Source organism: Pseudonocardia sp. Ae150A_Ps1 (assembly GCF_001932315.1).
Taxonomy (GTDB): Bacteria; Actinomycetota; Actinomycetes; order Mycobacteriales; family Pseudonocardiaceae; genus Pseudonocardia.
Genome location: NZ_MCIJ01000001.1, coordinates 4,142,933 through 4,198,162, shown reverse-complemented (window position 1 = coordinate 4,198,162; position 55,230 = coordinate 4,142,933). Strand labels below are relative to the sequence as shown.

Sequence of the window (55,230 nt, the reverse complement as noted above, 5' to 3'; positions counted from 1 at the left end):
AGCCCGCACTCGACGTCGGGACCGTCGACACGCTGCTCGACGAGCTGGCCGGTACCGCGGGCCAGGGCTCCGCGCAGCGCCGCCGCGACCTCCTGGCGGAGCTGTACGGCGCCGCCACCGCCGACGAGCAACGTTTCCTGCACCGGCTGCTCACCGGCGAGCTGCGGCAGGGCGCGCTCGAGGGTCTGATGGTCGACGCGGTGGCGGCCGCGTCCGGCGCGGGACAGGCGGCCGTCCGGCGCGCGTTCATGCTCTCCGGCCGGCTCCCGGAGACCGCGGCGACCGCGCTCGACGGCGGCGAGCCGGCACTCGCCGCGGTCGGTCTGGAGGTCGGGCGCCCGGTCCGGCCGATGCTGGCCTCCCCCGGCGACTCGCTCGACGCCGCGCTGACCTCGCTCGGCGCCGACGTCGTCGTCGAGCACAAGCTCGACGGCGCCCGGATCCAGGTCCACCGGCGCGGCGACGAGGTCCGCGTCTGGACGCGCACCCTGCGCGAGATCACCGCGGGGGTGCCCGAGCTCGTGGATCTGGCCCGCGGGCTGCCCTGCGACACCGCGGTGCTCGACGGGGAGACCCTCGCCCTCGACGACGACGGCCGTCCCCGCCCCTTCCAGGACACGATGAGCCGGTTCGGGTCCGACACCGACGACGAGGGCGTGATGCTCAGCCCGTTCTTCTTCGACCTGCTGCATCTCGACGGCCGGGACCTCGTCGACGAGCCCCTGGAGACCCGGCTCGACGCGCTCGCCGGGCTGCTCGCCGCCGACCGGCACGCGTCGCTGCGGATGCCGGGGGCACGGCGGCCGTCGGCGGAGGAGGCCGCGGCCGTGCTCGACGGGGCGCTCGGCGCAGGGCACGAAGGTGTCGTCGTGAAGGACCTCGCGACGCCGTACGCGGCGGGCCGGCGCGGGAAGGCCTGGCAGAAGGTCAAGCCGGTGCACACGCTCGATCTCGTCGTGCTCGGCGCGGAGTGGGGTTACGGCAGGCGCACCGGGTCGCTGTCGAACATCCACCTCGGGGCCCGCGACCCCGACGGCGACGAGCCCGTGATGGTCGGCAAGACGTTCAAGGGGATGACCGACGAGCTGCTGGCCTGGCAGACCACGACGTTCCCCGGGTACACGCGCGCCGAGGAGCCCGGCGTGGTGTACCTGCGTCCCGAGCTGGTCGTGGAGATCGCGCTGGACGGTGCGCAGCGCAGCACCCGCTACCCCGGCGGGGTGGCGCTGCGGTTCGCGCGGGTCCTGCGCTACCGGCCCGACAAGACCCCGGAGGAGGCGGACACCCTCGACGCGGTGCGGGCGCTGCTGTCGGGCTGGGTCACCACACGGCCGCCACCGGAGCCGGGAGCGCGCCCTCCGGGCGGCCGCCGCCGGCGGTGCGGGCGGCGGGCGGCACCGGGCCCGCGTGCGCGCGCAGCACCCCGGCGGCGAGCACCCCGCCACCGGGGGCGGCGACGGTCCGCTCGATGCCGAGCAGCGGTGTCGCGGGTGCGACGCCGAGCAGGCCCGCGGTGTCCGGGTCCGCGGGTACCGGCCCCGAACGGGTCCGGACGACACCGGGGTCCAGGCGGGCGTCGGCCAGCAGCCGGTCGAAAGGTCCCGTGTCGGGCACGGCGAGCAGCTCGGCGGCGGCGGGCGTCGCGACGTAGTGGGTCTCGAGCACCGTGCCGCCGCCGGCGGTGCCGGCCACGCACTCGGTGCGCAGCACCGGGCTGCCCGGCGGTACCCCGAGCCAGCCGGCGAGCACGTCGGGTGCGGTGATCCCGGCGCGGCCGAGCCAGCGCGGCGGCCGGTGCGGGTCGGTGACCACGTCGTGCCCACCCCGGTAGTCGGGGGTCGCGACGATCCGGTGCGCGGCCGGGCCCGGCCGCAACAGACCCTCGTCGGAGAGCAGTGCGAGCGCGGCCCGCACCACCGAGCGGGACACCCCGAAGGCGACCATCAGCTCGTCCTCCCGGGGCAGGAGGCCGGCGGCCCGGGGCCGGCCCGCGACGGCGATCCGCAACAGGTCCCGCACCCGGCGCGCGTCCGCGGCACGCACCTGCGGGATCGGCGACGGCACCGGCATGTACTCCACGGTAGGGAGGACGGGTTGCCCGAGGGTTCCGCGAACATGACGTGCGGGTGACGGGCCCGACGCACACCCCGCACCCGTCGTGGCGCGTATCATTTCGACACCGTGCGCTTCCTCGACGACCGCTCGCCGGACCCCGACCTCACCTACGACGACGTCTTCCTCGTCCCGCGCCGTTCCTCGGTCGCCTCCCGGTTCGACGTCGACCTCGCCACCCCGGACGGCACGGGTGCCACGGTGCCGGTCGTCGCGGCGAACATGACGGCCGTGGCGGGCCGCCGGATGGCCGAGACCCTCGCCCGCCGGGGCGGCCTGACGGTCCTGCCCCAGGACGTCGCGACCGACGCCGTCGCCGGGATCGTGTCCTGGCTCAAGTCGCGGCACCCGGTGTGGGACACCCCGCTGGTGCAGCGCACCGGTGACGCCGTGGCGGACGCGCTCAACCTGCTGCCCAAGCGCGCCCACGACGCCGTCGTGGTCGTCGACGACGGCGGACGCCCCGTCGGGACGGTCGGCGAGGCCGCCTGCACCGGCGTCGACCGGTTCACCCGGCTCGCCGACGTCCTCGATCCGGACCCCGTGCTGCTGCCGTTGGACACCGCGCCCCGCGACGTCTTCGAGCAGCTCGACACCCGGCGCGGGAAGGTCGCGCTCGGGATCGACGACGACGGCCGGCTGGCCGGGCTGCTCACCCCGCTCGGCGCGATCCGGGCCGGGATCTACTCCCCCGCCCTCGACGGCGAGGGCCGGTTGCGCACGGCGGCCGCGATCGGGATCAACGGCGACGTCGCGGTGAAGGCGAAGGCGCTGCTCGACGCGGGCGTGGACGTCCTGGTGGTCGACACCGCGCACGGCCACCAGGAGAAGATGCTCGACGCCCTGGGTGCGGTGCGGCGGGTCGTCGCGGAGTCCGGTGCGCCCGTCCCGGTCGCGGCAGGCAACGTCGTCACCGCCGACGGGGTCGCCGACCTGGTCGACTCGGGTGCCGACATCGTGAAGGTCGGGGTCGGCCCGGGTGCGATGTGCACCACGCGGATGATGACCGGCGTCGGGCGCCCGCAGTTCTCCGCGGTCGCCGAGTGCGCTGCGGCGGCCCGCGAGCGCGGCGCCGTGGTCTGGGCGGACGGCGGCGTGCGGCACCCGCGCGACGTCGCGCTGGCACTGGCCGCAGGAGCCGCGTCGGTGATGATCGGCTCCTGGCTGGCCGGGACGTACGAGTCGCCCGGCGACCTGCTGCGCGACGAGCACGGCCGCGCCTACAAGGAGTCGTTCGGCATGGCGTCCAAGCGCGCGGTCGGTGCCCGCACCCGCGGGGACAACGCGTTCGACCGCGCTCGCAAGTCGCTGTTCGAGGAGGGGATTTCGTCGTCGCGGCAGCAGCTCGACCCGGAGCGGCCCGGCGTCGAGGATCTCCTGGACGAGATCTGCTCCGGGGTCCGGTCGGCGTGCACCTACGCCGGCGCCCGCACCCTCGACGAGCTGCACGAGCGGTCCGTCGTCGGGGTCCAGACGACGGCCGGGTTCACCGAGGGCACCCCGCACGGCCTGTAGCGACCGGGCCACGGTGCGGTGTCTAGGAGTTCGGCCCCTCCAGCATCTCGGTGACCAGTGCGGCGATCGGCGACCGCTCGCTGCGGGTCAGCGTGACGTGCGCGAAGAGCGGGTGCCCCTTCAGCTTCTCGATGACGGCGTTGACGCCGTCGTGCCGGCCGACGCGCAGGTTGTCGCGCTGCGCGACGTCGTGGGTGAGCACGACGCGGGACGCGGCGCCGAGCCGCGACAGCACCGTCAGCAGCACGTTGCGCTCCAGCGACTGCACCTCGTCGACGATCACGAAGGTGTCGTGCAGCGACCGGCCACGGATGTGGGTGAGCGGCAGCACCTCGAGCATCCCGCGGGCGATGACCTCGTCGATGACATCCTGGCTGACCAGCGCTCCGAGGGTGTCGAAGACGGCCTGCGCCCAGGGCTGCATCTTCTCGCTCTCGCTGCCGGGCAGGTAGCCGAGGTCCTGCCCGCCGACGGCGTAGAGCGGCCGGAACACCACGATCTTGCGGTGCTGCTGGCGTTCCAGCACCGCCTCCAGCCCGGCGCACAAGGCCATCGCCGACTTGCCGGTCCCGGCCCGCCCGCCGAGCGAGACGATCCCGACCTCGTTGTCGAGCAGCAGGTCGAGCGCGATCCGCTGCTCGGCGGAACGGCCGTGCAGCCCGAACGCCTCCCGGTCACCGCGGACGAGCTTCACCCGCTTGTCGGCGGTGACCCGGCCCAGCGCGCTCGACGCCCCGGTGAGCCGCAGCCCGGTGTTGCAGGGCAGCTCGCGCGCCTCGTCGTGATCGATGACGCCGTCGCGGAACAGCGCGTCGACGTCCTCGGGGGCGACCTCCAGGTCCGTCATCCCGGTCCAGCCGGAGAACAGCACGTCCTGACCATGGTACTCGTCGGCGTCCAGCCCGACCGCGGCCGCCTTCACCCGCAGCGGCATGTCCTTCGTGACCAGGGTGACGTCCCCCGAGGATGCGGGGTCGGCCTTCAGGTTCAGCGCGCACGCCAGGATCCGCGAGTCGTTCGAGTCGGTGCGGAACCCGGCCGGCAGGACCGTGGGGTCGGAGTGGTTCAGCTCGACGTGCAACGTCCCGCCCTTGTCACCGACCGGGATCGGTGCGTCGAGCCGGCCGAACTTCACGCGCATCTCGTCGAGCTGGCGCAGTGCGGTCCGGGCGAACCACCCGAGTTCGGGGTGGTGACGCTTCGCTTCGAGCTCGGAGATCACGACCAGCGGCAGTACGACCTGGTGCTCGTCGAAGCGGAGCAACGACCACGGGTCGGACAGCAGGACGGACGTGTCGAGCACGTAGCAGCGGGTGGTACCTGCCGGGGCGTCCCCGACGGGCTCCGTCAGCGGAGACCTGTCGGTGAGAGCGGGACGATCGGTCACGGGTGCTCCCTCACGGGCGTGGCACCACGCCCGCTCTGCGTCGGGCCGGCCGGCCCTGATGCGGGTCGTGACGGCGTCGGAGGACCGTGGCGGTCCACCGGCCGGCACGCCCACGAGGGCCGGGTGCCGGCCCTCTCGGGTGCGTTCGACACCACGTTCAGGGCCTCCCGGACGAGCCGCATCGGGTACGGCCCGTCGATGAGGACGCTACTAGTGGTCACCCTCGTGCGGTCAATAGCAACTCTCCGTCGGTCAGCCGCAGAGAACCCTGATGGCAGAGTTGTAACCTGCCGTTCATCGCAACATTGCTACCGTCTGCCGTCGCAGCGACCTGCGGTGACACGAACGGGCGCCTACCGTTCGTCGGACGCTCAGTACTCCGGGTGCAGCAGCGCGGGCGCCGTGACTGCTGCCGCACCGGAACCGTTTCCTCTCGCGTCGCCACCCTCGGTGACGAGGTCGGGGGGCAGCACCGGCGTGTCCAGCAGCGCCCGCAGACCGGCCACCGGGCCGCCGGGATGCCGGGCCAGCCAGGACCGGACCAGCGGGGCACCCTCGGCGTAGGTGACGGGGTACCCCCGCCACTGCGGATGGTCGAGGAACGCGAGGATCCGCCGTGCCCGCGCCTCGGGGACGAGCAGCCAGCGTGCGAGGTACGCCGTGACCTCGTCCGGGTCCGCGCCGTCGAGGTGCCGCAGCAGGGCCGCGTCCTGCCGGACCCTGCCGAGCAGGTCCAGTTCGCTCTCGACCCGCTCGGCGAGGTCTCCGTCGATCCGGACCCCCGCGCCGGCCAGCGCCCGCGCCGCGACCGCTCCCCAGCCCGGCCCGGGGACGACGCCCGCGGCCGCCTCCGCCGCGCCCTCGGCGATCAGCCCCTGCGGGCTGTGCACCAGGCGCAGCGCGAGCTCGGGGAAGCGCGCCACCGCCACCTCGGCCCGGCAGTACTGGGTGTGGTGGCCGGGGTAGACCTCGTGCGCGAACAACGGGAGCAGCGCGCCGGCACGGATCCGCGCAGCATCGGTGATCGACACCCTGCTGCGCAGGCCGCCCCGGTAGCGCGTGAAGGCGGTCCACGGCCGGTCGGCCACGAGCGCGACGACGGCGTCCTCCCCCGCGGCAGCCCCAGCAGGTCCCGGGTGCGGCGACGCAGCTCGGCCGTCACCGCCGTCACCGCCGCACCGAGCCGCCGCGGCGGGACGACGTCGCCCTCCCGGTACGCGCGCATCCGCGCGACCACCGGCCCCCGGCCCGGCAGCAGCGCGCCGAGCCTCCGGTGCACCTCGCGGTACTCGTCGGGGTCCGTACGGCGCGGGGTCACCCCGAAGGTGTCCCTGACCTCGGCGAGGTAGCCGGGCCGGTCCCCGTCCAGCAGCCGGGCCTGGCAGTGCAGTGCGGTGAGGCCCGCGTCCAGATGACGACGGCGAGGAGCCGGCATCCCCGATCCCGCGAGCTCCGCCCGGAGCCGGGCCGCGTCGGCCACGAGACGACCCGGCTCGGACGGTGGCTCGTCGGCGACCCGACGGGCGAGCGCCGCGTCCGGTGCGGGCCCGTCGAGTATCCCGGGGCGCAGCCGGTCGAGACGCACGGCGAGCTCGACCGTCGCAACCAGGAGCGGGTCCGGGGTCATCATCGGAGCGTAGGTGGGTCGCAGCTGAACGACGCCCCGAGCCGCGGGGTACGCGTCTGTTCGGTGGCCAGTGGGCACGTAACGTCACCGAAACCTGGGTCCGAACCCACAGCCGGCGCGCTCGAAGAATGCCCGATCGAGGGAGTATCCGAACTCAAAGTAATAGGGTCCCACGATGGTGTGGCCGAGTTTGTTCGGGCGGAATACGACCGCTAGATTTCTCGGCAGTCGGTACGGGCTCCCCCACTTGTCAACGTGCCGACAGGCGTGAGACCGGCCTTCGGGCGGACTCAGAGACTCTACAGGAGAAGAACTGTGCTGAAGAAGGCTGGAATCGTGGTTGCGGCCTCCGCCGCGTCCCTGCTCGCCGTCTCCCCCCTCGCCTTCGCCAGCGACAAGGGTGACGACCACGGCCACAAGGGTGGGCACCACCACGGCGCCGAGAACGTCATCGACAAGGACGCCAAGGGCCTGATCGCCGGGCTGAACGGCAACAACGTCAACGTGCCGATCCAGGCCTGCAACAACAACGTCCCGGTGAACGTCCTCGGCGTTCAGGTTCCGGTCGAGGACGCCTCCGCCCTCAACGGCGTCACCGGTGCCCTGGGCATCCTGGGCGACGCCAAGGCGAAGTCGGGCGACTCGGTCACCGACCAGTCCGACAACTGCGCGCAGGAGTCGGGCGCGGGCGACAGCATCAACTGATCTCGATCAGTTCGCCGAAAGGCCCCGGAGCATTTCGCTCCGGGGCTTTTTCGCGTTTCCGGGCGATTCCTGATCCAGCCGCGTCCGATCACCACACGTAACTCTTCATGGAACAGCGGACGCCTTCGACACGACCGTGTCCGGTAACTGGAAGTAGATCGTCCGTATCGCCCGCATCTAGCTACGTTCCGTGACCGTTTCGTCAGTCGCCTCGACACCGACGGTGGGTCGCGCCGGATTGGTCGGGGCGCTCAGCGGACAGGTTCGCCCGGGCCCGGACCTCCCGACCGAGGGTGGGGTCCGCTGAAGTCGCTGCCTGGGGAAGCGACTTCCCGCACGGGGGGCCCGCCGCCCGGTCCGCCCTGCGGCACCGCGGCCGACCCTCACCGTCAGAGGCGCTCCACCCGCCGGCGCGACCCGCAGCACTGAACCGGACGATGACCCCGAAGCCCACCCCGGACTCGGCTCGCCCCCGCTCGGCCCCGCTCGGCTCGGCCCCGCCCGATTCGGCTCCGCCCGGTTCGGCTCCGCCCGGTTCGACCCCGCTCGGTTCGGCCCCGCCCGGCCGGCCCGGCCCCGCTCGGCTCGGCTTGGCCGGTTCGGCCGGCTCGGCCTGTTCGGCCCGGACATGCCGGGACTCACCGAATCCGCCGCAGCAGGGCCCGCCGCCCAGCACCTCCCGTCCGCCTCCCTGCAGCGCATTCCCTTCCGCGGCGCCCACGGCGCCCGACCCCGCCGAGATGCAGCTCAGCGCACCTCGGAGATCGACACATCGCGCTGACCTGCATCTCGGCGAGGTTCATCCGGGCACGGACGGCCCAGCGCGCCCGACCCCGACGGCCGACGCAACGATCCCCGGCACTCCGGCCTCCGATCACCGGCGCCCGGGCGCCGCAGCGGCCGGGATCCGGGTCGAGCCGGCCAGGCGCTCACGATGCCCCCGGGGCGGCTACGCCGATCAGCCGCCGACCGTTGCGCCGCTCCACCCAGCCGCGACACGCCCGAACGCCTCTCCGACATCTGTCGGGATCATCCAGAAATCCGCAGATACACGAATGGATCGGCGACGCCCGCTGAAAAATACGGAGGGTCAGATTGTCGTCGCGGGAAGCCTCCGTTAGATTGACGCTCAGTCGATGCGGGCTCCCCGGTTCGAGCGTCGACAGGTACTGAGAGTGTGTGCGGTGACTCCGTGCGCGCTCTCCGACTACAGGAGACGGACTGTGCTGAAGAAGGCTGGAATCGTTGTGGCGGCCGGTGCCGCGTCGATGGTCGCGCTGAGCCCGCTGGCGTTCGCCGGCGACAAGACCGACGTCGACTACAAGAAGAACAGCGACAACAAGTCGTACTCGAAGTCCGAGGTCAACAAGCAGCTCGGCGACAACGCCGACCAGCTGGCCAGCAAGGACTCGGCCGGCCTGGTCAACATCTCGGGCAACAACCTGAACGTGTCCCCGCAGGCCTGCGGCACCGCGTTCAACGGCAACAGCCTGGTCCAGGGCGCCCTGGGCGGCCTGTTCTCCGAGGCCGAGAACTCCTCGGGCGTCACCTCGGACAACGGTGTCGACTGCACCAACGCCTCCGACAACGGCGACGAGGTCAACCAGAACTCCTCGGAGTCCGGCAAGCACGGCGGCAGCCACAAGTAAGTCGCCCGCGCACCGCGCACAGGAAGGCCCCGGGGTTCGCCCCGGGGCCTTTCCCGTTCCCGGACCGCCGGGAACCCGCTCGCGAAAATGCCACAACGAGCGAGGATCCGGAAGGTTACGCACGAATTCTGGTCAGCCGCCGAAACGTCGGTGTCGTGCGGCGAAGTCGCGCAGAGCGCGGAGGAAATCGACCCGTCGGAACTCGGGCCAGTACGCCTCGCAGAACCAGAACTCCGAATGCGCCGACTGCCAGAGCAGGAAGCCCGACAGGCGCTGCTCCCCGCTGGTCCGGATGACGAGGTCCGGGTCCGGCTGTCCGGACGTGTACAGGTGCTCCGCGATGTGGTCGACGTCGAGGGTCTCGGCGAGCTCCTCGATCGTCCGTCCGGCCTCGGCCTGGCTCAGCAGCATCTTGCGCACCGCGTCCGCGATCTCCTGCCGGCCGCCGTAGCCGACGGCGACGTTGAGCTGCAGGCCGCCGCGCTCCCCCGTCCGCGCCACCGCGGCCGCCAGCCGGTCCGCGAGCGACTTCGGCAGCAGCTCCATGGCTCCGACGACGCGCAGGCGCCACGGGGTGTCGGGCCCGGAGAGGTCGTCCACGACCCCGCCGATGATCTCCAGGAGGTCCTTGAGCTCGTCCGGCGAGCGCGTGTCGAGGTTGTCGGTCGACAGCAGGAACACCGTCACCACCTCGACGTCCGCCTCCGAGCACCATCCGAGCATCTCCGCGATCTTCGCGGCCCCGGCGCGGTGTCCCTCCGCGGGATCGGCCAGTCCGGCCTCCCGCGCCCAGCGCCGGTTGCCGTCGAGGATCAGCGCGACGTGTTTCGGGCTCTCGGCCCCGTCGAGCTGGCGCAGGATCCTGCGCTCGTACACCGTGTAGAGCAGGTCTCGGACGGCCACGTGCGCAGAGCCTAGTCCGGCCCCGCCACGTGTGGCGTTCGTCCGCCCCGCGGGACGACGACCGGTGCACCGCGTAGCGTCGGCCCGTGTCTCCCGTGAGCACCTCTCCGTCCGCTCCGGTCAAGCCCCGGATGCGGGGCTGGCTGCACCTGTGGAGCCTGGTCGCCTCGGTCTTCGCCTGCGCGACGCTGATCAGCGTCGCCGGCGCACTCGTCGGCACGTCCGCCGCGCTCGCGACGGCCGTGTACACGCTCACGACGTTCGGGTTGTTCGGGATCAGCGCCCTCTACCACCGGCGCACCTGGGCCGACCCCGCCCACCGGCGCCTGATGAAGCGCCTCGACCACTCGATGATCTTCCTGTTCATCGCGGGGACCTACACACCCGTGTCGGTGCTGGCCCTCCCCACGAGCACCGCGACCTGGGTACTGACCGTCGTGTGGGTGGGCGCGCTCGCCGGCGTGGCGCTGAAGCTGGCCTGGCCGACCGCGCCGTCCTGGGTCGGCGTCCCGATCTACGTCGCCCTCGGCTGGGTCGCTGTGTTCGTCCTGCCCGCCCTGCTGGACGGCGGCGGGGTCGCCGCGTTCGTCCTGCTGATCGCCGGCGGGGCGCTCTACACGGCGGGCGCGGTCGTGTACGCGCTGCGCCGGCCGGACCCGTGGCCCGCGACGTTCGGGTACCACGAGCTGTTCCACGCGGCGACCGTCCTGGCCTGGGCCTGCCACCACGTCGCGATCTGGCTGGTCCTGCTGCGCTGACCCGGCACGCGCCGCGGTCGCGGCCGGGTGCTGCGGACCTCGCTCAGGCGGGGCCCTCCGCCCGCAGGTCGTCCACCCGTGCCATCGCCGACCGCAGCTCGGACAGCCACTCGTCGGCGTTCCGGCCGACCAGGCGCACCGACCAGGCCAGCGCGTCCGAGCGCGACCGGGCGACGCCGGCGTCGACCAGCGTGTCGAGCACGACCCGCTCCGGCTGACGCAGCCGTGTCATCACCGGCACCGAGATCGTCGTGAACAGCTCCCGCGTCTCCCCGAGACGCGCGCCCCACGCCACCTTGCGCCGGTAGCGACTCTCCGCCTGGCGGGCGATCTCGATCCGCTCGTCGCGGGTCTCCTCACGGAAACGGGCGATGCGCCCGGCCTCCGCGGCGGCGGTGTCCGCACGGCCCTCGTCGGTACCGGCCTGCTCACCGTCGAGAGGCGGGAGCTCCCCGACGACGACGATCTCGTCGCGGTCGCAGGTCACCTCCGGCGCTCCGGTGAACCAGCCGTCCGGCAGCCGCCCGGAGAACCACGCCGCGGCGTCGTCGGCCGGCGGGAGGTCGGCCTGCTGCCAACCGCCCCGGCCACGTCCTCGTCCTCGTCCTGTCATCATCACGCACCTCCGCGTCGAATGATTACAGGATTACACAGCAAGCGCTCACCGCGCGAGGAGTTCCGCGAGCTCGTCCGGCGTCGTGACCGGCAGGTCGCACACCACCCCGCGGCAGACGTGCGCGGCCGGCAGCCCGTCGACGGTCCCGCGGTCGGCCAGCAGCGGGACACCGTCCGCGCCCGGTGCCCCTGCGACGATCACCGAGCCGCCCGGCGCGGCCCGCCGGGCCCGGTCCGTCAGCGGCCCGGTCCCGGGCTCGCCGACCACCGCGACCTGCACCGGGCCCGCGACCAGCGCCTCGGCCGCGGAGAGCCAGTGCCCGAGGAACCGCGGCGCGCGCGGCACCAGGGTCCCGACCGTCCGCACCATCTCCTCGGCGGCCGCCCGGTAGCCCGCCGCACGCTCCGGCGGCGCCAGGACCGACGCCGTCACCAGCGCCTCGGCCAGCGCGGACGACCCGCACGGTGACGCGTTGTCGGTCAGCTCGCGGGGCCGGTGCGGCAGCAGCGCGGCGTCCGGGGCGTCGGCGGCGGTGTCCAGGTACGCCCCGGGCCGGTCGTCGGCGGCGAACCGCTCCCGTGCCGTGTCGAGCAGGTCGAGCGCCGCGTTGAGCCGCTGCGGGTCGCCGGTCGCCTGGTGCAGCGCCAGCAACCCGGCCGCGAGCAGCGCGTGGTCGGCGAGGACGGCGTCGGCGGGCCCGGGCACACCGTCCCGCGACGAGCGGCGCAGCCGGCCGTCGACGACGTGGACGTCCAGCAGCAGGTCGGCGATCTCCCCGGCGGCCCGCACCCACTCCGTACGCCCGGACGCGGCTCCGGCCTCGGCCAGCGCGACGACGGCGAGCGCGTTCCACTCGGTCACGACCTTGTCGTCGCGGGCGGGCTGCGGACGCGACGACCGCGCGTCGAGCAGCGCGGAGCGGGTCCGTCCCCACCATGCGGCGTCGTCCGGGTCCCGGCGCAGCTGCAGGGTCGAGGCGCCACCGTCGGCGGTCCCGGCCGCGGTCACCCCGAGCAGTTCGGCGGCGCGGTCGCCGTCCTCGGTGCCGAGGACCGCGCGCAGCTCGTCCGGCGACCAGACGTAGGTGAGCCCCTCGACGCCACCGGCGTCCGCGTCCAGCGCGGAGGCGAGCCCGCCCTCCGGTGTGCGCAGGTCCCGGAGCAGGAACTCCGCGGTCGACACGGCGACCCGCTCGGCGAGCACCGATCCTCGGCGCCCCAGATGGGCGTACACGCGGAGCAGCAGGGCGTTGTCGTAGAGCATCTTCTCGAAGTGCGGGACCACCCAGGCGTCGTCGGTGGAGTAGCGCGCGAAACCCCCGGCGAGCTGGTCGTGGACCCCGCCGCGCGCCATCGCCTCGCAGGTGCCGGTGACCAACCGCCACGCCCGGTCCGAGCCGGTCCGCTCGTGGTGCCGGAGGAGGAACTCGCAGACCATCGACGGCGGGAACTTCGGCGCCCGTCCGAACCCGCCGAACTCGTCGTCGTGCTGCGCCGCGAGCTGCTCGACGACGTCGTCGAGGGCCTGTTCCCCCACGACGACCGGCTCCGGGTCCGCGGCGGCCTGCTCCGCCAGCTGCTCGGCGATCTGCCCGGCGGCGAACCGGACCCGGTCGCCGTCGGACGCCCAGGCCGAGGTGACGGCGTCGAGCACCTGCCGAAACGACGGCAGACCGTGCCGCGGCTCGGCGGGGAAGTAGGTGCCGCAGTGGAACGGCTCACCGTCCGGGGTGAGGAAGCAGGTCATCGGCCAGCCGCCCTGCCCGGTCATGGCCTGGGTGGCGGCCATGTGGACGGCGTCGACGTCCGGGCGCTCCTCCCGGTCCACCTTGATCGCCACGAACGACCGGTTGACGACGGCGGCGACGCCCGGATCGGAGAACGACTCCCCCGCCATGACGTGGCACCAGTGACAGGCCGCGTAGCCGACGGAGAGGAGCACCGGCACGTCCCGGCGCCGGGCCTCGGCGAACGCCTCCGTCGACCAGGGGTACCAGTCGATCGGGTTGTCGGCGTGCTGGAGCAGGTACGGACTGGTGGCGGTCGCGAGCCGGTTCGGCATGCCGGCCACCCTGTCAGACCCCGGTCAGGAGCTGCGGGAGTCCGCCTCGTCGTCGGTGCCCGCGGCCGGCTGCTCCTCGAACGACTCCGGCAGTCGCTTGATCCGCTTGCTCATGTTGCGGATGAGCAGCACGGTCGCGAGCAGGAGGACCAGCACGATCGCCAGTCCGACGGGTGCGGCGTTCCCCCACTCGGGCAGCTGCCCGGGGGGCGGCGGGCGGTCCTGCGCGGGGACCACGAAGCCCGTCGCCACCATCTGCACGGTCGCCACCGCGTTGTCGATCAGCACCGCAGTACGCCTCCGAACTCCATGACCGTGCACGCCCGGGCCGCCGGACGGCCCGTGACCAGGCTACCGCCGGGTCAGCCCGCCCTGCGCTGCTCCCCGGCCGTCTCGGCGAGCTCGAACGGGATGCCGGTGAACAGGTCGTCCTCCGGGGTGGTGGTCTCCACCAGCGAGTGCACCAGCTCGTAGTCCTCGGTCAGCCACACCCGGGCCTGCACCTCGAGCGGGGTGAAGAAGAACCGGCTGTCCGGGTCGATCTGCGTCGCGTGCGCACGCAGGGCGTCGTCGCGGCGGCCGAACCAGTCCGAGCACGGGACCTTGGTGGTCACCCGGGTGCCCGGGTCCGGCCGGTCGGACGTCCAGTTGGCCAGCCACTCGGCGTAGGGCGACTCCTGCCCGGACTCCAGGATGGCCTGGTGGAACGCCTCGAGCCGGGTCCGCGAGAAGCCGTGGCCGTAGTACAGCTTCAACGGCTGCCACGGCACGCCCGCCTCCGGGAAGCGGGTCGGGTCGCCCGCGGCCTCCCAGGCGGCCATCGAGATCACGTGGGTGCGGATGTGGTCGGGGTGCGGGTACCCGCCGTTCTCGTCGTAGGTGACGATCACGTGCGGACGGAACTCGCGGATGACGCGGACCAGCGCCGCGGTCTGCTCCTCGACGTCGCCGACGGCGAAGCACCCCTCCGGCAGCGGCGGCTTCGGGTCGCCCTCGGGGAGCCCGGAGTCGACGAAGCCGAGCCACACGTGCTGCACACCGAGGATCTCGGCGGCCCGCGCCATCTCGGCGTTCCGCACGGCGGTCATGTTCTCGAGCACGTCCGGCCGCTCCATCGCCGGGTTGAGGATGCTGCCGCGCTCGCCGCCGGTGCAGGTCACGACCATGACGTCGTGTCCCTCGTCCGCGTACCGCGCCGTGGTCGCCGCGCCCTTCGACGACTCGTCGTCGGGGTGGGCGTGCACCGTCATCAGCCGCGGACGCTCCCCGGGAGCGAGGACGGGTTCGGTGTGGGTCATCGGGTCGGGTTCCTCCACGGTCACCGGGCTCGGGTCCCGCGCACCGGGCGCGGGAGGCGAGGTCGTACTCGGGGACGATCCTGACAGAGGGGACCGACAGGATCGTTCCGAGCGGGCAGCGCCCGCGTTCTCCAACACCCGTCGGCGCCCGGCTGTTCCCGATCGGCCCACGGTCGGCGAGAGGATCCACCGACACACGGTGGACGGTTCCGCGTCACTTCGGAAGCGATTCCCTGACGTCGTCACTGAAGCTGTCACCTGCGAAAACCGGGGTATGGGGAACTTCCGCGGCCCGCGCTCCGTTCATCGAACGGCTGCGCCGAGCGGTGCGCCCCGTGCTAAGGTGACTCCCAGCTAAGGTGACTCCCACACGGCCCGCCCGCGGGTCGTGTTTTTCCTTACTCGGGGCGTGCCGTCCGGAGCCGCCACCCCCGTGTCCCCCGCCGGCGCCAGGCGCCCGGCGGAAACACGCCCTGTTTTCCTGGAGGAGTTGATGACGGTGACGGATACCCAGGCCACCTGGCTGACCCAGGACGCCTACGACCGGCTGAAGTCGGAACTGGACGGGTTGATCGAGAACCGGCCCGTCATCGCCGCCGAGATCAACGCCCGCCGCGAGGAGGGCGACCTGAAGGAGAACGGCGGCTACCACGCGGCCCGCGAGGAGCAGGGCCAGCAGGAGGCCCGGATCCGCCAGCTGCAGGAGCTGCTGCGCACCGCCCAGGTCGGCACCGCCCCGAGCAGCGCCGACGAGGCCGCGCCGGGCACCGTGCTCACCCTCAAGTACGAGGACGACGACGACACCGAGAAGGTGCTGCTCGGCTCCCGCGAGGAGGGCAGCCACGGCGACCTGCAGGTGATCTCGCCGAACTCCCCGCTCGGCGCGGCGCTGCTCGGCGCGAAGCCGGGCGACACCCGCGAGTACCAGCTGCCCGACGGCGGCAGCATGAAGGTCAGCCTCGTCGAGGTCGAGGCCTTCACCGGCTGATCCGGCGCACACACCACGACGGGGCCCGGCCGGTTCGGCCGGGCCCCGTCGGCGTCCCGTGTCCCGGTGGGGCAGGACAGGTGCCGGAGCAGCTCAGGAGGGCGCGGTGACCGCGTGCCCGGTGTCGCGGAGGCCCGCGACGATCGTGTCGCGGTGCTCCGGGCCGCGCGTCTCCAAGCTCAGCTCCACGTCGACCTCGCCCACCGGCAACGCACCGCTGATGCGGGAGTGCGCGACGTCGGTGACGTTCGCGCCGAGCGTCCCGACACGGGCCAGCAGCTCGGCGAGCGCGCCGGGCCGGTCCGGGATCTGCACGTGCAGGGTCAGGTAGCGCGACGACGCGACCAGTCCGTGCCGGATGACCTGCAACAGCACGAGCGGATCGACGTTCCCGCCGGACAGCACGGCCACCACCGGTCCCGGGAAGCGGCCAGGCTCGGCCATCAGCGCCGCGACCGGCGCCACACCGGCCGGCTCGACGACCAGCTTCGCGCGCTCCAGGCAGTGCACCAGCGCCCCGGACAGCGCGTCCTCGCCGACCGTGACGAGCTCGTCGACCAGGGCCGACACCTGCGGGAACGTGACGTCCCCCGGCCGTCCGACGGCGATGCCGTCGGCCATCGTCCGCATCCCGCCGAGCGGCAGCGGCCGGCCGGCGGCGAGCGACGACGGCCACGCCGCGGCTCCCGCGGCCTGCACCCCGACGATGCGTGTCTCCGGCCGGTGCTCGCGCAGCACGGCCGCGATCCCCCCGAGCAGCCCACCGCCGCCGGCCGAGACGAGCACGGTCCCGGCGTCGGGGACCTGCTCCAGGATCTCGCAGCCGACCGTGCCCTGACCGGCGATGACGTCGGGATGGTCGAACGGGTGCACCAGCACGGCGCCCGACTCCCGGGCGGCCGCCGACGCCGCCTCCACCGCCTCGTCGACCGTCCGCCCCGTCAGGACGACGTCGGCGCCGTAGCCGCGCGTCGCGTCGACCTTGGGCAGTGCGGCACGTTCGGGCATGAACACCGTCGCCCGCACGCCGAGCAGCCGCGCCGCGAGTGCGACGCCCTGGGCGTGGTTCCCGGCCGAGGCGGCGACCACCCCCGCGGCCCGCTCGTCGGCGGTGAGCCGGGCGATCCGGGTGTACGCACCGCGGATCTTGAACGAGCCGGTGCGCTGCAGGTTCTCGCACTTCAGGTGGGCGGGCGTGCCCGTGAGGTCGGAGAGCGCGCGGGCGCCCGCGACGGGGGTGGTGCGGACGACCCCCTTGAGCAGCTCACGAGCGGCGAACACGTCGGCGGAGGTGACCGGTGGGGTGACGGGGGCGTCCGGTGGGGCGACCATCCGGGCAGTCTCGCACCCGCGGCGGTAGCCTCGGTGGTGTCTCACCGGGCGTGATTCCCCAGTAGCTGCGCGTCCGGTGTCGGGAGGGACTCGCTGATGACGCGGCTGCGCACGACCGTGCCCCTGCTGCTGGCCGCCGGGCTGACCGTGCTGGCCGTGGCGACGGTGCGCGACGCGGGCTGCGACGACCCGGGCCACTACGAGCCGCGGACCGACGGCACCTGGTCGCTGGTCGGTGGGTGCATCGAGCCCGGCGACCTGGTCGTCCCGCCGCCGCCCGCCGTCGCCGACCCGGTGCCCTCCCCGGAGCAGTCCCGCAGCTGACGCCGCGCTGCCCCGGGGCGGTACGGGTCAGCGGACGATGTCGAGGGCGGTGCGCAGGTCCTCGAGCAGGTCGTCGGCGTCCTCGATGCCGACCGACAGGCGCACCAGGTTGTCCGGCACCTCGAGCATCGACCCCGCGGTGGACGCGTGCGTCATCTGGCCCGGGTGCTCGATCAGCGACTCCACCCCGCCGAGCGACTCGGCCAGGGTGAACAGCCGCGTCTCGGCGCAGATCCGCAGGGCCGCGTCCCGCCCACCGGCGGCCAGGAACGACACCATCCCGCCGAACCGGCGCATCTGCTTCGCGGCGACCTCGTGCCCGGGGTGCGACGGCAGGCCCGGGTAGAGGACCGACGCCACCGCCGGGTGCGAGCCCAGCATCTCGGTGACCCGCTCGGCGTTGTCGCAGTGCCGCTCCATGCGCACCGCGAGCGTCTTCGCCCCGCGCAGGGTCAGCCAGGCGTCGAACGGCCCCGGCACCGACCCCACCGAGTTCTGGGTGAAGGAGATCCGCTCGGCGAGCTCGCCGTCGTCGGTCACCAGTGCACCGCCGACGACGTCGGAGTGCCCGCCGACGTACTTGGTCGTCGAGTGCACGACGACGTCGGCGCCGAGCGCCAGCGGCGTCTGCAGGTACGGCGACGCGAAGGTGTTGTCGACGACGAGCCGCGCACCGGCCTCCCGGGCCACCCCGGCGAGACCCGCGATGTCGGCGATGCCGAGCAGCGGGTTGGTCGGGGTCTCCGACCAGATCACCTTCGTGGCCGGCCGGATCGCGGCCCGGGTGGCGTCGAGGTCACCCAGGTCGACCGGGGTGTACTCGATGCCGGTCCCGGACAGCACCTTGTCGACCAGCCGGAACGTGCCGCCGTAGGCGTCGTGCGGGATGACGATGTGGTCACCGGGCCGCAGCAGGATCCGCAGGAGGGTGTCGGTGGCCCCCATGCCCGACCCGAACGCGTGCGCGTGCCGGCCGCCCTCGAGAGCGGCGAGGCACTCCTGCAGCACCGTCCGGGTCGGGTTGGCACTGCGGGAGTACTCGTACCCGCCGCGGGTGCCGCCGACGCCGTCCTGCGCGAAGGTCGAGCTGGTGTGGATGGAGGTCGTGACCGCACCCGTCGTGGGGTCCGGTTCCTGACCGGCGTGGATGGCACGCGTGGAGAAGCCCTGCATGCCGCGGAGGCTACTCCCGCCCCCGACGTCAGCCGTTGCCGAGGAACCCGATGACGTCGGAGCGTGTGACCACCCCGGCCGGCTTGCCGTCCATCAGCACCAGCGCCGCGTCCGCCTTCGCGAACGCCTCCATCGCGTCCTTCACCGACTCGCCCGCGCCGAGCGTCGGCAGCGGCGGGGACATGTGGTCCTCCAGCCTGTCGGCGAGCTGCGCACGGCCGGTGAACAACGCGTCGAGGAGGTCGCGCTCGACGACCGCCCCCGCCACCTCCGCGGCCATCACCGGCGGCTCGGCCTTCACGACCGGCATCTGCGAGACGCCGAACTCGCGCAGGTAGAGCGCCGCGTCGGCGACGGTCTCGTTCGGGTGGGCGTGCACCAGGGCGGGCATCGACCCGTCCTTGCGGCGCAGCACGTCGCCGATGGTGGCGCCCTCCGACGGCGGCAGGAAGCCGTAGCTGGCCATCCACCGGTCGTTGAAGACCTTGCCCAGGTAGCCGCGGCCACCGTCGGGCAGCAGCACGACCACCACGGCGTCGGCCGGGAGCGTCGCGGCGACCCGCAGCGCGGCCACCGCCGCCATCCCGCAGGAGCCGCCGACGAGCAGCGCCTCCTCCCGGGCGAGCCGGCGGGTCATGTGGAAGGAGTCGGTGTCGGAGACGGCGACGATCTCGTCACAGACGTCGCGGTCGTAGGTGGTCGGCCAGAAGTCCTCACCGACGCCCTCGACCAGGTACGGACGCCCGGTGCCGCCGGAGTAGACCGAGCCCTCCGGGTCCGCGCCGATGATCTTCACGGCACCGCCGGAGACCTCCTTGAGGTAACGCCCGATGCCCGAGATGGTGCCGCCGGTGCCGATGCCCGCGACGAAGTGCGTGATCTTCCCGTCGGTCTGCTCCCAGATCTCCGGGCCGGTCGAGTGGTAGTGGGACTCCGGGTTCGCCGGGTTGGCGTACTGGTTGGGCTTCCAGGCGCCGTCGATCTCCTCGACGAGCCGGTCGGAGGTCCGGTAGTAGGAGTCCGGGTGGTCGGGGTCGACCGCCGTCGGGCACACGACGACCTCGGCCCCGTACGCCTGGAGCACGTTGCGCTTGTCCTCGCCGACCTTGTCCGGGCAGACGAAGACGCAGTGGTAGCCCTTGCGCTGCGCGACCATGGCCAGCCCCACGCCGGTGTTGCCCGACGTCGGCTCGACGATCGTCCCGCCGGGGCGGAGCTCCCCGGATGCCTCGGCGGCCTCCACCATCCGCAGGGCGATCCGGTCCTTCACCGAGCCGCCCGGGTTCAGGTACTCGACCTTGGCGAGGACCGGCGGGGCGATCCCCTCCGCCGTCGCCCCCAGCCGGACGAGGGGTGTGTTCCCGACCAGGTCGACGACGTGTTCGACGTAGCGCATGTGCGCATCCTCGCACCGATCACTCACGTTCGACCGACCGCAGCCCCGTCGACGGCCGCCACCACCGCACGACGAGCCGGTTCCGGGCGTCGTTCAGGCCGGTCCACACGACCTCCGAGAGGTCGGCCCGGAACGCGTCGCCGGCGACCGGGCCGGACAGTGGACCGTTCCAGACCGCGCGCCCGGACACCTTGAGGTCGCCGTCACCGAGATCGCCGCCGGACTGGTCGGCGGGTGCGGCGTGCAGCGCGAAGCGCGGGTCCCGCCGCAGGTCGGCACCCTTGTGGGAGCCGGGCATCGATCCGAAGGCGAGTTCCGTGGACGGCCCCGCGTCGTCGAGCACCACCTCGATGCCGGAGACCCGGGGCGAGCCGTCGGCGCGCAGGGTCGCGATCACCAGGGCCACCCCCCGCTGCAGGATCCGCTCGGCCAGACCGGCGAACTCGGGTTCGGCCGCCCGGAACTCTCCCCACGACGTCATGGGTGCAGCATGCCCGCCACCCCTGACAGGTTCGTCACGTCCGGGCGGGCACCGCTGTTACCGCTGAGTAGTCTCGGTCCGGACACATCCTGCGATGGAGGAGGACGACGATGCCCGAAGCCGTGATCGTCGCCGCGGCCCGGTCCCCGATCGGCCGCGCGAACAAGGGCTCCCTGGCCGGGATGCGCCCGGACGACCTGACCGTGCAGATGGTGCGCGCCGCACTGGACCAGGTGCCCGCACTCGACCCCACCGAGATCGACGACCTGATGCTGGGCTGCGGCCTGCCCGGGGGCGAGCAGGGCAACAACCTGGCCCGGATCGTGGCCGTGCAGCTCGGCTACGACTCGCTGCCCGGCACGACCATCACCCGGTACTGCTCCTCGTCGCTGCAGACCACCCGGATGGCGCTGCACGCGATCAAGGCGGGCGAGGGCGACGTGTTCGTCTCGGCCGGGGTCGAGACGGTGTCCCGCTTCCCGCGGGGCACCTCGGACTCGTGGCCGGACACGCACAACCCGCTGTTCGCCGACGCCGAGGCCCGGACCGTGGAGACGGCGGAGAAGGGCTCCGAGACCTGGACCGACCCGCGCGAGCAGAACCTGCTGCCCGACGCCTACATCGCGATGGGCCAGACCGCGGAGAACCTCGCCCGCCACAAGGACGTCTCCCGCGAGGACATGGACCGGTTCGCGGTGCGCTCGCAGAACCGCGCCGAGCAGGCCATCGCCGACGGGTTCTTCGCGCGCGAGATCACCCCCGTCACCCTGCCGGACGGCACTGTCGTCTCCACCGACGACGGCCCCCGCGCCGGCACCACGTACGAGAAGATCTCCGAGCTCAAGCCGGTGTTCCGGCCCGACGGGCGGATCACCGCGGGCAACGCCTGCCCGCTCAACGACGGCGCCGCGGCCCTCGTGATCATGTCCGACACGAAGGCCGAGCAGCTCGGGCTCACCCCGCTGGCCCGGGTCGTCTCCACCGGCGTCACCGGGCTCTCCCCGGAGATCATGGGCTACGGCCCGGTCGGCGCCTCCGAGCAGGCGCTGCAGCGCGCCGGGCTGACCATCGACGACATCGACCTCGTCGAGATCAACGAGGCGTTCGCCGCGCAGGTCCTGCCCAGCGCCCGCGACCTGGGCATCGACGAGGAGAAGCTGAACGTGCACGGCGGGGCGATCGCGCTCGGCCACCCGTTCGGCATGACCGGCGCCCGGATCACCACCACGCTGCTCAACGGCCTGCGCTCCACCGGCGGCCGCTACGGCCTGGAGACCATGTGCGTCGGCGGCGGCCAGGGCATGGCGATGGTGCTCGAGCGCCTGTCGTAGCTCCGCACCGCGGTACGACGGGCCGGTCCGCACCGTGCGGGCCGGCCCGTCGTCGTCCGGAGGGTCGGTGTCGTCCGGAGGGTCGGTGTCGTCCCGGCGGCACCGGGTACCCGCCGTCGGCGTCCAGGGCCGATCGGACGATTAACGTTCATTTCTTGAACACAGGGGACGCGGGATAGGCTCGGACAGGAGACGCCGTCCGACGGAAGCAGGTGGCGCGGCATGGACGTCCGGTTCCCGGACGGTCGACCGGGCTCGCAGACCGCGCTGCGCCGGGCGAACCGGGACCGGGTCGTCTCGGAGCTGACCGGCACCGGGGACGCGGCGACGCAGGCGGATCTCGCCCGCTCGACGGGCCTCGCTCCGGCGACCGTGTCGAACATCGTGCGGGAGCTCGAACGCGACGGCGTGGTCGAGGTGTCCGAGACCGGACGGCGCAGACGGGTGCGCCTGCGGGCCGACGTCCCCGCCGCGCCGGCCGCCGGTGTCGACTACGGCCACCGGCACGTGACCGTGGCGATCGCCACCCCCGACGGCCGGATCACCGCCGAACGGCGCGCCGACCTCGCACCGGACCTCCCCGCCGAGCAGGGCATGGAGATCGCCGCCGGACTTCTGCGGGAGACGCTGGCCGAGACCGGTACGGAGCTGGGCGACCTGGCGGGTATCGGCATGGGCCTGCCCGCCCCGATCGACGTCAGGTCCGGCAGCGTCGGCTCGCTGACGATCATGCCCACCTGGGTGGGCCTCCCGGCGGCGGCGCTCGCGGAGCAGAAGTTCGGCCGTCCCGTCGTGGTCGACAACGACGCGAACCTCGGCGCGATCGCCGAGTCCCGCTGGGGCCGGGGTGCCGGTGTGGCCAGCCTCGTCTACCTGAAGCTCTCCGAGGGCGTCGGCGCGGGACTGATCATGGACGGCCGGCTGTACCGCGGCCCCACGGGCACGGCGGGCGAGATCGGGCACACCACCGTGGACGAGTTCGGCGCACTGTGCCGCTGCGGCAACCGGGGGTGCCTGGAAACCCTGATCGCCGCCAGGCACGTCATCGAGCTGCTCCGCCCCGTCGTCGGAGCCGAGCTCACGATCGGCGCCATCGCGGCCCGGGCACGTGCGGGCGACCGGGCGTGCGCCCGGGTCGTCGGGGACGTCGGCCTGCAGGTCGGCAGGGCGATCGCGGACGTGTGCAACATCCTCAACCCCGAGCTGCTGATCGTCGGCGGGGAGCTCGCCCAGGCGGACGAGCTGCTGCTCGAGCCGATCAAGCAGGTCATCGCCCGGCGCGGGATCCCGAGCGCGGTCGACCAGCTAGAGCTCACGACGGCGGCCTTCGGAGCGCGGGCGCACGCGCTCGGCGGCGTCGTCCTGGCCTTCGACGCCGCCGGCATCTCCACGCGATGAACACATCGCGCGTCTTCGCCTGAGGTTCTTGCCTATTTCTTGAACGGTGACTACGGTCACTCCTCGACGCGGACGCCCGATCGGCGGCCGCAGCAGTCCGCACGAGCACTGCACACCACACCCCCTTCCCACGCCCGTCGGCGGGGCGCTCCGGCGCGCCGCCGACGAGCGCTGTCTCCGGGTGCCGGCCGAGGGAGCCCTGCGCATGAGCGAACACCGTTCGATCGATGACGAGCCGTCCGTCTTCGACGGCGACGACGAGGGTGCCGGTACCGGCGTGGTGCGGATCGCCTCCGTCGCCGCGCTGGGCGGTCTGCTGTTCGGCTACGACAGCGCCGTGATCAACGGCGCCACCAGCTCGATCAAGGAGGTCTACTCCATCGGTGAGGGGCCGCTCGGCTTCGCCGTGGCCTCGGCCCTGCTGGGCGCCGCGGTCGGGGCCTTCTCGGCGGGGCGGATCGCCGACCGGGTCGGCCGGCTCCAGGTCATGAAGATCGCGGCGGTGCTGTTCCTGCTGAGCGCCGTCGTCACCGGCATCGCCCCGAACCTGGAGATCCTGGTGCTCGGCCGGGTGATCGGCGGCTTCGGCGTCGGGATCGCGTCGGTCATCGCACCGGCCTACATCGCCGAGACCTCGCCGGCCCGTATCCGCGGGCGGCTCGGGTCGCTGCAGCAGCTGGCGATCGTGAGCGGCATCTTCCTGTCGTTGCTGGTCGACTGGCTGCTGGCCGAGACGGCGGGCGGCGCGGACCAGCAGCTGTGGCTGGGCATGGAGGCCTGGCGCTGGATGTTCCTGTGCATGGCCGTCCCGGCGGTCGTCTACGGGGCGCTGGTCACCACCATCCCCGAGTCGCCGCGGTTCCTGATCGCGCAGCAGCGCATCCCGGAGGCCCGCACGGTGCTCACGGCACTGCTCGGCGAGAAGAACCTGGACATCACGATCGACCGGATCCGGTCGACGCTGGACACGGCAACCACGCCGTCGTGGCGCGACCTGAGGCGGCCCGGTGGCGGGATCTGGCCGGTCGTCTGGGTGGGGCTGTTCCTCTCGATCTTCCAGCAGGCCGTCGGCATCAACGTGATCTTCTACTACTCGAACGACCTGTGGCAGGCGGTCGGGTTCGCCGAGAGCGCGTCGTTCGGGATCAGCGTGTTCACCTCGGTGGTCAACATCGCGACGACCCTCATCGCCATCGCGCTCGTCGACAGGATCGGACGGCGGCCGCTGCTGCTGATCGGCTCGGTCGGGATGGCGGTGTCCCTCGGCGCCATGGCGGTCTGCTTCGCCACGGCCGGGACCGGGGCCGACGGCCGGCTCGAGCTGACGGGTGCCGCGGGCCCGGTGGCGCTCGTCGCGGCGAACCTGTTCGTCATCGGCTTCGGCATGTCGTGGGGGCCGATCGTGTGGGTGCTCCTGGGCGAGATGTTCCCCAACCGCATCCGGGCCGCCGGCCTGTCACTGGCCGCCGCGGGTCAGTGGGCCATGAACTGGCTGATCACGGTGACGTTCCCGGCGCTCGCCGCGTTCTCCCTCGGCTTCGCCTACGGCCTCTACACGCTGTTCGCCGTGCTGTCGCTGATCTTCGTGGTCCGGTACGTCGCGGAGACGAAGGGCCGCGCGCTCGAGGACATGGAGGCGTCGTGACCGCCCGTCGGTCGTGCCGGCCGGGCACCCGTGCGTGGTCCGGGGTCCGTTTCGTGCCGGCGGCACCGGGTAGGCCGCCGTCGGCGGCACCGACGCCCGCCGTACCGATGTGACCCGAGGAGGTCCGTATCTCCGCGAACGACCCGCACCCCGCCGACTCCACCCCCGGTCTCGACGCCTTCGTCGCCCGGGTCCGCGACCGCGCCGGTGTCGACACCGCGTCCGAGGCCGAGGCGCTGGCCCGCGCCACCTTCCACCGTCTCGGCGAGCAGATCAGCCGCGGCGAGGCCGAGAAGCTGGCCCCGGCCCTGCCCACCGAGCTCTCCTCGGAGCTGCTCGCGCAGGCGACCGGGCAGGCGCGCGGCTTCGATCGCCGCACCTTCGTCGACGCCGTGTCCGGCGCGACCGGTGACTCCGACATCGAGCAGGCCGACGCGCGGGTCGCCGCCGTGCTGGGCACCTTGGACTCGTGGGCGGACCTGTCCGACACCGTCGAGCAGCTGCCGGACGGGCTCGCGGCGATGGTCCGCGCGCGCTGACCCGCCCGCGGACTCAGGCCGCCGACGGGCCGGGCGGGTCGATCCGCACCCCGGTGACCTCCAGCTCGGCCTCGGTGCGCAGCCGTGCGAGATCACGACCCGGGTCGAGCGCCCCCGTCACGCCGCCGCGCTCGACGAACGCCCGCAGCGGCGGGTCGTCGACGCCGGTGGCCCGGCACGTGGCGAGCAGGACGTCGTCGTAGGCGGCGAGCAGCGCGAGCCGGCGGACCCGGGTGGTGGGTGGTGGCCCGCGGCGCATCCGGTCGAGCCGGCGGAGATCGGCGACGAGCCGTTCCAGCGGCGGTCCGGCGGGTACCGGCGGCGGTGGCCGTCGTCGTCGCCAGGACCGGGCCACCCACCGCAGGACAGCGGGCAGGCGCACCAGCAGCCACAGCAGTACCGCGGGACCGAACGAGACACCGAGGAAGACGGCGAGCCCGGCGAGCACCGGGTCGTTCCCGGGCATCCGCCCGACGGTACGCCCGGCCCGGGACACCGGGAAGCGCCCGGCCGGGCGCACGAAGGGCCCCGGTACGACGACGCCGCGGACACCCGTGAGGGCGTCCGCGGCGCGTGGGACCGGAGGGGGCGATTCCGGCCCGCTCCCCGGCCCGCAGGGGCCGGGTCGTCGTGTGACCTGCCGCTAGTTCTGCTGGAAGTAGCTCAGCAGGCGGAAGATCTCGATGTACAGCCAGACGATCGTCGTCATCAGGCCGAACGCGATGTACCAGGAGTACTTCTCCGGCACGCCGGACCGCACGGCGTTGTCGGCGGCGTCGAAGTCGAGCATCAGGCTGAACGCCGCCACACCGATCACGACGAGGCTGAACAGGATCGCGAGCGGGCTGCCGTCGCGGAGGCCGAGGCCGCCACCGACGAAGAAGCTCATGACCAGGTTCGCCAGCATCAGGACGACGACGCCGATCATCGCGCCCATGATCCACTTGGTGAACCGCGGCGTGACCTTGACGGCGCCGGTCTTGTAGAGGACCAGCATCCCGAAGAACACGCCCGCGGTGCCGATCACGGCCTGGAAGGCCACGGTCGGGAACATCGCGGAGATGGCGCCGAGCGCGGCACCCATCGCGACCGAGTAGGTGATGGTCAGCGGGGCGCTGGGCTTCTGCTTGAAGATGACGACCAGCGACACGATCAGACCGACGACGAAGCCGGCGATGCCGATCGCCATGCCGATCGGGCCGAGCATCCCGGTGACGACACCGGAGACGAGCGCCAGGACGGCACTGATCGCCGTCTTCTGGACGATGTCGTCGATCGTGATCGGCCGACCGGTCTCCTGCGCGGCGCGCGGGTCGATCTGGGACGACTGGGCGCCGGCGTAGGCGGTGGCTCCGCCCATCATGCCGCCGCCCGAGCCGCCGAACGTGGCGTAGCCGCCCTGCCCACTGGTGGGCAGGTTGCGGAACGCCGGGTTGCTCGTGGAGCGCACCTGGATCCTCCTCGACGGACGTGTGCGGGACCCGCCATCGGCGGGCCCTCGCATCTGTGCAACGTCGAGGGAGCGCCGGAGGTTCCCGCCGGTAAAAGAAAATTTACCGCTTGCCGGTCACCGGGCGACAGGGCACTCCACCAGGACCGACCCGGCTCCTCACTCGGGGCGTCCCACCTGCGGGAACGTGCGCGTCGCCGGCGGCTCGGCGCGCACGGCGGGGATGTCCGGCGTCGTGTCGTCGCGACGGTCGGCCTGCTCCCCCGCCTCGAGCGGCGCGTCGCCCCGCAGCTCGGAGCGGATCAGCCCCGGCCAGCGCCCGACGGAGCTGAACACCGCGTGGGCCGCACGGCGGCCGGGCGGGCTGAGCAGCGCGACGACGACCAGCAGCAGCGCGACGGCGAGTGCCGTCACACCTCCGGTACCCGAAACGAGCATGGGGGACCTCCTCGTGACCCGGGCGTCCGGCCGGGGGCCGCCGAACCCGCCCTGCCCTGATCAACGAGCCGGCGCCCGACCGGTCACGAAGCGGGCGCCGACCCGACCGGCGTACTACGGTCGCGGGAGGACGAGGACGACGAGGAAGGTGGGCCGGACCGTGTGGGCGTTGCTGTCCCGGCACCTGCGGGTGTGGCTGCTGCTGGCGGTGGGTGCGCCGGTTCTCGCCTGGCTGCTCGGCAAGCTCGGCGCGGCGATCGAGCGTCGCCGCGGGCCGAACGCCCTCAGCAAGCTCTCGCACGCCGGCAGGCGGTTCCTGGAACGCCGCTCCCGCGGCCCGCTGCGGCACCGCGAGCAGCCCGATCCGGACCGGCTCGCCCGCTGACCCGGGTACCCGGTCACTCAGACCGGGAGGAGCCTGCGCAGACCCCAGCCGCGCCGCCGGCGACGGCGTCGTGGCCGCGCCGTCGCGGGGGTCGGGTCCAGCTCGGTGCACCGGTCGCACGGGGCGCCGTCGGCCTCGATCAGCGGCGCCGGCGACACCAGATGTCCGCAGAGCGCCTCGAACCGTCCGGCGTGCGTCGCGTGCGGTGCACAGAGTTCCGAACCGATCACTTTGTGTGCACGATTGTCGATCACCGACGTCAAGGTCAGCACATCGAGCTCGTCCGCGTCAGTACTCCGGTCGGCTGTCACGACGACGACCGTCCGGAGTCACATCCGTGCGTCGACCGGCGCATTTTCGGAACTCCTTCGCGGTGGATCACTCCTATGGTCGACGATGCTCGTTGCGGATGCAAGTGCGAACGCACACCCACTTGTGACACTCCGCAGTTGGTCGAACGCTCCTGGAGGCCCCTGTGAGCCACCCGAACGGAACCCGCGCCGCCGATCTCGGACCGGTGACGTGGCGTCGCCCGGCCGGTGCGTCCGCCGACGACGAGAGCGTCGAGTTCGCCGTGCTCGACGACGGCCAGGTGGCCGTCCGCAACGCCCGCGACCCCGAGGGCCCGGTGCTCGTCTACACGCCCGCGGAGATCTCGGCGTTCGTCGACGGCGCGAAGAAGGGCGAGTTCGACGACATGGTGGAGTGAGCCGCCCGGGTCAGGGCAGCAGCGCGTCCGCCTCGCGCCACATCCGCTCCACGACGTCCCCGGCCGGGTCGGTGGTCGAGCGCGCCGCGGCCTGGCCCGCCCAGTGGTTGGCCCGGTCCACCCGGCCGGGCTCGCCCGCGCGGTAGCGGGCCACCATGCGTCGCTGGTGGGGGTAGGGCGCCGGGGCCGGGGCGTCCGGCCGGGCCCAGGCCCGCACGAAGTCGGTCGGGACGGCACGGGCCAGACGCCCGGTGTACGCCCGCGTGGTCACGGTCGCCTCGGGGGCGAGGCCGTCGAAGGTCGCGGCCCAGCCGTCGTCGATCCCGGCCTCGGGGGTGCGCAGCAGCGCCGTCCCGACCTGTGCGGCGCTCGCGCCGAGGGTCAGCGCGGCGGCGAGCGAACGGCCGTCGGCGACCGCCCCCGCCGCGACGACCGGCACCGTGAGCGCGTCGGCCAGCCACGGGACCAGCGCGAACAGCCCGACCACGGTGGACTCGGCGTCGGCGGGGTCGGTGGTCCCGCGGTGCCCGCCGGCCTCCATCGCCTGCGCGACCACGACGTCCGCGCCCGCCCGCTCGGCCGCGAGGGCGTCGTCGCGGGTGGTGGCGGTGGCGAACCAGGCGATGCCCGCGTCGTGCGCGGCCGCGACCTGGTCGGGGCGGAGCAGACCCATGATCGTCGAGACGGCGGTGGGCCGGGCCTCGAGCACCGCGCCGAACTGGGCGTCGACGTCCGGGCCGGGGCCGGGCAGGGGCGCCGGACGGCCGCCGAACCCGGCCAGGAACGCGTCGGCAGGGCCGGTCGCGGCCTCGACCGGCGGGTCCGGGATCCACAGGTTCAGCTGGAACGGGGCGTCCCCGGCGAGCTCGCGGAAGCGCCGCGCCCAGGCCGCGATCCGCTCCGGCGGGTCGTTCACGACGCCCGCGGCGCCCATTCCGCCCGCCGCGGCGACCGCGGCCGCCAGCTCCGGCGGGCAGGCGCCCGCCATCGGTGCCTCCAGGACCGGCGCCCGCAGGCCGTACCGCGTGCAGAAGTCCGTCGTCCGTACCCGCGCGTCCACGGGGACGAGTCTGCACCCGATCCGGCTGGACCCGCGGCGCGCGGGAGGGAAGGATCACCGCAGAGCCCCGACCCGAAGGAGCCCGCTCCCTCCATGACCGGCCCGTCGTTCCTGGAACAGCTCCGCGTGCACGCCCCCGAGTCGCTGCCGGTGAACCTGCCGCGCGATCCCGCGCAGCGGGTGCCCGCCGATCTCCGCGCCCCGCACGGCACGACGATCATCGCTTTCACCTGGGCCGACGGTGTGCTGCTCGCCGGCGACCGGCGAGCGACCTCGGGCAACGTGATCGCGCAGAAGGACCTGGTCAAGGTCATGGCGATCGACGACACGTCGGCCGCGGGCTTCGCAGGGTCGGTCGGGCACGCGCTGCTGATGCTGAAGATGTTCGCGGCCGAGGTGGAGCAGTACGAGAAGGTCGAGGGCTCCCCGATCAGCCAGGACGGCAAGATCCGCCGGCTGTCCACCGTCGTCCGGGAGAACCTGGGGGCGGCGATGCAGGGCTTCGTCGCGCTGCCGTTGTTCGTCGGCTACGACCCGGCCGACGCCGATCCGGCTCGGATCGTCACGTTCGACCCGTCGGGCAGCATCGCCCGCAACCGTTCCGGCTACACGAGCATCGGCTCGGGGTCGTACTTCGCCGAGGCGTCGCTCAAGAAGCTGCACCGCCCCGACACCGACCGCTCCGGGGCGATCTCGCTCGCCGTGAACGCGCTGTGGGACGCCGCCGACGACGACACCGCCACCGCGGGCCCTGACCTCACCCGCGGGCTGTTCCCGAACCTGATCACCGTGACGGCCGCCGGTGCCGAGGAGGTCGACGAGGCGGAGGTCCGCACCGCGACCGAGGCCATGCTGGCGGCGCGGGCGGAGCGCCCGGGCGGCTGAGCGTCGCGAACCCGCTGGCGCCGGACCGGCCCGCCCTCCAGGATCGCCCGCCGTGACCGACCTCCTGCGCGAGCAGTTCGACCTGACCTGGGCACTGGCCGAGTACCACCTCGAACGGCTGACCGACGACGACCTCGCCTGGGCCCCGGCGCCGCTGCACTGGACCGTGCACCGCGGCCCGGACGGCCGGTGGACGCCCGACTTCCCCGCCGACGGCACCGAGCCCGATCCTGTGCCGGCCCCGACCGGCGCCTGGATCGCCTGGCACCTGCTGTGGTGGTGGGGCACCGCCCTCGACGAGCTGACCGGGGTCCCGCGGCGCGACCGGGACGACGTCGTCTACCCGGGCAGCTCCGCCGGGGTGGCCACCGCCCTGCGCGCCCTCGCCGCGTCCTGGTCGGACGCCCTCGGTACCGCGGACCGGGACCGCCCGGTCGGGTTCCCCTGGCCGGAGGGCCACGACGTCCGGCAGATGCTCGGCTGGGCGAACGCCGAGCTCATGAAGAACGTCGCCGAGCTGGGCCAGCTGCGGGTACTGCGGGGCGCGGGGGCCTGACCGGTCAGTGCCGGGCGCGCTCGGCGCGGTCGAGGCCGACCACCCCGACGGCCGCCACCACGAGCACCACCAGCGGGTAGAGCCACGGCAGCGGCGGTGCGTCCCCCACGACGAACCGCCAGAGGCCGATCCCGCCGGCGAACAGGTACTGCAGCAGCGGGATCAGGCCGAACACGATCCCGGCGAACCCCAGTGCGTTCTGCGCTGTCTTCACGATGACTCCCCTCATTGCAATGCAGATGCATTGCAACACTCCCGCGGACATCGTGTCAAGGCGATCGCATTGCTACGGTGGGCGGCATGCCGCGCTCCGTCGACCACGAGGCCCGCCGCACCGAGATCGCGGAGGCGGTGCTCGCGATCGTCGCCCGGGACGGCACCGAGGCCGTGTCGCTGCGATCGGTCGCGGCCGGGGCGGGGATCTCGATGGGCCGGGTGCAGCACTACTTCGCGAGCAAGGACGCGCTCCTGCTGCACGCGCTGGAGCTCTCCCACCGGCGGATGGAGACCCGCATCGAGGCGCGGGCCCGGGCGACGACCGGCGGGGAGCGCGAGGTGCTGGCGACGATCCTCGACGAACTGCTCGGCGGGCACCCCGAGTCGCGGGACGCGCTGCGGATCCACGACGCGTTCGCCAGCCGCCGTACGGACGAGAAGGCGCAGGCCGTCCTCACCGACGGCGACGACGAGATCCTGGCTCTCGCCGTCCGGGTGGTCGCCGACGCCGGATCACCCGACCCGGAGACCGACGGCTACGCGCTGATGGCACTCACCGCCGGCCTGTCCGGTGACGTCGTCCAGCACGGGGCGCCGATCGAACGGGCCCGGCGGACCCTGGTGTCGATGCTCGACCGGCTCGCACCGCCGCGCTGAACCACCCCTACCTGCGCCGGTAGTGCAGGAACACGAAGCCGTTGCCGAACCGCCGCTCCCCGGCGAGCTCCAGCCCCGTCCGGACGCCGTCGGGCAGCGCCCGCAGCCCACCGCCGACGAGCTGCGGCACCAGGTAGCGCTCGACGTCGTCGACGATGCCGGCCCGCAGCGCCGCCGCGGCGAGCGTCGGGCCGGAGATCGACGCGTCGTTCGGCGCGGCGTCGACGACCGCCCGCGCCGCCACCGGGTCGAAGGTGCGCTCCAGGGTGGTCCGGGCCGTCGTGACGGCGGGCAGTGTCGCCGAGTAGACGACCTTCGTCGCCGCACGCCAGGTCCGGGCGAACTCGAGGTCCGGCTCGGGCCGGCCGGAGATGGCGTCCTCCCAGCCCACCATCTCCTCGTACATCCGGCGGCCGTAGAGGTGCGTGTCGGCGGTGCGCTCCCGTTCGGTGACGAAGGCGAGCACCTCGTCGTCGGGCATCGCCCAGTCGTAGCGGCCGTCGGGGTCGGCCAGGTAGCCGTCCGCCGACATGATCACGATGTAGCGCAGGCGACCCATTCGTCCCTCCCGCGGCGCACGGTGCGCCGTCCCTCCCCCATGGACCGCGGCCGGGTGCGGAACTCATCGGTCCGGGGCCGGGACCGCGCAATGGCCTCCTGGGATCCGGCGGGATCGGCCGTCGTCAGGGGCCACCGGCCCGGGCATCCTCGGCGTCACCGATCCGACGACCGAGGAGCCCTGCAGCGCCGTGTACGTGCCGTCCCACTTCGCCCCCGACGACGAGGCCGTGCAGCAGCTGCTCGCCCGGCACGGCGCCGCGGACCTGGTCACCTGCGGTCCCGACGGGCCGGAGGCCACGCTGCTGCCGTTCGTCCACGACCCCGCCGAGAACGTCCTGCTGGGGCACCTCGCCCGCAACAACGACCACTGGACCCGGATGGACGGGCAGCGCGGGCTGGTCATCCTGCGCGGTCCCGACTCCTACGTCAGCCCGTCCTGGTACGCCTCGAAGGCCGAGCACGGCCGTGTCGTGCCGACCTGGAACTACGTGACCGCCCACGTCCGCGGCACGGTCACCGTGCACGACGACGTCGACTGGCTCGACGCCGTCGTACGGCGGCTGACCGACCTGCACGAGGCCGGCCGGGCGGCGCCCTGGCGGGTCGACGACGCCCCGGAGCGCTTCTACCGCGGCCAGCTGCGTGCCGTCGTCGGTGTCGAGGTCCGGATCGAGCGGATCGACGCGAAGTTCAAGCTGAGCCAGAACCGCCCCGCCGCCGACGTCGACGGCGTCGTCGCGGGCCTGCGCGCGGACGGGGACACCGCGGGGCCGACGCCGTCGCCGCTCACCGGTCGTGAGCTCCGCGCGAGGCTCGCGGTCCTCGCCACGGCGAGGACCATGCCGGTCGCGGGACGGGTCGTGACCGAGGACGACCGGCAGCTCCCGGTCTCCGCCCCCGAGACGACCCTGGACCGATGAGTTCGTGACGTGCGCCGGGTCGACACGGGTATGAGCGACACGGCTGCGGGCAAGGTCGTCGTGAACCGGGCGATGTCGCTGGACGGCTTCATCGCCGGTCCCGGCGACGCCATGGACTGGGTCCTCGAGTACCGGACCCAGACGGGGTTCCCCGAGGTCATGGAGGCCACCGGCGCCATGCTGGCCGGCCGGGGCACCCACGAGGTCGGCAGGCGGATGGCGCACGGCGGCACCGACACCGACTACGACGGGGGGCCGGTGTTCGTCCTGACGCACCGCCCGCCGGACGAGCCGGAACCGGGCGTCACGTTCCTCACCTGCGGTCTCGACGAGGCCGTCGCCACGGCGCGCGCCGCCGCGGGCGGGAAGGACCTGGAGATCCTCGGGGCCGACGTGGCCTCGCAGTGCCTGCGGCGGGGACTCGTGGACGAGATCCTGGTGTACGTCCTGCCGGTGCTGCTCGGTGACGGCGTCCGGTTCTCGACCCCGGGGCTCGGCAGGATCGACCTCGAGCCGGTGGGCAACAGGCAGTCGGGGCCGGTCACACTGCTCCGCTTCCGGGTGCGGACCAGGGACTCCTGACCCGGCGTCGGTGTGCCGCCGGCCGCGCCGCCCGTCCGGGTACGTCCGGCTCCCGCCGAGATGCGGCTCAGCGCGAATCGCGGATCTCCGGACGACGCTGATCTGCATCTCGGCGAGGGACTGCGTTCCGCGGAACGCGGACCGACCGCCACGGACGGTGTGCCAGGCTCGGCCGCGTGCCCGACACCTCCCAAGATCCTTCCGGACCGTCGGGTCGGCCCGTGGCGAACGACTACGACGCCGTCGCCGAGGCGTACACGGCCGAGACCGAGCACAATCTCGTGAACGGCTACTACGAACGGCCGGCTCTCCTCGACCTGGCCGATGACGTCCGGGGTCGACGGATTCTCGACGCCGGCTGTGGGTCGGGCCCCCTGCTCACGTCTCTGAGGGACCGCGGCGCGACCGTGACGGGCGTCGACTCCAGCTCCGCGATGCTCGCTCTCGCCCGGCGTCGGCTCGGCGACGACGCGGCCCTACAGCTCATCGATCTCCGCGACCCACTGCCGTTCCCCGATGCAGCGTTCGACGACGTGATCGCGTCGCTGGTCCTGCACTACCTCGAGGACTGGTCCGGCCCGCTGACCGAACTGCGACGAGTCCTTGTTCCCGGCGGAAGGCTCATCGTGGCCGTCGACCATCCGTTCCAGAGCCAGATGCAGGCCCCGTCCGGCGCCGACTACTTCGCGCTCCGACCCTGGTCGTTCACCTGGAATCTCGGCGGCCGGACCGCCCCGATGACCTTCTGGCACCGGCCGCTCCACGCCATGACCGATGCCTTCACCGCGGCGGGCTTCCGGATCACGGTCGTCAGCGAACCACCGGTTGCGCACGGCGCCCGAGAGGCGTTCCCCGACCAGGTGGCGACCATGCCGTCGGGCGCGTTCCTGTGCTTCCTGTTCCTCGTCCTGGAGGCCGTGTGAGCGCACATCATGCATGGTGCGCTCCACAGGTGGATGCCTGCGGCGACGCGCTGGGCCTGGCCACGAGTGTCGAAGCAGCTACTCGAGCTGCTGAGACCGTCGGACAGTCAGCGCGGGCGAGAGGTGCGGTTCGCACGCATCCTCATGGGCCGGCCGTAGCTGGCGGACCGCAGGCCAGCACGAGAAGAGCCCGGGAGTGTCCGAGCGCACCGGGACCGAGCTCGCCCGGCCGACCGTCCGGGCACGTCCGGCTCCCGCCGAGATGCGGCTCAGCGCGAATCGCGGATCTCCGGACGACGCTGAGCTGCATCTCGGCGAGGGGCTGCGTTCCGCGGAACGCGCCGCGGGACGTTCACCGACGTTCGAGGCGCTCCTCCAGGTGGACGGTGACGGTGTCGCCCACCTGCTTGCCGATCACCGCGCGGACCGCGGCGGTCACCGGCAGTTTGTGGGTTCCGTCGCCCAACGCCATGAAGGAGCCCCGGAACGGGTGGCCGTCGATCGTGCCCCGGACCTTGACCAGACCCCGGGTACCGAAGAACTCGGCGGACCAGCCGGTGCGCAGGTGGACCCACCCACCCGGTGCGTCGCTCCTCCGGAGGGTGCCGGTGAACCGGTGGTCGAGGGCGTGAGTGGTGGATGCGCTCATGGCGGTCTCCTCGTCGGACGGCTCGTCCGGGCTGCGCGTGGCCCGTACGGACCGGGAGACCGGCACGGGGCAGGAGACTCATCGGGGCCCGACTCTTGTGGGAGGACCCCTGATCCCCGGCGGGTTGTCTTCGCGAGGCGGATCCGGTACCGGACATCAGCACCTGTTCGACACGAGCTATCGCTGTCGTTCGAGCTGCGCCGCCGTCTCACGGAAGCGGCTGACCGGCACGAGATGCGCCCCGGCGAATGCTCCGGTGTCACGCAGCGCCTGGATCTGCTCGCACGCCGCATCGACGCCTGCGCCTGGACTGCTCGAGACGCGGTCGACCAGGTCGTCCGGGATCTCGATGTCAGGGATGCTCTCCCGGAGTCTCGTCGCCATCCCGGCGCTCGCAAGGACCATGACCCCGGCGTAGACGGGAAGGTCGGTCGGGTTGGCGTCGCGCCACCGCAGGAACGCGTCGACGGAGTAGCCGATCTGGACGACCACGAAGTCGGCCGCCTGCTTCCAGGTCGCCATCCGGCGACGATGGCCGGCAGTCACGCCGAGCCGGAACGGGTCGACGCCCGCGAACTGGTCCTGGTCGGTCGCCGCACGCGCCTCCTCGACCATGGTCCGCACCTTCAGCTCTCCCGTGCGGTCTCCGACCGACGGCTTGTCGCCCTGCACGAACAGGAACTGGTCCACCCCGTAGGCGGCAGCAGTCAGGAGGTCTCTCCGGAAGCCGAGCAGGTTGCGATCACGGGAGTTCACGCAGGCGATGCTGTTCCCGCCCATGGCCTGGACCTCGTTGGCCACCGCGATGCTCGACACCGTCGCTCGACCGATGTGGTTGTCGGGGATCAGGAAGGAGTCCGACACGGGGCTCAGGACACCGATCTGGTGGCGGGCGTGCGTCAGATCGGACCTCGTCGGCGGCTCGATCTAGCAGATGATCCGGAACCCGTCGGTCATGGATGGACCATAAAGGGGCCGGATCGGGGTGCCCCCGGTCGGACTCGAACCGACACTGGGACCCTTTTAAGGGGCCTGCCTCTGCCGTTGGGCTACGGGGGCGCCGCACCAGCCTATCCAGGCGGGAGGCCGGGATGACGAGCACCGAGAAGGTGGACCTGCGCGGAGCCGCGGCCACCCTGCTCCTGACCCTCTACATGCGACGCCAGGACGCCCGGTCCCGGCGCCCGATCCTGGGCGACCCGTACGCCGAGGAGGTCTGGGACCGCATCGAGCACGACGTCGGGGGGCTCTGGCAGTTCACCGGGGACGTCTCCACCATCGCCTGCCGCTCCGCGATGCTGGACCGCTGGACCCGCGAGTTCCTCGACGCCGAACCGAGCGGCCAGGTCCTGCACCTGGGCTGTGGCCTGGACAGCCGTCCGCTGCGGGTCGGGGTGCCGGAGTCGGGCCGCTGGCTCGACGTCGACCAGCCCGAGGTCATGGACGTCCGGGGCCGCCTCTACGACCTCCCCGGCCACGTCCTGCAGGTCCCGGGGTCGATCACCGACGACGACTGGTGGGACGCCGTCGATCCCGCCCGGCCCACGCTGGTGGTCGCCGAGGGGCTGTTCATGTACGTCCCGCCGGAGGACGTGCACGCCACGGTCGACCGGGTCGTGCAGGGCACGCCACGGTCGGTGCTGGCGTTCGACGCCGTCGCGCCCTGGACGGTCGGGGTGTCCCGCTGGACGCCGACCTTCCGCGCCCTCGGCACCGAGTTCCGCTGGGGCTGGGACCCGGCAGGGTTCGCGCACCGGCACCCGCGCCTGCGGGAGCGCGACGACGTGTCGGTCTACGACGAGGTGACGCTCGTGGAGCCGAGGATCTGGCTGCGGCCGCTGCTCTCCGCCGCCGGCCACCTGCCGGCGCTGCAGGACGCGATGCGGCTGCACCGCTTCACCACCGGCTGAGCCCCGCGACGCAGATCCTCGCCGAGATGCGGCTCAGCGCGATGTGTGGATCATCGGACGACGCCGAGCTGCATCTCGGCGAGGATCGGACGGGGCCGGACGGGTCATCGTCCGGCCGGGGAGAGTCCTGCGGCGCGGGCGGTGTCGGCCAGGACCTGCTCCAGCATCGCCGGGGTCAGGCGTCCGGTGAAGGTGTTCTGCTGGCTCACGTGGTAGCAGCCGACGAGCGCCAGCGGCTCCCGGTCGTCGTCCGCGGGATGCAGGGTCACCGACGCCCCGTGCCCGAACCTCGGCGCCGGGCGGGGCACCGTCCAGCCCACGCCGGCGAGGACGGGCAGCAGCGCCTGCCACCCGAAGCCGCCGAGCACCATGATCGAGCGGACGGTCGGGGCGAGCAGGTCCAGCTCGCGTTCCAGCCAGCCCCGGCAGGTGTCGCGCTCGGCGGGCGTCGGCTTGTTCGCGGGTGGCGCGCAGTGCACCGGGGCGGTGATCCGGACGCCGTACAGCTCGAGCCCGTCCCCGATGTGCGTGGCCGTGGGCTGCGACGCGAGCCCGACGGCGTGCAGCCCCGCGTACAGCACGTCGCCGCTGCGGTCCCCGGTGAACATCCGGCCGGTCCGGTTCGCGCCGTGCGCGGCGGGTGCGAGTCCGATGATCAGCATCCGGGCGTCCGGCGGGCCGAAGCCGGGCACCGGGCGTCCCCAGTAGGTCTGGTCGCGGAACGCTGCCCGCTTCTCGACGGCGACCCGTTCCCGCCACTCGACCAGCCGCGGGCACGCCCGGCACTCGGAGATGTCCCGGTCGAGGAGGTCGAGCGGGCCGGGCAGGTCCCGGGTCATGCGATCGAGCGCGCGATGCCGTCCAGGATGTCGTGCTCGGACACGACCACGGATCCGACGCCCGCGCGGGTGTGCAGCTCGTCGGCGAGGGCCTGCACGACCAGCGAGCCCGCCCCGATGACGTCGACCCGTCCCGGGTGCAGCGACCCGTGCTTCTCCCGCTCCGAGCGCGACGAGTGGACGAGCAGGTCCGCGACGCGGTGCAGCTCCTCGCGGGTCAGCGTGGAGTTGTGCACCTGGTCGCGGTCGTAGGCGGGGAGCTCCTGGGCGATCGCCGAGAGCGAGGTGATGGTCCCGGCGACGCCGACCCAGGTACGGACGCCCTCGACCGGCACCGCCTCGAACGCCGACGACAGCACCTCGGCGGCGACCGCGCGGGCGGCGGCGATCTCGGACTCCGACGGCGGGTCCGACGGCAGGCACCGCTCGGTCAGCCGTACCGATCCCATGTCCACCGACTTCGCCGCGGTCACCTCGGCGACACCGTCGCGCAGCTCCCCCACGACGACCTCGGTCGAGCCGCCGCCGACGTCGGTCACGACGAACGGGCCGTCGTCCGGTTCGAGGTCGCCGACCGCGCCGACGAACGACAGCCGGGCCTCCTCGTCGCCCGTGATGATCTCGGCCTCGACGCCGAGGGTGTCGCGCACCATCGCGAAGAAGTCCTCGCGGTTGGACGCGTCGCGGGTCGCGGAGGTCGCGACCATCCGCACCCGCTCGGCGCCCTTGCGGCGGGCGGCGACGGCGTAGTCGACGAGCGCGGCGCGGGTCCGTTCGAGGGCTTCCGGGTCGAGCCTGCCGGTCGCGTCGACGCCCTTGCCGAGCCGCACGATCCGCATCTCGCGGTGCAGGTCACGCAGCTCCTTGCGGCCGTCGAACGCCTCGGTGACGTCGGCGACGAGCAGGCGGATCGAGTTGGTCCCGCAGTCGATGGCGGCCACCCGCGACATCGGCACTCCCAGCGTCGAGGAACGGTCGCGCTCACCGTACGCGGAAGCCTCGGACCGGGCGGCCAGGCCGGGTTACCCTCGAGTAGTGACGACGACGCACACCCGGCCGGGGATCCCTGCACCGCTGTCCGACCTGGGCACCCACGAGGTGACGAACCAGGTCCCGCCCCGCGCGGACGGCGACCTGCTGGGCGCGGACCCGGCCGTCGTCGAGGCGTCGGACCGGGAGGGCGGTGACCGGGCCGCGCTGGAGTCGCTCGCCGAGCGGATCGGCACCGCCGCGCACCGCGAGCACGCCCGCGCGGCGAACGCGCACGAGCCCGAGCTGCACACCCACGACCGCACCGGGCACCGGATCGACGAGGTCGGGTTCCACCCGTCCTGGCACGAGCTGATGCGGGTCAGCGTCGGGCACGGCCTCGCGGCCGCGCCGTGGGCCGCCGCACCCGGCACCGGCGCGCACGTCACCCGGGCCGCCGGGTTCTACCTCCACTCCCAGGTCGAGCAGGGCCACCTCTGCCCGATCTCGATGACCTACGCCGCGGTGCCCGCGCTGCAGCACGCCCCCGAGCTCGCCGCGGCGTACCTGCCGGGGCTGACCTCGCGCAGCTACGAGCCGGGCCTGGCCGATCCCGCGACCAAGTCCGGGCTGCTCGCGGGTATGTCGATGACCGAGAAGCAGGGCGGGTCCGACGTCCGGTCCGGGAGCACCGTCGCCGTCCCGCAGCCGGACGGCAGCTACCGCCTCACCGGTCACAAGTGGTTCACCAGCGCCCCGATGAACGACCTGTTCCTCACCCTCGCGCAGGCCCCGGGCGGGCTGACCTGCCTCGTGCTGCCCCGCGTCCTGCCGGACGGCACGCGCAACGCCATCCGGCTCCAGCGCCTCAAGGACAAGCTCGGGAACCGGTCCAACGCGTCGTCGGAGATCGAGTACTCCGGTGCCGCCGGGTGGCGGGTCGGCGAGGAGGGCCGCGGCGTCCGGACGATCATCGAGATGGTCTCGATGACCCGGCTGGACTGCGTCCTCGGCGCCGCGGGGACCCAGCGGGCAGCGGTGACCGAGGCCGCGCACCACGTGGCGCACCGGTCGGCGTTCGGCGCCCGGCTGGCCGACCAGCCGCTGATGCGGGAGGTGGTCGCCGAGCTCGCGGCCGAGTCCGAGGCCGCGACGGTGCTGGCGCTCCGGCTGGCCGGGGCCGTCGACCGGGGCGAGACGGCGCTGCTGCGTCTCGCGCTGCCCGCGGCGAAGTACCTGGTGTGCAAGCGGACCTCGGCCGCGGTCGCGGAGGTGCTGGAGTGCCTGGGCGGCAACGGCTACGTCGAGGAGTCCGACCTGCCGCGGCTCTACCGCGAGGCGCCGCTCAACTCGATCTGGGAGGGATCGGGCAACGTGACCGCCCTCGACCTGCTGCGCGCGATCGCCCGCGAGCCCGCCGCCGTCGACGCGCTGCTGGCCGAGATCGACCTCGGCGCGGGGAGCGACCCGCGGCTGGACGCCGTGATCGCCGCCCTGCGGGCCGAGCTGGCTGCTCCGCAGGAGCGCCGGGCCCGCCGGCTCGCGGAGCTGGCGGCGCTGGCGCTGCAGGGCTCGCTCGTGGTGCGGCACGCGCCGGCCGCGGTGGCCGACGTCCTGCTCGCCACCCGGCTGGACGGCGACGGCCCGCTGCGCACCGCGGGCACCCGTCCCGGGTCGGACGCGGTCGGCACCCTCCTCGAGCGGGCGATGCCCGGGCGCTAGGAGCACTCCCCGGCGGGCAGCCACCACGCCCCGAGTTCGGCGATCGCCTCGTCCCCGAAGGGATTCACCCCGGACCCGACGGCGAGCGCGTGCGCGACGTGCACGTGGAGGCACTTCACCCGGTCCGGCATCCCGCCGGCGGTGACGTCCGGATGGGTGGACAGCAGCTCGATCGCGTCGCGCTCGGCCAGGTACTGCTCGTGGGCCCGCCGGTACGCGTCCGCGAGGTCCGGGTCGACGGCGAGCCGGTCCTGCATCTCCTTCATGCGCCCCTCGGCCTCGAGCGTCCCGATCCGGGACGAGAGCCGCGGGCAGGTCAGGTAGTAGAGCGTCGGGAACGGGGTGCCGTCCGGCAACCGCGGCGCCGTCTGCACGACCGCCGGGTGCCCGGACGGGCAGCGGTAGGCGACGGCGAGGATCCCGCGCGGGGCACGTCCGAGCTGCCGGGCGACGGCGTCGAGGTCGGCCTGTGCCACGGGGCCGGCTTCCAGGCCGGGGGGACGGGGGTCCTGCGAGACGTTCACGGTCTCATCGTCGTTGCTCGCCCGAGACGTCGTCCCACAGGGTGTGGAACCAGGGCACGCCGGGCTCGGCCTGCCCGTCCTCGGGCGCCGGGTCCTGCGGGACCGGGAACTGCACGACGTAGGGGGTCTCGCCGGGCTGGACCATCCCGAGCCGGGTGCGCGCCTGCGCCTGCACCTCGGCGGGGTCGGACAGCCGCGCACGGTCCGCCGACAGCCGGGCGACGTCGGCCTCGAGCGCCTGCTGCTGCTCGGACACGGCGGCCAGCTCCTGGCGCTGGGCCACGAAGTTGTGCAGCGGGACGGCCACGGTGAGCGCCAGCGCGCAGACGACGATCGCGAGGATCGCGGCCCGTTTGGTCGACGACAGCCCGAGCAGGCCGGTGGTGCGGGCGACGACCTCGCCGGCCTTCGAGCGGGCCCGGGTCAGCCGCGGCCGCGCCGAGGGCGGCCCGGCCGGACGGGAGCGTCCGGACGCGCTGCGGGACCGGTCCCCGTTCCGGGCCCCCGACGAGCGGGAGGGCGACGTCCGCGGCGTGGCCGCGGCCCGGCTCCGGCCGGCCCCGGTGGCACGCGCCCGCGTGTCACGACTGCGGCTGCGCCGTTCGCCCATGCGTTCCCCTCCCCCGGTCCGGCCGGCACCCCGGACCGGCCCGATGGTGCCGCAGCGTGTGCGTCACCCCCAGGATGCCGCCCGATCGGGCGTCGGTCCGGGTGCCGCGCCGAGGAGACCTCGACACGGCACCCGGATCCGCGGGTCCCGGCCGCTCAGGCCTGGCCGGGCACCACGTAGCGCGGGAACGCCAGCTCGCCGTTGTAGCGGGCGGCGTCGCCGAGGAGCTCCTCGATGCGCAGCAGCTGGTTGTACTTCGCCACCCGCTCGGACCGGGCCGGGGCGCCGGTCTTGATCTGACCGCAACCGGTCGCGACGGCCAGGTCCGCGATGGTGACGTCCTCGGTCTCCCCGGAACGGTGGCTCATCATGCAGCGGTACCCCGCGTTGTGCGCCATCGTCACCGCATCGAGGGTCTCCGACAGGGTGCCGATCTGGTTGACCTTCACCAGCAGCGCGTTCGCGGCGCCGCGGGCGATGCCGTCCTCCAGCCGCTCCGGGTTGGTGACGAACAGGTCGTCGCCGACCAGCTGCACCTTGTCCCCGACCGCCTCGGTCAGCGCGACCCAGCCGTCCCAGTCGTTCTCGTCCAGCGGGTCCTCGATGGACACCAGCGGGTAGGCGTCGACGAGCTCGCGCCAGACCTCGGCGAGCTTGTCCGCGGTCAGCTTCTTGCCCTCGAAGGCGTACCTGCCCTCGGAGTGGAACTCGGTCGCGGCGACGTCGAGGGCCAGCACGACGTCGGTGCCCAGGGTGTAGCCCGCCCGCTGCACGGCCGCCGCGATCAGGTCCAGCGCCCCGCGGGTGCCGCCCTTGACGTCGGGGGCGAACCCGCCCTCGTCGCCGAGGCCGGTCGAGAGGCCCTTGTCCTTCAGCTCCGACTTCAGCGCGTGGTAGCACTCGGCACCCCAGCGCAGCGCCTCGCGGAAGGTCTCCGCGCCGATCGGCGCGATCATGAACTCCTGCACGTCGACGGAGGTGTCGGCGTGCGCACCACCGTTGAGGATGTTCATCATCGGGACCGGCAGGACGTGCGCGTTGGAGCCGCCGACGTACCGGAACAGCTCCAGCCCGGACGACTCGGCGCCGGCCTTCGCCACCGCCAGCGAGACGCCCAGGAGCGCGTTCGCGCCGAACTTCGACTTGTCCGGGGTGCCGTCGAGGTCGACGAGACGCTGGTCGACCAGCCGCTGGTCGACCGCCTCGACACCGACGAGCTCCGGGCCGATCTCGTCGAGGACGGCCGCGACGGCCTTCTCGACACCCTTCCCGCCGTACCGGTTCTTGTCGCCGTCGCGCAGCTCGACGGCCTCGTGCTCTCCGGTCGAGGCGCCCGACGGGACCGCGGCACGCGCCAGCGTGCCGTCGTCCAGTGCGACCTCGACCTCCACCGTCGGGTTGCCCCGCGAATCGAGGATCTCGCGTGCCCCGACCTGCTCGATGACCGCCACCGTGACTCCTGTTCTCATGGGGGTCGCGTCCGGTGCGCCAGCGTAGTCATCGACCGCGGGGGCGCGGGGGATGCGCTGGTCACCCTCGGCGCGCTGTCAAGCCTCGCGTTGCCGTTGGATCACACCTAACGTGGGGTGACCATGAGCAGTCCCCGCGCGAACTCCCCGGACCCGGTCGCCGCCTTCCGGCGCGCCGACCAGCTGCTCTCCCGGCACCGGCCGCTCGAGGCCCTGGACGCGCTGCGGACCGCCCTCCGCCCCGGTGATCCGGCCGACTCCACCGACGCCTCGGTGCACCTGCTGGCCGGGCGGGCCTATCTGGACTCGGCTCAGCTGCGGAAGGCCGAGGCGGCGTTCCACCGGGTGATCGAGATCGAACCGGCGGACCACTACGCGCGGTTCGCGCTCGGGAAGACCCTGCAGCGGCAGGGGCGGCTGACCGAGGCCGAGACACAGCTCAAGATCGCGTCCGCGATGGACCCCCGCCCGGAGTACCAGGAGGCGCTCGGGGAGATCCGCGCACGGATCGCGCTGAGCGGCGACCGGCCGTCGGACCCGAGGTCCTGACCAGCACGAACGGCGCTCCGGGGATCTTACGGGAGGAAGCAGACATGACCCTTCCTCCGCATCGGCGGTGAGGTTAGCCTTCGCGCCGGGCAGCGCACCCTGGCCTCGCGTCTGCCGACAGCGACGAGAGGTCCGAGGAGCGGCCCGTCATGCTCGGAAACGCCCTGATCGGGTTGCGCGAAGGCCTGGAGGCCTCGCTCGTCGTCGCGATCCTGGTCGCCTTCCTCGTCCGCACGGGGCGCCGCGCGGAGCTGCCGCGGGTCTGGCTGGGTGTCGGGGCCGCCGTCGTCGTCAGCGTCGGGGTCACGCTCGGGCTCACCCTGACCCAGCAGGCGCTCACGTTCGAGGCGCAGGAGGCGCTCGGCGGCTCGCTGTCGATCCTCGCGGTCGGCTTCGTCACCTGGATGATCTTCTGGATGCGGTCGCACGGGCGCACGCTGTCGGCCGAGCTGGAGGGGAAGCTGGACCGGGCGGTCGCGATGGGGCCGTGGGCCGTCGTCGTCGTGGCCGCGCTGGCCGTCGGCCGGGAGGGGCTGGAGACCGCGGTCTTCTTCTTCGCCGCCGCGCAGGCCGCCGGCGAGACCGCGGGCCCCCTGGCCGGGTTCCTGATCGGGATCGCGATCGCCGTGACCATCGCCTACCTGATCTACCGGGGGGCGCTGCGGATCGGCCTCGGGCGGTTCTTCACCGTCACCGGGTTCCTGCTGGTCTTCGTCGCCGCCGGGATCCTCGCCTACGGCGTCCACGACCTGCAGGAGGCCGGGATTCTACCCGGCCTCACCACCCTCGCCTTCGACGTCAGCGCGGCCGTCCCGCCGGACTCCTGGTACGGCACCGTGCTGAAGGGGATCTTCAACTTCTCCCCGCAGACGACCGTGCTGGAGGCCGTCGTCTGGTCCGTCTACGTCGTGGTGGTCCTGGTGCTGTTCCTGCGCCCGGCCCGCCGTCCCGCGCGCCGTACGCCCTCCACCACCTCGTGACCCGTTCCGCCCCCGGCACCTTCTCGCCCCGCAGGAGAGTCATGTCCCCGCAGATGCGCACGGCCACCGGCCTCGCATCCCTCGCCGCCGTCGCCGTCCTGGCCGGTTGCACCTCCACCGCGCCCACGGCGGCGGGTGAGGGCGGCCCGATCGAGGTGAACAACACCGACACCGCGTGCGAGGTGGCGACCGCCGAGGCCCCCGCCGGGAACATCACCTTCCGGGTCACCAACGCCGGCTCCAAGGTCACCGAGTTCTACCTCTACGGCACCGGTGACCGGATCATGGGGGAGGTCGAGAACATCGGCCCGGGGCTGTCCCGCGACCTGATCGTCGAGGTCCCGGACGGCGGGTCCTACACGACCGCCTGCAAGCCGGGCATGTCCGGCGACGGCATCCGGGCACCCTTCACCGTCACCGGGTCGGTCGCCCGCTCCACCGACTCCGACGCCCGGCTCGCCGAGGCCACCGCCGGCTACTCGCGGTACGTCGCCTCCCAGGTCGGGGCGCTCGTCCCGAAGACGCAGGAGTTCGCCGACGCCGTCAAGGCGGGCGACGTGGAGAAGGCGAAGGCGCTGTACCCGGTCGCGCGGACCTACTGGGAGCGGATCGAGCCGGTCGCCGAGTCGTTCGGCGACATCGACCCGAGGATCGACGGCCGCGAGGACGACGAGCGTGACCCCGGCGTGGGTTTCACCGGGTACCACCGGCTGGAGAAGGACCTCTGGGTGACCGGACTGCAGCCGGACTCGCCCGCCGTCGCCGACCAGCTCACGGCCGACGTCGGCGACCTCGCGACCCGCACGACGACCGTCGTGCTCACGCCCGTGCAGCTGGCGAACGGCGCCAAGGAGCTCCTCGACGAGGTCGCCACCGGCAAGATCACCGGCGAGGAGGACCGCTACTCGCACACCGACCTGTGGGACTTCCAGGCGAACGTGGAGGGCTCGCAGGCCGCGGTCGCGGCGCTGCGCCCGGTGATCGATGCCAAGGACCCCGCACTGGGCCCGGTGCTCGACGAGCGCTTCCAGGCCGTCGACACCCTGCTGCAGGGCTACCGCTCCGGTGACGGCTACGTGCTCTACACCGCGCTGACCCCCGAGGACATCAAGAAGATGAGCGCGGCGGTCGACGCCCTCTCCGAGCCGGTCAGCAAGGTCGCCGGAACCGTCACCACATGAGTGCCCGGCTCTCCCGGCGGCAGGCGTTCGGGCTGGCCGGTGCCGGCGTGGCACTGGCCGGCGCGGGTGCCGCCGCGTACGGCCTGGCCGGCGCGGGTGCCCCCGGCGCACGCATGGTCGGGTTCCGCGGCGGCCGGCAGGCCGGGATCGTCACCCCGGCCCAGGACCGGCTGCACTTCGTGGCGCTCGACCTGACCAGCACGGACCGGGACACCGTCCGGGACCTCCTGCGGCGGTGGACGACGGCCGCGGAACGGATGACGGCCGGGCTGGAGACCACCGACGGCGGCGCCGTCCCGGCCAACCGCTACGTCGCCCCCGCCGACACGGGGGAGGCGCTCGGGCTGGCGGCGGCCTCGCTGACGCTGACCTTCGGCGTCGGGCCGTCGCTGTTCACCAAGCTCGGGATCCCGGACCGGCGCCCGGCCCCGCTCGCCGAGCTGCCCCGGTTCCAGGGCGACCAGCTCGACCCGGCCCGGTCGGGTGGGGACCTGTGCATCCAGGCCTGCGCCGACGACCCGCAGGTCGCCGTGCACGCGATCCGGAACCTCGTACGCGACGGCTTCGGCGTCACCGAGGTCCGCTGGTCACAGCTGGGGTTCGGGCGGACGTCCTCGACGTCGACGGGGCAGGCCACCCCGCGCAACCTGTTCGGGTTCAAGGACGGCACCAACAACCTCAAGGCCGAGGAGCCCGACCTGCTCGACGAGCACGTCTGGATCGGCGACGAGGGCCCGGCCTGGCTCCGCGGCGGTTCCTACCTCGTGGCGCGCCGGATCCGGATGCACATCGAGACCTGGGACCGGACCAACCTCGACGAGCAGCAGCAGATCATCGGCCGGGACAAGGGAGAGGGTGCCCCGCTGACCGGGACGGCCGAGTTCGACCTCGCCGACCTGGCCGCGACGGGCCCGGAGGACCCGGTCATCCCCGACGACAGCCACATCCGGCTGGCCTCCGCGCAGGAGAACGGCGGGGTGCGGATGCTGCGCCGCGGCTACAACTTCGTCGACGGCTCGGACGGCCGCGGCCACCTCGACGCGGGCCTGTTCTTCGTCGCGTTCGTGCGCGACCCGCAGCGCCAGTTCGTCCCCGTGCAGCGCAGGCTCGCCCGCTCCGACACGCTCAGCGAGTACCTGGAGCACACCGGGTCGGCCGTGTTCGCCGTCCCGCCCGGCCTGCAGGACGGCGACGACTACTGGGGCCGTTCACTGCTGGCGTGATCCCGCCGAGGGCTCAGGACCGGGCGGTGCGGCGGCCGTAGTCGGCGGCGGACCAGACGTCGCGGGCGTAGCTGCCGGACGCGTTGTAGGCGAGCACGCCGTCCCACCAGTCGTCGCCGTCGCCGGCGTCGCGGCCGCCCGCGCAGAGCAGCCCGGCCGCGGCGAGCGCCGCGTCGTCCACCTGCTGCGGGTCGGCGACACCGTCGCCGTCACCGTCGGCGCCGTACCGCGCCCAGGTCTCGGGCAGGAACTGCATCGGGCCGACCGCGCAGTCCAGGACCGGGTCGCCGTCGAGCCGCCCGCCGTCGGTGTCGGCGATCCGGCGGGTGCCGTCCGTCCCGTCCAGCGCGATCCCGACGATCGGCGGGTCGGCCCGGCCGTCCGGTCCGGTCGTGGCACCTCCGATCCGCGCGTGCCGGGACTCGCCGCGGCCGATCCCGGCCAGTGTCGACCAGCTCAGCCGGCACTCCGGGGCCCGCTCGCGCTGGCGGAGCTCGGCGGTGGCGTAGGCCTGCAGGGTGCGCTGCGGGATCCGGGTGTCCCCGGCGGCGTCCCGGGACCAGGCGACGACGTCGGTGTCCGCCCCGAGTGGGGCGACGGCGGGTGGCGGGGCGTCCCGGTCGACCGGGTCCGAGGGGGACGTCCTGGAACCGGGGCCGGCGACGAGGGTGGCGAGCACCACCAGCACCAGCACCCCGGCGAACAGGACACCGAGCATCGAGAGGACGACGCGGACAGCCACTCCGTCCACCGTACCGACGCGGCCGGGGCCGGGGCGGCGCCGCTCATCCCGGGGCGCGGTGGCGCAGCCCGTCGACGAGCACGCCGACCATCCGCCGGCTGCGGGCCGCCCCGCCGCCGTCGGTCGGTGTGCACAGCTGGGCGACGGTGTGCAGCAGTTCCTCGGTCCCGATGTCGGACCGGATCTCCCCGGCCGTGGCGGCGGACCCGAGCAGCGAGGTCAGGGCCGGACCGAGCCGGGCAAGGAAGCAGCCGGGCAACGCGTCGAACGCCGGGTCGCCGGAGTGCAGGGCCGTGGCCAGCCCCCGCTTGGTCGCGAGGAACTCGGTGTAGCGCAGCAACCAGTGCTCCAGGGCGGCGCCGGGCGGGTGTGCCACCGCCAGCTCGGTGGCCGCGCCGGCGCAGGCGTCGACCTCCCGGCGGAACACCGCGGCGACCAGGTCCGAGCGCTGCGGGAAGTGCCGGTACAGCGTCCCGACGCCGACGCCCGCCCGGTCGGCGACCGACCGTGCCGGGGCGTCCACCCCGGACTCGTCGAACAGGTCCTTGGCGGCCACGAGCAGCGCGTCGACGTTGCGCCGGGCATCGGCCCGCACCGGGCGGGGCGCACCCCCGGTCGCCGCTGTGCGGTCGTCGTCCACGTTCCCCCTTGTGTAAACGGAACGCTGTTCCGTATCGTTCCGGACGGGCGTTCCGGTTGTGCCGAGACTACGGCACCGCGCGCTCCCCGTCCGCACACGGGACGGGACGACACGAGACGGGACACGGCTCATGACGCTCGACCAGCAACACCCCATCGGAACGGGATTCGGCGCGGCGACCGTCGCCGAGGAGATCGTCGCCGGCCTCGACCTGACCGGACGGGACGTCGTCGTCACCGCCGGGCACACCGGGCTGGGCAGGGAGGTGACCCGGGTGCTGACCGGCGCGGGTGCGACCGTCACGGTCGGCTGCCGGAACCCCGAGCGCGCCGCCACCGGTCTCGCCGGTCTCGACCGCGTCCGGATCGATCGGCTCGATCTCATGGACCCGGAGTCGGTCGAGGCGTTCGCCGCGCGGTACCGGGCGTCGGGGCGTCCCGTGCACGTCCTCGTCAACAACGCGGGGCTGCCCACGCCCGGTGAGCGGCAGCAGGACGGCCGTGGCCACGAGGCCCAGTTCTCGACCAACTACCTCGGGCACTTCCAGCTGACGCTGGCCCTGCTGCCCGCGTTGCGCGCGGCCGGCGGTGCACGGGTGGTCAACGTGACGTCCGGCGCGCAGCGGTTCTCCGGCATCCGCTGGGACGACCCGCAGTTCACCGCGGGCTACGACCCCGTCCTGGCCTACGCCCAGTCCAAGACCGCCGGAGTGCTGTTCGCCGTCGAGCTGGACCGGCGGTGGGCCGACGAGGGCATCCGCGGGTTCGCCGTGCACCCCGGTGTCGTCGTCGGGACCGCGCTGAACGACGCCTCCGGCATCGAGGCGCACCGCGCGATGGGCCTGATCGATGAGGCCGGGCAGCCGATCATCGACCCCGTGCGCGGCAAGAAGACCCTCCAGCAGGGCGCGGCGACGATCGTCCTCGGCGCCGTCAGCCCGCGGCTCGACGGGATCGGCGGGGTCTACCTCAAGGACTGCGACGTCTCCGCGATCGACGACGAGCCCCGGCCCCTCACCGCGGACAGCGTGCCGTCCGAGGTCATGTCGCACTCGGTCGACCCGGAGTCGGCGCGGCGCCTCTGGGCGTACGGCGAGACGCTCCTCGCCGCCTGAGCTGCTACGGGGTGTCCCAGAAGGCCCGCCAGTCCTCGGCGGTCAACGCGTGCGGGTCCTTCCCCACGGCCGCGGCGGCCTTCTCGGCGGCGCGGACCCGGGCGTCGAACGCCCGGGCGGCGGTGCGCAGCGCGGCCTCGGGATCGCCGCCGCCGAGCTGCGCGGCGGCGGCCACCCGGAACAGGTGCTCGCCGGTCTCCTCGCCGCCCGGCAGCAGGTCGGCGGGCAGGCCGGCCTTCGCCGTGCGGGACGCCAGCTTCGCGGCGAGCGCGACGGCGGGCTGGGCGGCCGCGACACCGTCCAGGCTGGACTCGCGCTGCTTCTCGGCGCGCTTCAGCTCGTCCCACCGGCGGTCCTGGTCCGCGGCGGTGCGGACCTCCTCCCCGGCGTCGTCACCGGCCGGGAACACGTGCGGGTGCCGGCCGACGAGCTTGTCGACCAGGCCCGTGGCGACCTCGTCGATCCCGAACGGCGCGTCCGCGTGCTCGGCAGCGACGCGGGCGTGGAACAGCACCTGCAGCAGCACGTCACCGAGCTCCTCGCGCAGCTCGGTGCGGTCGCCGTCCTCGATCGACTGGTAGAGCTCGTAGCACTCCTCCACGAGGTAGCGCAGCAGCGACTCGTGGGTCTGCTCGGCGTCCCACGGGCAGCCGCCGGGCGAGCGGAGCCGGTCCATCACCGCGACCGCGTCGAGCACGCCGTGCCCGGCGGGCGGCGGCACCGCTCCGGTGGCCGTCGCGGCGGGGTGGCCCGCGGGGACGAGCAGGACGGTGCCGTCGGGCAGGCCGCCGGGATCGGTGCCGTCCCAGTCCTGCGCGCCGGCGGCGGCGCCGGCGTCGAGGCCCGGGACCGCGAGCACACGGTCCGCGGCCCGGAGGGCGGGCAGCGCGGCCGCCGGGAGCGCGGCGCCCCGCCGGGGGCAGGTGACGACGACCGCGGTCACGGCGTGGCCGCCGGGGCCGGCGTGGCGCCCGCGACCGGGAGGACGAGGGAGGCGTCCGCCGCCGTCGGCGCCGCGACCATCCGGACCGGGTCCCAGACGCCGTAGCGCGGGTTGAGCTCCACCCCCGCGTCCAGGGCGGTCGGGGTGAGCAGCCGGACCCCGGCCTCGGCCAGGGTCTGCTGGTCGAGGCCCGCGGTGGCGCTCGCCCCCGGCACCGGCTCACCGAGACGGCGGTCGGTCACCCGGACCACGACCCAGCCCTGGCCGGTGCCGAGCGGGAACGCGGCGACCTGCCCGGCCGGCAGCCCGATCAACGGGGTCAGCGCGGCCTGGGGGGTCTCGGCCGGGCGGATCGCGAGGTCACGCTGCGCCGTACCGGCTCCGGCGAGTGCGCTGTCGGCACGGGCACCGCCCGCGGCGATCTCGCGGGCGAGCTGCTCGGCCTCCTCGCGGGTCTGCGCGACGGCGATGTCGGCGGTGACCGACAGCCGGTCGAGCTCCGAGCGGGCCAGCCCGGCGAGCTGGAGGTCGTCGCGGGCGGAGGCCTGCGGCCCGCCGACCGACAGCGACCCGGCGACGACGGCCTGCTCGCCGCCCGCACGGTCGATCTGCTCCTGGACCTGCTGCTCGGTGACCGAACCGGTCTGCTCGGCGGGCAGCCGGTCGAGCAGGTCCCGGATGACCAGCTGGGACACGACCGCACGGCCGATGTCGGCCTGGGAACCGCCCTGCGACGTCAGCCCCTCGACGAGACCGGGCCGGGTGAGCACCGAGCTGATCGCGGCCTGGGCGTCGTCGAGCGGGATCGACGTCTCCCCGACGACGGCCGCCGAGTCGACCCGGTTCGGCCCGGTTCCGCACCCGGCCAGGAGCGCCCCGGCGACCACCAGGGCGGCGATGATCCTGCGTGTCCGCACGGGCTCCGCCTTCTCACGGGGTGTGGCGCCGATCTCCCTCGCCCGTCCCGTCGCGGTGCAACGGCACGGGCGAGGCGTCCGGCGGCCGGATCCGGTCAGCTCCCCGGGCGGCCCGGGAGCGCGGGGCGCGCCATCGAGGGCCGGGTCGCGACGTCCGGCGGCCGGGCGGGCGGGTGCTCGTCGAGCCGTTGCAGCGCCAGCTCGATCGCCCGGTCGAGCTGCGGGTCCCGCCCGGCGGCCCGGTCCTGCGGGGTCACGACGACCTCGATGTCCGGATCGACGCCGTGGTTCTCCATCCCCCAGCCCGTGTCGTCGAACCAGGTGGCGTAGCGGGGCTGGGTGATGCGGGTGCCGTCGACGAGCCCGTACCGCCCGTCGATGCCGATCACCCCGCCCCAGGTACGGACGCCCACGACCGGCCCGATCCCGAGCCGCTTGATCGCGGCGGTGACGATGTCGCCGTCGGAGCCGGAGCGCTCGTCGGCGAGTGCCACGACCGGTCCGCGCGGCGCCTGCTCCGGATAGGTCGACGGCGCCCGGTGCCGCGGCAGGTCCCAGCCGATCACGGTGCGGGCCAGCTTCTCCACGACGAGCTGCGAGGTGTGCCCGCCGCGGTTGCCCCGCACGTCGAGCACCAGGCCGTCGCGGGCGGTCTCCCGGGCGAGGTCGCGGTGCAGCTGCGCCCAGCCGTACCCCATCATGTCCGGCACGTGCAGGTAGCCGAGCCGGCCACCGGAGCGTTCGTCGACCTCGGCCCGCAGCCGGGCCACCCGGTCCTGGTAGCGCAGCTCGGCGTCGGAGCGCAGCGGACGGACCGCCACCCGGCGCACGGTGCCCGCGTCGTCGCGGCCGGGGCCGGACCGGACGGTGAGCTCGACCGTGCGGCCCGCGGCGGACACCAGCAGCGGCGCCGGACCCCAGTGCGGGTCGACAGGGGCGCCACCCACCTCCAGCAGCACGTCCCCGGCCCGGACGTCGACGCCCGGTGCCGATAGCGGGCTGCGGGCCGCCGGCGCGGACGTCTCCGGCGGCAGCACCCGGGTGATCCGCCAGCCGTCGCCGGCGGGTTCGAGATCGGCGCCGAGCAGCCCGGGCCGGCCGGTCGGGTCGCCGGCGGGCCGCCCGCCGATCACGTAGGCGTGCGAGGTGCCGAGCTCACCGTGCAGTTCCCACAGCAGGTCGACCAGGTCGTCGTGGCTGCCGAGCCGGTCCACGAGCGGCCGGTAGCGCGCGACCTCGGCGGCCCAGTCGACCCCGGCCATGTCCTCGACCCAGAAGTGGTCGCGCATCAGCCGGGCGGTCTCGTCGAACATCTGCCGCCACTCCGCCGACGGGTCCACCGTGACGACGAGCCGGGAGGTGTCGATCTCGAACTCGTCGCCGGCGCCGTCGTCGGGGGCCGACGAGCCGCTGCGGTCGGCGCGCAGCAGCCGGACCTTGCCACGGTCCCGCACGACGATCCGCTTCCCGTCGCCGCTGACGGCGAACCCGGACGCCGGGTCGGCGATCACGGTGACCGAGCGCCGGGCGAGGTCGTAGCGCTCCAGGACGGCGCGCTCCCGCTCGTCGTCGGGGTCCGGGAGGCTGTCGCCGAGGACACCACCGCCGGGGAGCCGGAGCCAGACCAGACCGCCGGAGATCGCGGTGAGGCCGTGGTAGCGGGCCGCCTCGACGGGGATCCCGACGACGCGGTCGGCGAGCCCGGCGACGTCGACGACGACCTCCGGCGGGCCGTCGTCGCCGCGCCGGCGCCCCGCGCCCGCCGTCGCCGGGGCCGCCGCCGCGGGTGCCGCCGTCGCGGTCGCGTCGGTGGCCGCGGCGCGGTCGGTGCCGCCGTCGTCCTCGCCGCCGCCCGCCGGGTCGGGCGGGGTCGCGGGCGGGTCCTCCGGACCCTCGTCGCCCGGGTCGACCGGCCTGCCGTCCGGGCTCTCCCCGAACGGCGACGGCGTGCGCGCGGCGAGCGGCACCAGGAACGGCTTCCAGCCGGTCCCGAAGGTCAGGTCGCAGGAGTGCTGGTCGTAGGACGGGTCGAACACCCTGCGGGACAGGAACGCCAGGTGCTTGCCGTCCGCGGTGAACGCCGGGTCGCTGTCGTGGAACCGGCCGTGGGTCACCTCGGTGTGGCCGCCGTCGTCGAGGCGGGTCAGCACCACCCGCGACAGCCCGGCCTCGGTCGGGTCGCACCACGCGAGCCACGACGAGTCCGGTGACCACACGACGTCGAACGGCTCCCCGGCCGCGCCCCGTGCGAGCTCCCGCCGCTCACCGGCGGCGCGCTCGGGCACCGCGGTGGCCCCGTCCCCGGCGGCCCCGTCGACGACCCCGTCCGGGTTCTCCGCCCCGGACGCGGGGACACCGGTGTGCAGCACCAGCAGCCGGCCGTCGTGCGTGGTCAGCGCGACCGCGCCGCCGTCCGGCGACGGCGCGAGCTCCAGCACCCGGCCGAGCCCGCCCGCCGCGTACCGCACCCGCTCCGGGGCACCGGGTGCGTGCGGGTCCAGCGGGGCGACGCAGACCGCGTCCTCGCCCTCGGCGTCGTCCACCCACACCGCGCGGTCGTCGCCCAGCGGGTGCGTCAGCCGGGCCCGGACCCCGGGCTCGGCCAGCAGTGCACGGGCCGGGCCGTCGCGGTGGGTCAGCCGGTGCACGGTCCCGCGCACCCCGACGACACCGGCCCGGCCGGTCCGGTCCGGCCGCACCGGCCCCAGGTCGCCGGGGATCGACGCACGGAACGGGTCACGGGCCGAGCGCGGGCCGCCGAGCCGGACGTCGATCCGGCGCGGCTGCGATCCGGCGTCCAGCCCGTCGAGCAGGAAGATCTCCCCGGCGCACTCGTAGACGACCCGGTGGCCGTCGGTCGAGGCGTGCCGGGCGTAGAAGTCGGGGACCGCTCCCCCGGCGCCGTGGTCGGTGTGCCGGCGCAGGTCGGAGCCGGGGTCGGCGAGCGGGACCGAGTAGACGTTGCCCCAGCCCTCGTGGTCGGACACGAACGCCAGCCGCGCGCCGCCCGGGGTGTCGACGACCATCGGGGACTCCAGCTGCCCGTCCAGCCCGGCCAGCACCCGCACGAAGTCGCCGGTGCCGCCGGCGTCGAGCCACAGCCTGCCGGCCCGGCCGCCGCGGTAGCGCTTCCAGTGCGCGGCGTCCCGGCCGCCCTCGACCTGCGTGAGCACCGCGGGACCGCCGGGCTGGAACGCGACCGCGGTGAGCGACCCGTACGGCAGCAGCCGCGGCGTGCCACCGGTCGCGGGCACGGCGTACGCCCGGGACCGCGCGGTCGCCTCGTCGTGCGCGGACAGGGCGACGACCCCGCCCTCCGGGGTCCAGCCCGCGGCCCGGGTGGACGCGTCGCCCCACCAGGTCAGCCGGGTGACGCCGCCGCCGCCGAGCGCGGTCCGGTAGACCTCCCACATGCCGTCGCGCCGGGAGGTCCAGGCCACCGCCGCACCGTCCGGCGAGATCCGCGGCGCCGTGACCGGGACCTCGTCGGCGGTCAGCCGGTAGGCCCGCCCGCCCGCGACCGGGGCGGTCCACACGTCGTCCCCCGCGACGAGGACGAGCGTGTCGTCGTGCAGGTGTGGATGGCGCAGGAAGGCGGGCATGCGGCCACGCTAGCCCGCGCCACCGACAGCCCCGGCCGGTGCGGGGATCAGTCCGACGAGCTGTGCA

The 55,230-nt window shown here is 73.8% G+C and carries 57 protein-coding genes and 1 tRNA gene (2 of these 58 only partly in view); 26 read left to right on the top strand and 32 right to left on the bottom strand.

The window, feature by feature from the left end; translation table 11 throughout:
* Both Ae150APs1_RS19720 and Ae150APs1_RS19710 read left to right on the top strand, forming a co-directional pair.
* Positions 1 to 1,763, top strand: partial view of an ATP-dependent DNA ligase gene (locus Ae150APs1_RS19720; RefSeq protein ID WP_083680245.1) — the 3' portion only. Its footprint begins 211 nt before the window's first position; 1,763 of the gene's 1,974 nt are visible here — the last part of the coding sequence; the start codon falls outside the window, past its left edge; the stop codon is at positions 1,761 to 1,763.
* A gap of 418 nt (positions 1,764 to 2,181) precedes the next feature.
* Positions 2,182 to 3,627, top strand: a complete 1,446-nt coding sequence (locus Ae150APs1_RS19710) for a GuaB1 family IMP dehydrogenase-related protein (protein ID WP_075299499.1) — start codon at positions 2,182 to 2,184, stop codon at positions 3,625 to 3,627.
* Between the two features lie 22 nt (positions 3,628 to 3,649).
* Here Ae150APs1_RS19710 and Ae150APs1_RS19705 read toward each other — a convergent pair whose 3' ends face one another.
* Together Ae150APs1_RS19705 and Ae150APs1_RS19700 are read right to left on the bottom strand one after the other, a co-directional pair.
* Positions 3,650 to 4,978, bottom strand: coding sequence for a PhoH family protein (locus tag Ae150APs1_RS19705; protein WP_075302315.1), 1,329 nt, complete (start codon positions 4,976 to 4,978; stop codon positions 3,650 to 3,652).
* A gap of 407 nt (positions 4,979 to 5,385) precedes the next feature.
* Positions 5,386 to 6,102 (bottom strand): hypothetical protein, encoded by a 717-nt coding sequence (locus tag Ae150APs1_RS19700; protein ID WP_075299497.1) that lies wholly within the window; start codon positions 6,100 to 6,102, stop codon positions 5,386 to 5,388.
* An 854-nt stretch (positions 6,103 to 6,956) separates the two neighbouring features.
* Here Ae150APs1_RS19700 and Ae150APs1_RS19690 point away from each other — a divergent pair.
* Positions 6,957 to 7,346, top strand: coding sequence for a hypothetical protein (locus tag Ae150APs1_RS19690; RefSeq protein WP_075299493.1), 390 nt, complete (start codon positions 6,957 to 6,959; stop codon positions 7,344 to 7,346).
* 1,223 nt (positions 7,347 to 8,569) lie between these two features.
* Positions 8,570 to 8,995: a hypothetical protein gene (locus Ae150APs1_RS19685; RefSeq protein ID WP_139316990.1), complete on the top strand. Its 426-nt coding sequence runs from the start codon at positions 8,570 to 8,572 to the stop codon at positions 8,993 to 8,995.
* 132 nt (positions 8,996 to 9,127) lie between these two features.
* Here Ae150APs1_RS19685 and Ae150APs1_RS19680 read toward each other — a convergent pair whose 3' ends face one another.
* Complete coding sequence (locus tag Ae150APs1_RS19680) at positions 9,128 to 9,898, bottom strand: isoprenyl transferase (RefSeq protein WP_075299491.1); 771 nt, start codon at positions 9,896 to 9,898, stop codon at positions 9,128 to 9,130.
* Between the two features lie 131 nt (positions 9,899 to 10,029).
* On the opposite strand from Ae150APs1_RS19680, the gene Ae150APs1_RS19675 reads away from it, so the two are divergent.
* Positions 10,030 to 10,656, top strand: a complete 627-nt coding sequence (locus Ae150APs1_RS19675; protein WP_060573975.1) for a hemolysin III family protein — start codon at positions 10,030 to 10,032, stop codon at positions 10,654 to 10,656.
* A 43-nt stretch (positions 10,657 to 10,699) separates the two neighbouring features.
* Here Ae150APs1_RS19675 and Ae150APs1_RS19670 read toward each other — a convergent pair whose 3' ends face one another.
* From Ae150APs1_RS19670 to mca, 4 genes are all read right to left on the bottom strand, one after another.
* The gene (locus Ae150APs1_RS19670; protein WP_075299489.1) at positions 10,700 to 11,272 is read right to left on the bottom strand and encodes a hypothetical protein; all 573 of its coding nucleotides are present in this window, start codon (positions 11,270 to 11,272) and stop codon (positions 10,700 to 10,702) included.
* A gap of 45 nt (positions 11,273 to 11,317) precedes the next feature.
* Positions 11,318 to 13,333, bottom strand: coding sequence for a thioredoxin domain-containing protein (locus tag Ae150APs1_RS19665; protein WP_075302311.1), 2,016 nt, complete (start codon positions 13,331 to 13,333; stop codon positions 11,318 to 11,320).
* 24 nt (positions 13,334 to 13,357) lie between these two features.
* On the bottom strand, positions 13,358 to 13,621 hold the full coding sequence (locus Ae150APs1_RS19660; protein ID WP_010243006.1) for a hypothetical protein: 264 nt from the start codon (positions 13,619 to 13,621) through the stop codon (positions 13,358 to 13,360).
* A 74-nt stretch (positions 13,622 to 13,695) separates the two neighbouring features.
* Positions 13,696 to 14,631 (bottom strand): mycothiol conjugate amidase Mca, encoded by a 936-nt coding sequence (gene mca / locus Ae150APs1_RS19655; RefSeq protein ID WP_075302309.1) that lies wholly within the window; start codon positions 14,629 to 14,631, stop codon positions 13,696 to 13,698.
* A gap of 499 nt (positions 14,632 to 15,130) precedes the next feature.
* Between mca and greA the strand changes: the two genes are divergently transcribed.
* Positions 15,131 to 15,619, top strand: coding sequence for a transcription elongation factor GreA (gene greA / locus Ae150APs1_RS19650; protein WP_010243002.1), 489 nt, complete (start codon positions 15,131 to 15,133; stop codon positions 15,617 to 15,619).
* 93 nt (positions 15,620 to 15,712) lie between these two features.
* Here the strand turns inward: greA and ilvA are convergent, their stop codons facing one another.
* Entirely contained in the window at positions 15,713 to 16,951 is a 1,239-nt protein-coding gene (ilvA, locus tag Ae150APs1_RS19645; protein WP_075299487.1) for a threonine ammonia-lyase, read from the bottom strand.
* Positions 16,952 to 17,047: 96 nt separating this feature from the next.
* On the opposite strand from ilvA, the gene Ae150APs1_RS19640 reads away from it, so the two are divergent.
* Complete coding sequence (locus Ae150APs1_RS19640; protein WP_010242998.1) at positions 17,048 to 17,275, top strand: hypothetical protein; 228 nt, start codon at positions 17,048 to 17,050, stop codon at positions 17,273 to 17,275.
* A 27-nt stretch (positions 17,276 to 17,302) separates the two neighbouring features.
* Here Ae150APs1_RS19640 and Ae150APs1_RS19635 read toward each other — a convergent pair whose 3' ends face one another.
* From Ae150APs1_RS19635 to Ae150APs1_RS19625, 3 genes are read right to left on the bottom strand one after another with little or no spacing between them, the layout of a single operon-like run.
* Positions 17,303 to 18,448, bottom strand: coding sequence for a cystathionine gamma-synthase (locus Ae150APs1_RS19635; protein WP_010242995.1), 1,146 nt, complete (start codon positions 18,446 to 18,448; stop codon positions 17,303 to 17,305).
* Between the two features lie 28 nt (positions 18,449 to 18,476).
* Positions 18,477 to 19,844 (bottom strand): cystathionine beta-synthase, encoded by a 1,368-nt coding sequence (locus Ae150APs1_RS19630; protein ID WP_075299485.1) that lies wholly within the window; start codon positions 19,842 to 19,844, stop codon positions 18,477 to 18,479.
* A gap of 19 nt (positions 19,845 to 19,863) precedes the next feature.
* Complete coding sequence (locus Ae150APs1_RS19625) at positions 19,864 to 20,325, bottom strand: pyridoxamine 5'-phosphate oxidase family protein (RefSeq protein ID WP_075299483.1); 462 nt, start codon at positions 20,323 to 20,325, stop codon at positions 19,864 to 19,866.
* A 110-nt stretch (positions 20,326 to 20,435) separates the two neighbouring features.
* Between Ae150APs1_RS19625 and Ae150APs1_RS19620 the strand changes: the two genes are divergently transcribed.
* From Ae150APs1_RS19620 to Ae150APs1_RS19605, 4 genes are all read left to right on the top strand, one after another.
* Entirely contained in the window at positions 20,436 to 21,656 is a 1,221-nt protein-coding gene (locus Ae150APs1_RS19620) for an acetyl-CoA C-acetyltransferase (protein WP_010242989.1), read from the top strand.
* Between the two features lie 222 nt (positions 21,657 to 21,878).
* A complete protein-coding gene (locus Ae150APs1_RS19615) occupies positions 21,879 to 23,054 on the top strand; it encodes an ROK family transcriptional regulator (protein WP_075299481.1) in 1,176 nt (391 codons plus the stop codon).
* A gap of 205 nt (positions 23,055 to 23,259) precedes the next feature.
* Positions 23,260 to 24,699 (top strand): sugar porter family MFS transporter, encoded by a 1,440-nt coding sequence (locus tag Ae150APs1_RS19610; protein WP_029240085.1) that lies wholly within the window; start codon positions 23,260 to 23,262, stop codon positions 24,697 to 24,699.
* 128 nt (positions 24,700 to 24,827) lie between these two features.
* Complete coding sequence (locus Ae150APs1_RS19605) at positions 24,828 to 25,238, top strand: DUF2267 domain-containing protein (protein ID WP_075299480.1); 411 nt, start codon at positions 24,828 to 24,830, stop codon at positions 25,236 to 25,238.
* Positions 25,239 to 25,251: 13 nt separating this feature from the next.
* Here the strand turns inward: Ae150APs1_RS19605 and Ae150APs1_RS19600 are convergent, their stop codons facing one another.
* From Ae150APs1_RS19600 to Ae150APs1_RS19590, 3 genes are all read right to left on the bottom strand, one after another.
* The gene (locus Ae150APs1_RS19600; protein ID WP_139316988.1) at positions 25,252 to 25,704 is read right to left on the bottom strand and encodes a hypothetical protein; all 453 of its coding nucleotides are present in this window, start codon (positions 25,702 to 25,704) and stop codon (positions 25,252 to 25,254) included.
* 177 nt (positions 25,705 to 25,881) lie between these two features.
* Positions 25,882 to 26,688, bottom strand: a complete 807-nt coding sequence (locus Ae150APs1_RS19595) for a Bax inhibitor-1/YccA family protein (protein WP_010242976.1) — start codon at positions 26,686 to 26,688, stop codon at positions 25,882 to 25,884.
* Between the two features lie 159 nt (positions 26,689 to 26,847).
* Positions 26,848 to 27,126, bottom strand: coding sequence for a hypothetical protein (locus tag Ae150APs1_RS19590; protein ID WP_139316987.1), 279 nt, complete (start codon positions 27,124 to 27,126; stop codon positions 26,848 to 26,850).
* A gap of 148 nt (positions 27,127 to 27,274) precedes the next feature.
* Here Ae150APs1_RS19590 and Ae150APs1_RS19585 point away from each other — a divergent pair, with 148 nt between their 5' ends.
* Positions 27,275 to 27,511 (top strand): hypothetical protein, encoded by a 237-nt coding sequence (locus Ae150APs1_RS19585; protein ID WP_010242972.1) that lies wholly within the window; start codon positions 27,275 to 27,277, stop codon positions 27,509 to 27,511.
* 17 nt (positions 27,512 to 27,528) lie between these two features.
* On the opposite strand, the gene Ae150APs1_RS19580 is transcribed toward Ae150APs1_RS19585, so the two are convergent.
* The gene (locus Ae150APs1_RS19580) at positions 27,529 to 27,741 is read right to left on the bottom strand and encodes a hypothetical protein (protein WP_075299474.1); all 213 of its coding nucleotides are present in this window, start codon (positions 27,739 to 27,741) and stop codon (positions 27,529 to 27,531) included.
* Positions 27,742 to 28,028: 287 nt separating this feature from the next.
* Between Ae150APs1_RS19580 and Ae150APs1_RS19575 the strand changes: the two genes are divergently transcribed.
* Positions 28,029 to 28,220: a DUF397 domain-containing protein gene (locus tag Ae150APs1_RS19575; RefSeq protein WP_227012831.1), complete on the top strand. Its 192-nt coding sequence runs from the start codon at positions 28,029 to 28,031 to the stop codon at positions 28,218 to 28,220.
* A gap of 10 nt (positions 28,221 to 28,230) precedes the next feature.
* On the opposite strand, the gene Ae150APs1_RS19570 is transcribed toward Ae150APs1_RS19575, so the two are convergent.
* Positions 28,231 to 29,280: a nitronate monooxygenase gene (locus Ae150APs1_RS19570; RefSeq protein WP_075299472.1), complete on the bottom strand. Its 1,050-nt coding sequence runs from the start codon at positions 29,278 to 29,280 to the stop codon at positions 28,231 to 28,233.
* 93 nt (positions 29,281 to 29,373) lie between these two features.
* On the opposite strand from Ae150APs1_RS19570, the gene prcB reads away from it, so the two are divergent.
* Together prcB and Ae150APs1_RS19560 are read left to right on the top strand one after the other, a co-directional pair.
* Complete coding sequence (prcB, locus tag Ae150APs1_RS19565; RefSeq protein ID WP_010242963.1) at positions 29,374 to 30,165, top strand: proteasome subunit beta; 792 nt, start codon at positions 29,374 to 29,376, stop codon at positions 30,163 to 30,165.
* Between the two features lie 52 nt (positions 30,166 to 30,217).
* Positions 30,218 to 30,721: a DinB family protein gene (locus tag Ae150APs1_RS19560; RefSeq protein WP_060573983.1), complete on the top strand. Its 504-nt coding sequence runs from the start codon at positions 30,218 to 30,220 to the stop codon at positions 30,719 to 30,721.
* A 4-nt stretch (positions 30,722 to 30,725) separates the two neighbouring features.
* Here the strand turns inward: Ae150APs1_RS19560 and Ae150APs1_RS19555 are convergent, their stop codons facing one another.
* Positions 30,726 to 30,935 carry a hypothetical protein gene (locus tag Ae150APs1_RS19555; protein ID WP_060573984.1) on the bottom strand — a complete coding sequence of 70 codons (210 nt, stop codon included), beginning with the start codon at positions 30,933 to 30,935 and terminating at the stop codon, positions 30,726 to 30,728.
* 86 nt (positions 30,936 to 31,021) lie between these two features.
* Here Ae150APs1_RS19555 and Ae150APs1_RS19550 point away from each other — a divergent pair, with 86 nt between their 5' ends.
* Positions 31,022 to 31,594 carry a TetR family transcriptional regulator gene (locus Ae150APs1_RS19550; RefSeq protein ID WP_010242957.1) on the top strand — a complete coding sequence of 191 codons (573 nt, stop codon included), beginning with the start codon at positions 31,022 to 31,024 and terminating at the stop codon, positions 31,592 to 31,594.
* 7 nt (positions 31,595 to 31,601) lie between these two features.
* Here Ae150APs1_RS19550 and Ae150APs1_RS19545 read toward each other — a convergent pair whose 3' ends face one another.
* Positions 31,602 to 32,153 (bottom strand): dihydrofolate reductase family protein, encoded by a 552-nt coding sequence (locus Ae150APs1_RS19545; protein ID WP_075299470.1) that lies wholly within the window; start codon positions 32,151 to 32,153, stop codon positions 31,602 to 31,604.
* A gap of 190 nt (positions 32,154 to 32,343) precedes the next feature.
* Here Ae150APs1_RS19545 and Ae150APs1_RS19540 point away from each other — a divergent pair, with 190 nt between their 5' ends.
* From Ae150APs1_RS19540 to Ae150APs1_RS19530, 3 genes are all read left to right on the top strand, one after another.
* Positions 32,344 to 33,075, top strand: a complete 732-nt coding sequence (locus tag Ae150APs1_RS19540; RefSeq protein WP_083680243.1) for an FMN-binding negative transcriptional regulator — start codon at positions 32,344 to 32,346, stop codon at positions 33,073 to 33,075.
* A gap of 30 nt (positions 33,076 to 33,105) precedes the next feature.
* Positions 33,106 to 33,657, top strand: coding sequence for a dihydrofolate reductase family protein (locus Ae150APs1_RS19535; protein ID WP_010242951.1), 552 nt, complete (start codon positions 33,106 to 33,108; stop codon positions 33,655 to 33,657).
* 221 nt (positions 33,658 to 33,878) lie between these two features.
* Positions 33,879 to 34,580, top strand: coding sequence for a class I SAM-dependent methyltransferase (locus tag Ae150APs1_RS19530; protein ID WP_075299468.1), 702 nt, complete (start codon positions 33,879 to 33,881; stop codon positions 34,578 to 34,580).
* Positions 34,581 to 34,932: 352 nt separating this feature from the next.
* Here Ae150APs1_RS19530 and Ae150APs1_RS19525 read toward each other — a convergent pair whose 3' ends face one another.
* The 3 genes from Ae150APs1_RS19525 to Ae150APs1_RS19515 form a co-directional block, all read right to left on the bottom strand.
* Entirely contained in the window at positions 34,933 to 35,229 is a 297-nt protein-coding gene (locus Ae150APs1_RS19525) for a DUF1905 domain-containing protein (RefSeq protein WP_075302307.1), read from the bottom strand.
* Between the two features lie 177 nt (positions 35,230 to 35,406).
* Complete coding sequence (locus Ae150APs1_RS19520; RefSeq protein WP_212567233.1) at positions 35,407 to 36,093, bottom strand: methylenetetrahydrofolate reductase; 687 nt, start codon at positions 36,091 to 36,093, stop codon at positions 35,407 to 35,409.
* Positions 36,094 to 36,215: 122 nt separating this feature from the next.
* Positions 36,216 to 36,288: transfer RNA gene (locus Ae150APs1_RS19515), tRNA-Leu, on the bottom strand.
* Between the two features lie 32 nt (positions 36,289 to 36,320).
* On the opposite strand from Ae150APs1_RS19515, the gene Ae150APs1_RS19510 reads away from it, so the two are divergent.
* Positions 36,321 to 37,139 carry a class I SAM-dependent methyltransferase gene (locus Ae150APs1_RS19510; RefSeq protein WP_075299466.1) on the top strand — a complete coding sequence of 273 codons (819 nt, stop codon included), beginning with the start codon at positions 36,321 to 36,323 and terminating at the stop codon, positions 37,137 to 37,139.
* A 104-nt stretch (positions 37,140 to 37,243) separates the two neighbouring features.
* Here the strand turns inward: Ae150APs1_RS19510 and Ae150APs1_RS19505 are convergent, their stop codons facing one another.
* Together Ae150APs1_RS19505 and Ae150APs1_RS19500 are read right to left on the bottom strand one after the other, a co-directional pair.
* Entirely contained in the window at positions 37,244 to 37,978 is a 735-nt protein-coding gene (locus Ae150APs1_RS19505) for a uracil-DNA glycosylase (protein WP_075299464.1), read from the bottom strand.
* Entirely contained in the window at positions 37,975 to 38,928 is a 954-nt protein-coding gene (locus Ae150APs1_RS19500; RefSeq protein WP_075302305.1) for a Ppx/GppA phosphatase family protein, read from the bottom strand. The genes Ae150APs1_RS19505 and Ae150APs1_RS19500 overlap by 4 nt, the downstream gene beginning before the upstream one ends.
* An 85-nt stretch (positions 38,929 to 39,013) precedes the next feature.
* Here Ae150APs1_RS19500 and Ae150APs1_RS19495 point away from each other — a divergent pair, with 85 nt between their 5' ends.
* Positions 39,014 to 40,669: an acyl-CoA dehydrogenase family protein gene (locus Ae150APs1_RS19495; RefSeq protein WP_139316986.1), complete on the top strand. Its 1,656-nt coding sequence runs from the start codon at positions 39,014 to 39,016 to the stop codon at positions 40,667 to 40,669.
* On the opposite strand, the gene Ae150APs1_RS19490 is transcribed toward Ae150APs1_RS19495, so the two are convergent.
* The 3 genes from Ae150APs1_RS19490 to eno form a co-directional block, all read right to left on the bottom strand.
* Positions 40,666 to 41,193 (bottom strand): DUF501 domain-containing protein, encoded by a 528-nt coding sequence (locus tag Ae150APs1_RS19490; protein ID WP_075299462.1) that lies wholly within the window; start codon positions 41,191 to 41,193, stop codon positions 40,666 to 40,668. The genes Ae150APs1_RS19495 and Ae150APs1_RS19490 overlap by 4 nt on opposite strands.
* 4 nt (positions 41,194 to 41,197) lie before the next feature.
* Positions 41,198 to 41,803 carry a septum formation initiator family protein gene (locus Ae150APs1_RS30580; RefSeq protein ID WP_083680242.1) on the bottom strand — a complete coding sequence of 202 codons (606 nt, stop codon included), beginning with the start codon at positions 41,801 to 41,803 and terminating at the stop codon, positions 41,198 to 41,200.
* Between the two features lie 155 nt (positions 41,804 to 41,958).
* On the bottom strand, positions 41,959 to 43,254 hold the full coding sequence (gene eno / locus Ae150APs1_RS19480; RefSeq protein WP_075299460.1) for a phosphopyruvate hydratase: 1,296 nt from the start codon (positions 43,252 to 43,254) through the stop codon (positions 41,959 to 41,961).
* A 141-nt stretch (positions 43,255 to 43,395) separates the two neighbouring features.
* Here eno and Ae150APs1_RS19475 point away from each other — a divergent pair, with 141 nt between their 5' ends.
* The 4 genes from Ae150APs1_RS19475 to efeB all read left to right on the top strand — a co-directional run bounded on the left by Ae150APs1_RS19475 (position 43,396) and on the right by efeB (position 47,205).
* The gene (locus tag Ae150APs1_RS19475) at positions 43,396 to 43,821 is read left to right on the top strand and encodes a tetratricopeptide repeat protein (RefSeq protein ID WP_060576322.1); all 426 of its coding nucleotides are present in this window, start codon (positions 43,396 to 43,398) and stop codon (positions 43,819 to 43,821) included.
* Positions 43,822 to 43,970: 149 nt separating this feature from the next.
* Positions 43,971 to 44,801: an iron uptake transporter permease EfeU gene (gene efeU, locus Ae150APs1_RS19470; protein ID WP_075299458.1), complete on the top strand. Its 831-nt coding sequence runs from the start codon at positions 43,971 to 43,973 to the stop codon at positions 44,799 to 44,801.
* A gap of 41 nt (positions 44,802 to 44,842) precedes the next feature.
* The gene (efeO, locus tag Ae150APs1_RS19465; protein ID WP_010242927.1) at positions 44,843 to 45,982 is read left to right on the top strand and encodes an iron uptake system protein EfeO; all 1,140 of its coding nucleotides are present in this window, start codon (positions 44,843 to 44,845) and stop codon (positions 45,980 to 45,982) included.
* Positions 45,979 to 47,205, top strand: coding sequence for an iron uptake transporter deferrochelatase/peroxidase subunit (gene efeB / locus Ae150APs1_RS19460; protein WP_075299456.1), 1,227 nt, complete (start codon positions 45,979 to 45,981; stop codon positions 47,203 to 47,205). Before efeO ends, efeB begins: the two co-directional genes overlap by 4 nt.
* A 13-nt stretch (positions 47,206 to 47,218) precedes the next feature.
* Here the strand turns inward: efeB and Ae150APs1_RS19455 are convergent, their stop codons facing one another.
* Positions 47,219 to 47,947 carry a lytic murein transglycosylase gene (locus Ae150APs1_RS19455; RefSeq protein WP_249266397.1) on the bottom strand — a complete coding sequence of 243 codons (729 nt, stop codon included), beginning with the start codon at positions 47,945 to 47,947 and terminating at the stop codon, positions 47,219 to 47,221.
* A gap of 43 nt (positions 47,948 to 47,990) precedes the next feature.
* Positions 47,991 to 48,587 (bottom strand): TetR/AcrR family transcriptional regulator, encoded by a 597-nt coding sequence (locus Ae150APs1_RS19450; RefSeq protein WP_075299454.1) that lies wholly within the window; start codon positions 48,585 to 48,587, stop codon positions 47,991 to 47,993.
* 130 nt (positions 48,588 to 48,717) lie between these two features.
* On the opposite strand from Ae150APs1_RS19450, the gene Ae150APs1_RS19445 reads away from it, so the two are divergent.
* Positions 48,718 to 49,701: an SDR family NAD(P)-dependent oxidoreductase gene (locus Ae150APs1_RS19445; RefSeq protein ID WP_075299452.1), complete on the top strand. Its 984-nt coding sequence runs from the start codon at positions 48,718 to 48,720 to the stop codon at positions 49,699 to 49,701.
* Between the two features lie 4 nt (positions 49,702 to 49,705).
* Here Ae150APs1_RS19445 and Ae150APs1_RS19440 read toward each other — a convergent pair whose 3' ends face one another.
* The 4 genes from Ae150APs1_RS19440 to mfd form a co-directional block, all read right to left on the bottom strand.
* Positions 49,706 to 50,644, bottom strand: a complete 939-nt coding sequence (locus Ae150APs1_RS19440) for a MazG family protein (RefSeq protein ID WP_075299450.1) — start codon at positions 50,642 to 50,644, stop codon at positions 49,706 to 49,708.
* Positions 50,641 to 51,561, bottom strand: a complete 921-nt coding sequence (locus tag Ae150APs1_RS19435) for a peptidylprolyl isomerase (protein WP_060573992.1) — start codon at positions 51,559 to 51,561, stop codon at positions 50,641 to 50,643. The genes Ae150APs1_RS19440 and Ae150APs1_RS19435 overlap by 4 nt, the downstream gene beginning before the upstream one ends.
* A gap of 95 nt (positions 51,562 to 51,656) precedes the next feature.
* A complete protein-coding gene (locus Ae150APs1_RS19430) occupies positions 51,657 to 55,163 on the bottom strand; it encodes a S41 family peptidase (protein ID WP_075299448.1) in 3,507 nt (1,168 codons plus the stop codon).
* A gap of 47 nt (positions 55,164 to 55,210) precedes the next feature.
* Positions 55,211 to 55,230, bottom strand: partial view of a transcription-repair coupling factor gene (gene mfd, locus Ae150APs1_RS19425; RefSeq protein ID WP_075302297.1) — the 3' portion only. 3,607 nt of this gene lie beyond the right edge of the window; only the last 20 of its 3,627 coding nucleotides appear in the window; its start codon lies off the right edge, out of view; its stop codon occupies positions 55,211 to 55,213.

Coding starts and splice junctions, on each gene's coding strand:
- Ae150APs1_RS19675 (WP_060573975.1), top strand. CDS start 10,030: ATGCGGGGCTGGCTGCACCTGTGGAGCCTGGTCGCCTCGGTCTTCGCC.
- Ae150APs1_RS19670 (WP_075299489.1), bottom strand. CDS start 11,272: ATGATGACAGGACGAGGACGAGGACGTGGCCGGGGCGGTTGGCAGCAG.
- Ae150APs1_RS19665 (WP_075302311.1), bottom strand. CDS start 13,333: ATGCCGAACCGGCTCGCGACCGCCACCAGTCCGTACCTGCTCCAGCAC.
- mca (WP_075302309.1), bottom strand. CDS start 14,631: ATGACCCACACCGAACCCGTCCTCGCTCCCGGGGAGCGTCCGCGGCTG.
- ilvA (WP_075299487.1), bottom strand. CDS start 16,951: ATGGTCGCCCCACCGGACGCCCCCGTCACCCCACCGGTCACCTCCGCC.
- Ae150APs1_RS19640 (WP_010242998.1), top strand. CDS start 17,048: ATGACGCGGCTGCGCACGACCGTGCCCCTGCTGCTGGCCGCCGGGCTG.
- Ae150APs1_RS19635 (WP_010242995.1), bottom strand. CDS start 18,448: ATGCAGGGCTTCTCCACGCGTGCCATCCACGCCGGTCAGGAACCGGAC.
- Ae150APs1_RS19630 (WP_075299485.1), bottom strand. CDS start 19,844: ATGCGCTACGTCGAACACGTCGTCGACCTGGTCGGGAACACACCCCTC.
- Ae150APs1_RS19625 (WP_075299483.1), bottom strand. CDS start 20,325: ATGACGTCGTGGGGAGAGTTCCGGGCGGCCGAACCCGAGTTCGCCGGT.
- Ae150APs1_RS19620 (WP_010242989.1), top strand. CDS start 20,436: ATGCCCGAAGCCGTGATCGTCGCCGCGGCCCGGTCCCCGATCGGCCGC.
- Ae150APs1_RS19615 (WP_075299481.1), top strand. CDS start 21,879: ATGGACGTCCGGTTCCCGGACGGTCGACCGGGCTCGCAGACCGCGCTG.
- Ae150APs1_RS19610 (WP_029240085.1), top strand. CDS start 23,260: ATGAGCGAACACCGTTCGATCGATGACGAGCCGTCCGTCTTCGACGGC.
- Ae150APs1_RS19600 (WP_139316988.1), bottom strand. CDS start 25,704: ATGCCCGGGAACGACCCGGTGCTCGCCGGGCTCGCCGTCTTCCTCGGT.
- Ae150APs1_RS19590 (WP_139316987.1), bottom strand. CDS start 27,126: ATGCTCGTTTCGGGTACCGGAGGTGTGACGGCACTCGCCGTCGCGCTG.
- prcB (WP_010242963.1), top strand. CDS start 29,374: ATGACCGGCCCGTCGTTCCTGGAACAGCTCCGCGTGCACGCCCCCGAG.
- Ae150APs1_RS19550 (WP_010242957.1), top strand. CDS start 31,022: ATGCCGCGCTCCGTCGACCACGAGGCCCGCCGCACCGAGATCGCGGAG.
- Ae150APs1_RS19545 (WP_075299470.1), bottom strand. CDS start 32,153: ATGGGTCGCCTGCGCTACATCGTGATCATGTCGGCGGACGGCTACCTG.
- Ae150APs1_RS19535 (WP_010242951.1), top strand. CDS start 33,106: ATGAGCGACACGGCTGCGGGCAAGGTCGTCGTGAACCGGGCGATGTCG.
- Ae150APs1_RS19525 (WP_075302307.1), bottom strand. CDS start 35,229: ATGAGCGCATCCACCACTCACGCCCTCGACCACCGGTTCACCGGCACC.
- Ae150APs1_RS19510 (WP_075299466.1), top strand. CDS start 36,321: ATGACGAGCACCGAGAAGGTGGACCTGCGCGGAGCCGCGGCCACCCTG.
- Ae150APs1_RS19505 (WP_075299464.1), bottom strand. CDS start 37,978: ATGACCCGGGACCTGCCCGGCCCGCTCGACCTCCTCGACCGGGACATC.
- Ae150APs1_RS19500 (WP_075302305.1), bottom strand. CDS start 38,928: ATGTCGCGGGTGGCCGCCATCGACTGCGGGACCAACTCGATCCGCCTG.
- Ae150APs1_RS30580 (WP_083680242.1), bottom strand. CDS start 41,803: ATGGGCGAACGGCGCAGCCGCAGTCGTGACACGCGGGCGCGTGCCACC.
- Ae150APs1_RS19475 (WP_060576322.1), top strand. CDS start 43,396: ATGAGCAGTCCCCGCGCGAACTCCCCGGACCCGGTCGCCGCCTTCCGG.
- efeU (WP_075299458.1), top strand. CDS start 43,971: ATGCTCGGAAACGCCCTGATCGGGTTGCGCGAAGGCCTGGAGGCCTCG.
- efeO (WP_010242927.1), top strand. CDS start 44,843: ATGTCCCCGCAGATGCGCACGGCCACCGGCCTCGCATCCCTCGCCGCC.
- efeB (WP_075299456.1), top strand. CDS start 45,979: ATGAGTGCCCGGCTCTCCCGGCGGCAGGCGTTCGGGCTGGCCGGTGCC.
- Ae150APs1_RS19445 (WP_075299452.1), top strand. CDS start 48,718: ATGACGCTCGACCAGCAACACCCCATCGGAACGGGATTCGGCGCGGCG.
- Ae150APs1_RS19430 (WP_075299448.1), bottom strand. CDS start 55,163: ATGCCCGCCTTCCTGCGCCATCCACACCTGCACGACGACACGCTCGTC.